At 60.9% G+C, this 56060-nt stretch carries 57 protein-coding genes, 1 tRNA gene and 1 pseudogene (2 of these 59 running past the window's edge); 23 read left to right on the forward strand and 36 right to left on the reverse strand.

Annotation, left to right across the window (positions count from 1 at the left end; genetic code table 11):
• Both kdgD and ACIROY_RS22545 read left to right on the forward strand, forming a co-directional pair.
• Window positions 1-153 carry the final stretch of a 5-dehydro-4-deoxyglucarate dehydratase gene (gene kdgD / locus ACIROY_RS22540; protein ID WP_402278571.1) on the forward strand. Its footprint begins 762 nt before the window's first position, so 153 of the gene's 915 nt are visible here — the last part of the coding sequence; its start codon lies off the left edge, out of view; the stop codon is at window positions 151-153.
• Between the two features lie 118 nt (window positions 154-271).
• Window positions 272-1708 (forward strand): aldehyde dehydrogenase family protein, encoded by a 1437-nt coding sequence (locus ACIROY_RS22545; protein ID WP_402344328.1) that lies wholly within the window; start codon window positions 272-274, stop codon window positions 1706-1708.
• 165 nt (window positions 1709-1873) lie between these two features.
• Here ACIROY_RS22545 and ACIROY_RS22550 read toward each other — a convergent pair whose 3' ends face one another.
• The 5 genes from ACIROY_RS22550 to ACIROY_RS22570 all read right to left on the reverse strand — a co-directional run bounded on the left by ACIROY_RS22550 (window position 1874) and on the right by ACIROY_RS22570 (window position 8083).
• Window positions 1874-3634, reverse strand: coding sequence for a methyl-accepting chemotaxis protein (locus ACIROY_RS22550; protein WP_402344331.1), 1761 nt, complete (start codon window positions 3632-3634; stop codon window positions 1874-1876).
• Window positions 3635-3695: 61 nt separating this feature from the next.
• A complete protein-coding gene (locus ACIROY_RS22555) occupies window positions 3696-3833 on the reverse strand; it encodes a hypothetical protein (RefSeq protein WP_402344334.1) in 138 nt (45 codons plus the stop codon).
• A 16-nt stretch (window positions 3834-3849) separates the two neighbouring features.
• Window positions 3850-4902 (reverse strand): lactonase family protein, encoded by a 1053-nt coding sequence (locus ACIROY_RS22560; RefSeq protein ID WP_402344525.1) that lies wholly within the window; start codon window positions 4900-4902, stop codon window positions 3850-3852.
• Between the two features lie 158 nt (window positions 4903-5060).
• Complete coding sequence (garD, locus tag ACIROY_RS22565) at window positions 5061-6656, reverse strand: galactarate dehydratase (RefSeq protein ID WP_402344337.1); 1596 nt, start codon at window positions 6654-6656, stop codon at window positions 5061-5063.
• Window positions 6657-6700: 44 nt separating this feature from the next.
• A complete protein-coding gene (locus ACIROY_RS22570; protein ID WP_402278562.1) occupies window positions 6701-8083 on the reverse strand; it encodes an MFS transporter in 1383 nt (460 codons plus the stop codon).
• 212 nt (window positions 8084-8295) lie between these two features.
• Between ACIROY_RS22570 and ACIROY_RS22575 the strand changes: the two genes are divergently transcribed.
• A complete protein-coding gene (locus ACIROY_RS22575) occupies window positions 8296-8589 on the forward strand; it encodes a hypothetical protein (protein ID WP_402344339.1) in 294 nt (97 codons plus the stop codon).
• On the opposite strand, the gene ACIROY_RS22580 is transcribed toward ACIROY_RS22575, so the two are convergent.
• The 3 genes from ACIROY_RS22580 to ACIROY_RS22590 form a co-directional block, all read right to left on the reverse strand.
• Complete coding sequence (locus tag ACIROY_RS22580; RefSeq protein WP_402344342.1) at window positions 8571-8993, reverse strand: CHRD domain-containing protein; 423 nt, start codon at window positions 8991-8993, stop codon at window positions 8571-8573. The genes ACIROY_RS22575 and ACIROY_RS22580 overlap by 19 nt on opposite strands.
• Before the next feature lie 90 nt (window positions 8994-9083).
• Window positions 9084-11336 (reverse strand): molybdopterin cofactor-binding domain-containing protein, encoded by a 2253-nt coding sequence (locus ACIROY_RS22585; protein WP_402344345.1) that lies wholly within the window; start codon window positions 11334-11336, stop codon window positions 9084-9086.
• Complete coding sequence (locus ACIROY_RS22590) at window positions 11333-11803, reverse strand: (2Fe-2S)-binding protein (protein WP_402278554.1); 471 nt, start codon at window positions 11801-11803, stop codon at window positions 11333-11335. The genes ACIROY_RS22585 and ACIROY_RS22590 overlap by 4 nt, the downstream gene beginning before the upstream one ends.
• 278 nt (window positions 11804-12081) lie before the next feature.
• On the opposite strand from ACIROY_RS22590, the gene ACIROY_RS22595 reads away from it, so the two are divergent.
• Entirely contained in the window at window positions 12082-12984 is a 903-nt protein-coding gene (locus ACIROY_RS22595; protein ID WP_402344348.1) for an alpha/beta hydrolase family protein, read from the forward strand.
• Window positions 12985-13053: 69 nt separating this feature from the next.
• On the opposite strand, the gene ACIROY_RS22600 is transcribed toward ACIROY_RS22595, so the two are convergent.
• Window positions 13054-13626, reverse strand: a complete 573-nt coding sequence (locus tag ACIROY_RS22600; RefSeq protein WP_402344349.1) for an OsmC family protein — start codon at window positions 13624-13626, stop codon at window positions 13054-13056.
• A gap of 363 nt (window positions 13627-13989) precedes the next feature.
• Here ACIROY_RS22600 and ACIROY_RS22605 point away from each other — a divergent pair, with 363 nt between their 5' ends.
• The 5 genes from ACIROY_RS22605 to ACIROY_RS22625 all read left to right on the forward strand — a co-directional run bounded on the left by ACIROY_RS22605 (window position 13990) and on the right by ACIROY_RS22625 (window position 18994).
• Window positions 13990-15027, forward strand: coding sequence for an ABC transporter substrate-binding protein (locus tag ACIROY_RS22605; RefSeq protein WP_402278549.1), 1038 nt, complete (start codon window positions 13990-13992; stop codon window positions 15025-15027).
• Between the two features lie 41 nt (window positions 15028-15068).
• Window positions 15069-16097, forward strand: a complete 1029-nt coding sequence (locus tag ACIROY_RS22610; RefSeq protein ID WP_402344352.1) for an ABC transporter permease — start codon at window positions 15069-15071, stop codon at window positions 16095-16097.
• Complete coding sequence (locus ACIROY_RS22615) at window positions 16091-16891, forward strand: ABC transporter ATP-binding protein (RefSeq protein ID WP_402278546.1); 801 nt, start codon at window positions 16091-16093, stop codon at window positions 16889-16891. The genes ACIROY_RS22610 and ACIROY_RS22615 overlap by 7 nt, the downstream gene beginning before the upstream one ends.
• Window positions 16888-18084 (forward strand): c-type cytochrome, encoded by a 1197-nt coding sequence (locus tag ACIROY_RS22620; RefSeq protein ID WP_402344355.1) that lies wholly within the window; start codon window positions 16888-16890, stop codon window positions 18082-18084. Before ACIROY_RS22615 ends, ACIROY_RS22620 begins: the two co-directional genes overlap by 4 nt.
• 118 nt (window positions 18085-18202) lie before the next feature.
• Window positions 18203-18994 carry a MetQ/NlpA family ABC transporter substrate-binding protein gene (locus ACIROY_RS22625; RefSeq protein ID WP_402278542.1) on the forward strand — a complete coding sequence of 264 codons (792 nt, stop codon included), beginning with the start codon at window positions 18203-18205 and terminating at the stop codon, window positions 18992-18994.
• Between the two features lie 149 nt (window positions 18995-19143).
• Here the strand turns inward: ACIROY_RS22625 and ACIROY_RS22630 are convergent, their stop codons facing one another.
• The 3 genes from ACIROY_RS22630 to ACIROY_RS22640 all read right to left on the reverse strand — a co-directional run bounded on the left by ACIROY_RS22630 (window position 19144) and on the right by ACIROY_RS22640 (window position 21071).
• A complete protein-coding gene (locus ACIROY_RS22630) occupies window positions 19144-19494 on the reverse strand; it encodes a response regulator (protein WP_402278540.1) in 351 nt (116 codons plus the stop codon).
• 78 nt (window positions 19495-19572) lie between these two features.
• Window positions 19573-20706, reverse strand: coding sequence for a sensor histidine kinase (locus tag ACIROY_RS22635; protein ID WP_402344358.1), 1134 nt, complete (start codon window positions 20704-20706; stop codon window positions 19573-19575).
• Between the two features lie 203 nt (window positions 20707-20909).
• Window positions 20910-21071 (reverse strand): methyl-accepting chemotaxis protein, encoded by a 162-nt coding sequence (locus tag ACIROY_RS22640; protein ID WP_402344528.1) that lies wholly within the window; start codon window positions 21069-21071, stop codon window positions 20910-20912.
• 348 nt (window positions 21072-21419) lie between these two features.
• Here ACIROY_RS22640 and ACIROY_RS22645 point away from each other — a divergent pair, with 348 nt between their 5' ends.
• Window positions 21420-22517 carry an AGE family epimerase/isomerase gene (locus ACIROY_RS22645; protein WP_402344361.1) on the forward strand — a complete coding sequence of 366 codons (1098 nt, stop codon included), beginning with the start codon at window positions 21420-21422 and terminating at the stop codon, window positions 22515-22517.
• A 350-nt stretch (window positions 22518-22867) separates the two neighbouring features.
• Here the strand turns inward: ACIROY_RS22645 and ACIROY_RS22650 are convergent, their stop codons facing one another.
• Window positions 22868-23236, reverse strand: coding sequence for a MarR family winged helix-turn-helix transcriptional regulator (locus ACIROY_RS22650; RefSeq protein ID WP_402278534.1), 369 nt, complete (start codon window positions 23234-23236; stop codon window positions 22868-22870).
• Window positions 23237-23394: 158 nt separating this feature from the next.
• On the opposite strand from ACIROY_RS22650, the gene ACIROY_RS22655 reads away from it, so the two are divergent.
• Window positions 23395-24891, forward strand: a complete 1497-nt coding sequence (locus ACIROY_RS22655) for an FAD-dependent oxidoreductase (RefSeq protein ID WP_402344364.1) — start codon at window positions 23395-23397, stop codon at window positions 24889-24891.
• A gap of 49 nt (window positions 24892-24940) precedes the next feature.
• Here ACIROY_RS22655 and ACIROY_RS22660 read toward each other — a convergent pair.
• Both ACIROY_RS22660 and ACIROY_RS22665 read right to left on the reverse strand, forming a co-directional pair.
• Window positions 24941-25063: pseudogene (locus ACIROY_RS22660) on the reverse strand (GNAT family N-acetyltransferase); the annotation flags it as partial.
• A gap of 209 nt (window positions 25064-25272) precedes the next feature.
• Window positions 25273-26178: a LysR family transcriptional regulator gene (locus ACIROY_RS22665; protein WP_402278530.1), complete on the reverse strand. Its 906-nt coding sequence runs from the start codon at window positions 26176-26178 to the stop codon at window positions 25273-25275.
• 309 nt (window positions 26179-26487) lie between these two features.
• Between ACIROY_RS22665 and ACIROY_RS22670 the strand changes: the two genes are divergently transcribed.
• On the forward strand, window positions 26488-27261 hold the full coding sequence (locus tag ACIROY_RS22670; protein ID WP_402344367.1) for an SDR family oxidoreductase: 774 nt from the start codon (window positions 26488-26490) through the stop codon (window positions 27259-27261).
• Window positions 27262-27302: 41 nt separating this feature from the next.
• Here ACIROY_RS22670 and ACIROY_RS22675 read toward each other — a convergent pair whose 3' ends face one another.
• Window positions 27303-28205 carry a LysR substrate-binding domain-containing protein gene (locus ACIROY_RS22675; RefSeq protein ID WP_402278526.1) on the reverse strand — a complete coding sequence of 301 codons (903 nt, stop codon included), beginning with the start codon at window positions 28203-28205 and terminating at the stop codon, window positions 27303-27305.
• Window positions 28206-28346: 141 nt separating this feature from the next.
• Between ACIROY_RS22675 and ACIROY_RS22680 the strand changes: the two genes are divergently transcribed.
• On the forward strand, window positions 28347-29210 hold the full coding sequence (locus ACIROY_RS22680; protein WP_402344370.1) for an aldo/keto reductase family oxidoreductase: 864 nt from the start codon (window positions 28347-28349) through the stop codon (window positions 29208-29210).
• 70 nt (window positions 29211-29280) lie between these two features.
• Here the strand turns inward: ACIROY_RS22680 and ACIROY_RS22685 are convergent, their stop codons facing one another.
• The 8 genes from ACIROY_RS22685 to ACIROY_RS22720 all read right to left on the reverse strand — a co-directional run bounded on the left by ACIROY_RS22685 (window position 29281) and on the right by ACIROY_RS22720 (window position 37290).
• On the reverse strand, window positions 29281-30117 hold the full coding sequence (locus ACIROY_RS22685; protein WP_402278523.1) for a TIGR02285 family protein: 837 nt from the start codon (window positions 30115-30117) through the stop codon (window positions 29281-29283).
• Window positions 30107-31567, reverse strand: coding sequence for a diguanylate cyclase (locus ACIROY_RS22690; protein WP_402278522.1), 1461 nt, complete (start codon window positions 31565-31567; stop codon window positions 30107-30109). Before ACIROY_RS22690 ends, ACIROY_RS22685 begins: the two co-directional genes overlap by 11 nt.
• Entirely contained in the window at window positions 31536-33116 is a 1581-nt protein-coding gene (locus tag ACIROY_RS22695; protein WP_402278520.1) for an FAD-binding oxidoreductase, read from the reverse strand. Before ACIROY_RS22695 ends, ACIROY_RS22690 begins: the two co-directional genes overlap by 32 nt.
• A 110-nt stretch (window positions 33117-33226) precedes the next feature.
• Window positions 33227-33871 (reverse strand): LysE family translocator, encoded by a 645-nt coding sequence (locus ACIROY_RS22700; protein WP_402344373.1) that lies wholly within the window; start codon window positions 33869-33871, stop codon window positions 33227-33229.
• 261 nt (window positions 33872-34132) lie between these two features.
• Complete coding sequence (locus tag ACIROY_RS22705) at window positions 34133-35317, reverse strand: glycerophosphodiester phosphodiesterase family protein (protein ID WP_402344376.1); 1185 nt, start codon at window positions 35315-35317, stop codon at window positions 34133-34135.
• Between the two features lie 132 nt (window positions 35318-35449).
• Complete coding sequence (locus tag ACIROY_RS22710) at window positions 35450-36148, reverse strand: class I SAM-dependent methyltransferase (protein ID WP_402344379.1); 699 nt, start codon at window positions 36146-36148, stop codon at window positions 35450-35452.
• Window positions 36145-36606, reverse strand: coding sequence for an Rrf2 family transcriptional regulator (locus ACIROY_RS22715; RefSeq protein ID WP_402344383.1), 462 nt, complete (start codon window positions 36604-36606; stop codon window positions 36145-36147). Before ACIROY_RS22715 ends, ACIROY_RS22710 begins: the two co-directional genes overlap by 4 nt.
• A gap of 105 nt (window positions 36607-36711) precedes the next feature.
• A complete protein-coding gene (locus tag ACIROY_RS22720; protein WP_402278510.1) occupies window positions 36712-37290 on the reverse strand; it encodes a helix-turn-helix domain-containing protein in 579 nt (192 codons plus the stop codon).
• A gap of 265 nt (window positions 37291-37555) precedes the next feature.
• Here ACIROY_RS22720 and ACIROY_RS22725 point away from each other — a divergent pair, with 265 nt between their 5' ends.
• The 7 genes from ACIROY_RS22725 (at window position 37556) to ACIROY_RS22755 (ending at window position 45561) form a co-directional block, all read left to right on the forward strand.
• Complete coding sequence (locus ACIROY_RS22725) at window positions 37556-38923, forward strand: LLM class flavin-dependent oxidoreductase (protein WP_402278508.1); 1368 nt, start codon at window positions 37556-37558, stop codon at window positions 38921-38923.
• A 137-nt stretch (window positions 38924-39060) separates the two neighbouring features.
• On the forward strand, window positions 39061-39555 hold the full coding sequence (locus ACIROY_RS22730) for a flavin reductase (protein ID WP_402278506.1): 495 nt from the start codon (window positions 39061-39063) through the stop codon (window positions 39553-39555).
• Between the two features lie 4 nt (window positions 39556-39559).
• Window positions 39560-40819 carry an MFS transporter gene (locus tag ACIROY_RS22735; protein ID WP_402344386.1) on the forward strand — a complete coding sequence of 420 codons (1260 nt, stop codon included), beginning with the start codon at window positions 39560-39562 and terminating at the stop codon, window positions 40817-40819.
• A gap of 71 nt (window positions 40820-40890) precedes the next feature.
• Entirely contained in the window at window positions 40891-42321 is a 1431-nt protein-coding gene (locus ACIROY_RS22740; protein WP_402278502.1) for an NAD-dependent succinate-semialdehyde dehydrogenase, read from the forward strand.
• A 203-nt stretch (window positions 42322-42524) separates the two neighbouring features.
• Window positions 42525-42734 carry a DUF3311 domain-containing protein gene (locus tag ACIROY_RS22745; protein WP_402278500.1) on the forward strand — a complete coding sequence of 70 codons (210 nt, stop codon included), beginning with the start codon at window positions 42525-42527 and terminating at the stop codon, window positions 42732-42734.
• A gap of 1 nt (window position 42735) precedes the next feature.
• Window positions 42736-44235 carry a sodium:solute symporter gene (locus tag ACIROY_RS22750; protein WP_402278498.1) on the forward strand — a complete coding sequence of 500 codons (1500 nt, stop codon included), beginning with the start codon at window positions 42736-42738 and terminating at the stop codon, window positions 44233-44235.
• Window positions 44236-44349: 114 nt separating this feature from the next.
• Window positions 44350-45561: a M20 aminoacylase family protein gene (locus tag ACIROY_RS22755; RefSeq protein WP_402344389.1), complete on the forward strand. Its 1212-nt coding sequence runs from the start codon at window positions 44350-44352 to the stop codon at window positions 45559-45561.
• 54 nt (window positions 45562-45615) lie between these two features.
• Here ACIROY_RS22755 and ACIROY_RS22760 read toward each other — a convergent pair whose 3' ends face one another.
• The 9 genes from ACIROY_RS22760 to ACIROY_RS22800 all read right to left on the reverse strand — a co-directional run bounded on the left by ACIROY_RS22760 (window position 45616) and on the right by ACIROY_RS22800 (window position 52303).
• A complete protein-coding gene (locus tag ACIROY_RS22760) occupies window positions 45616-46044 on the reverse strand; it encodes a hypothetical protein (protein ID WP_402344393.1) in 429 nt (142 codons plus the stop codon).
• Between the two features lie 23 nt (window positions 46045-46067).
• A complete protein-coding gene (locus tag ACIROY_RS22765) occupies window positions 46068-46691 on the reverse strand; it encodes a glutathione S-transferase family protein (RefSeq protein ID WP_402278493.1) in 624 nt (207 codons plus the stop codon).
• Between the two features lie 78 nt (window positions 46692-46769).
• Window positions 46770-47486 (reverse strand): aspartate/glutamate racemase family protein, encoded by a 717-nt coding sequence (locus ACIROY_RS22770; RefSeq protein ID WP_402344396.1) that lies wholly within the window; start codon window positions 47484-47486, stop codon window positions 46770-46772.
• A gap of 21 nt (window positions 47487-47507) precedes the next feature.
• Window positions 47508-48029: a hypothetical protein gene (locus tag ACIROY_RS22775; protein WP_402278489.1), complete on the reverse strand. Its 522-nt coding sequence runs from the start codon at window positions 48027-48029 to the stop codon at window positions 47508-47510.
• Window positions 48030-48054: 25 nt separating this feature from the next.
• A complete protein-coding gene (locus ACIROY_RS22780) occupies window positions 48055-49143 on the reverse strand; it encodes an NAD(P)/FAD-dependent oxidoreductase (RefSeq protein WP_402344399.1) in 1089 nt (362 codons plus the stop codon).
• A 174-nt stretch (window positions 49144-49317) separates the two neighbouring features.
• Window positions 49318-49665, reverse strand: coding sequence for a hypothetical protein (locus ACIROY_RS22785; RefSeq protein ID WP_402278485.1), 348 nt, complete (start codon window positions 49663-49665; stop codon window positions 49318-49320).
• 254 nt (window positions 49666-49919) lie between these two features.
• Complete coding sequence (locus ACIROY_RS22790; protein ID WP_402344402.1) at window positions 49920-50819, reverse strand: DUF72 domain-containing protein; 900 nt, start codon at window positions 50817-50819, stop codon at window positions 49920-49922.
• Between the two features lie 72 nt (window positions 50820-50891).
• The gene (locus ACIROY_RS22795) at window positions 50892-51599 is read right to left on the reverse strand and encodes an MOSC domain-containing protein (RefSeq protein ID WP_402344405.1); all 708 of its coding nucleotides are present in this window, start codon (window positions 51597-51599) and stop codon (window positions 50892-50894) included.
• Window positions 51596-52303 (reverse strand): glutamine amidotransferase, encoded by a 708-nt coding sequence (locus ACIROY_RS22800; RefSeq protein WP_402344531.1) that lies wholly within the window; start codon window positions 52301-52303, stop codon window positions 51596-51598. Before ACIROY_RS22800 ends, ACIROY_RS22795 begins: the two co-directional genes overlap by 4 nt.
• Before the next feature lie 94 nt (window positions 52304-52397).
• On the opposite strand from ACIROY_RS22800, the gene ACIROY_RS22805 reads away from it, so the two are divergent.
• Together ACIROY_RS22805 and mgrA are read left to right on the forward strand one after the other, a co-directional pair.
• Window positions 52398-52940 (forward strand): helix-turn-helix domain-containing protein, encoded by a 543-nt coding sequence (locus ACIROY_RS22805; protein ID WP_402344408.1) that lies wholly within the window; start codon window positions 52398-52400, stop codon window positions 52938-52940.
• A gap of 87 nt (window positions 52941-53027) precedes the next feature.
• Entirely contained in the window at window positions 53028-54065 is a 1038-nt protein-coding gene (gene mgrA, locus ACIROY_RS22810) for an L-glyceraldehyde 3-phosphate reductase (protein WP_402278475.1), read from the forward strand.
• Between the two features lie 79 nt (window positions 54066-54144).
• Here mgrA and ACIROY_RS22815 read toward each other — a convergent pair whose 3' ends face one another.
• Window positions 54145-55002 carry an SDR family oxidoreductase gene (locus tag ACIROY_RS22815; RefSeq protein WP_402344411.1) on the reverse strand — a complete coding sequence of 286 codons (858 nt, stop codon included), beginning with the start codon at window positions 55000-55002 and terminating at the stop codon, window positions 54145-54147.
• Window positions 55003-55100: 98 nt separating this feature from the next.
• Here ACIROY_RS22815 and ACIROY_RS22820 point away from each other — a divergent pair, with 98 nt between their 5' ends.
• Window positions 55101-55538 carry a winged helix-turn-helix transcriptional regulator gene (locus tag ACIROY_RS22820; protein WP_402278472.1) on the forward strand — a complete coding sequence of 146 codons (438 nt, stop codon included), beginning with the start codon at window positions 55101-55103 and terminating at the stop codon, window positions 55536-55538.
• 67 nt (window positions 55539-55605) lie between these two features.
• Here ACIROY_RS22820 and ACIROY_RS22825 read toward each other — a convergent pair.
• Both ACIROY_RS22825 and murI read right to left on the reverse strand, forming a co-directional pair.
• Window positions 55606-55681, reverse strand: a tRNA-His gene (locus ACIROY_RS22825).
• A gap of 129 nt (window positions 55682-55810) precedes the next feature.
• A protein-coding gene (gene murI, locus ACIROY_RS22830) for a glutamate racemase (protein ID WP_402344414.1) crosses the window boundary here: on the reverse strand, window positions 55811-56060 show its 3' portion. It continues 626 nt past the right edge of the window; only the last 250 of its 876 coding nucleotides appear in the window; its start codon lies beyond the right edge, outside the window; it ends in the stop codon at window positions 55811-55813.

A 56060-nucleotide genomic window follows, 5' to 3' on the forward strand; every position in this document is an offset into this window, starting at 1 on the left:
AACCGCAAGGCCGGTTACGCAGTCAGTATCGTCAAGGCCGGCGCGCGTGTCGTCGGACACGATGCAGGTCCGGTGCGCACTCCGCTGACCGCCTGCACGGAAGCGGAACACGAAGAACTGGCCGCACTGATCAAGAGCCTCGGCCCGCAATAAATTGCACAGAATGCACAGCAGTTTTTTCATCCATAAGAAGTAACCAAGCCACGACTGACCGCCGGAACATTCCCGCGGTCAGTTTTGGCTTCCATGCTTCCACTTTCAGGAGATCACGATGTCCCAATTTGCGAACTACATCAACGGCGAATGGCTGCAAGGCGCCGGCGTCAACAAGAACGTCAACCCGTCCGATCTGTCCGACGTCATCGGCGAATACGCCCAAGCCGACGCCGCACAAGCCGACATCGCCATCGCCGCCGCCCATGCCGCCTTCCCGGCCTGGAGCAATGGCAACATTCAGGCGCGTTCGGATGCACTCGACAAGATCGGTTCGGAAATCCTGGCGCGCAAGGAAGAACTCGGCCGCCTGCTCTCACGCGAAGAAGGCAAGACGCTGGCCGAAGGCATCGGCGAAGCCGGCCGCGCCGGCAACATCTTCAAGTTCTTCGCCGCCGAAGTGCTGCGCATCCAGGGCCAGAAACTGGCATCGGTGCGTCCCGGCATGGACATCGAAATCACGCGCGAACCGGTCGGCGTAGTCGGCATCATCGCGCCATGGAATTTCCCGATGGCGATCCCGGCGTGGAAGATCGCACCGGCGCTGGCCTACGGCAACACCGTCGTTTTCAAACCGGCTGAACTGGTGCCGGGAAGCGCCTGGGCGATTGCCGACATCATCAGCCGCTCGGGCATCCCGGCCGGCGTGTTCAACCTGGTCATGGGCCGCGGTTCAGTGGTCGGCCAGCGCTTCATCGACGACCGTCGCGTCACCGCCCTGACCTTCACCGGCTCGGTCTCGACCGGCAACCGCGTGGCGCAAGGCTGCATCGCGCGCATGGCGAAGTTCCAGCTTGAAATGGGCGGCAAGAACCCGCTGGTGGTCCTCAACGACGCCGACCTCAATGTCGCCGTCACGGCCGCCGTGCAAGGCGCGTTCTTCTCGACCGGTCAGCGCTGCACCGCGTCGAGCCGCATCATCGTCGAAAAGGATATCTATCCGCGCTTCATCGAAGCGGCGCGCGCCCAGCTGGCCGGCCTCAAGATCGGTCACGCGCTGACGGCCGACACCAACATCGGTCCGGTCGTCGATCAATCGCAACTCGACCAGAACCTGTCGTACGTGGAAATCGGCAAGCAGGAAGGTGCACGTCTGGCCTTCGGCGGCGAGCGCGTCAAGCGCGACACCGACGGCTTCTACATGACGCCGGCGCTGTTCGCCGACTGCAACAACGACATGCGCATTTCGCGTGAAGAAATCTTCGGACCGGTCGCCTCGGTGATCCCTGCAGACAACTACGAGCACGCGCTGCAACTGGCCAACGACACCGAGTTCGGTCTGTCGTCGGGCATCTGCACCACCTCGCTGAAGTATGCCACCCACTTCAAGCGCCACGCTCAGGCCGGCATGGTGATGGTCAACACGGCCACCGCCGGCGTCGACTATCACGTGCCATTCGGCGGCCGCAAGGCGTCGAGCTTCGGTCCGCGTGAACAAGGCGCGTACGCTGCCGAGTTCTACACCACGGTCAAGACGTCCTACACCGCGGCATAAGCACCTCATCAATCCCTGACCTCATCAGGTATCCACAGCCGCCGGCAACGGCGGTTTCAGCGCCGGAACGTGTGTTCCGGCGTTTTTTTTGAGTGCCGGAAAATCCGTGCGGGCATAAAAAAAGCACCGCCGTGGCGGTGCTTCCAGTGCGTCAACAACAATGCCTCAGAATTGTTCCCAATCGTCGTCCGTCCCCGACGCTGGCGGCAGGCGCGGCGCCGACCGCTCAGTGGCCACCGCAGTGCCGGCTGCCACCGTGGTGCCGGCTGGCTTGCTCAACGCGCGCGGCGCCTTCGCGGCGGGTACGGCGGCCTTGGGCGCAGCCGCCGGTGTCGATACCTGAGCGGTGCGCTCCGCCGGCCTTGCCGCTTGCTGCGCATCGATCCGGAAAATGCTGACCGCCTCGGCCAGCGTCATCGCCTGCGTCTGCAGAGACTGCGCAGCAGCAGCAGCCTCTTCCACCAGCGCAGCGTTCTGCTGCGTCACTTCGTCCATCTGTGCAATCGCCTTGTTGACCTGGGCGATGCCGTCGCTTTGCTCGCGGCTGGCCGAGCTGATTTCACCGACGATGTCGGTCACGCGCCGTACGCTGTCGACCACTTCACCCATGGTCATGCCGGCGTTTTCAACCAGGCGGCTGCCCGAGTCGACCTTGCTGACTGAATCGGTGATCAGTTCCTTGATCTCCTTCGCCGCTGCGGCAGAGCGCTGCGCCAGGCTGCGCACTTCCGACGCCACCACGGCAAACCCGCGGCCTTGCTCGCCGGCGCGGGCTGCTTCGACCGCTGCATTCAAGGCGAGGATATTGGTCTGGAACGCAATACCGTCGATCACGCTGATGATGTCGACGATCTTCTTGGATGAGTCGTTGATGGCGGTCATGGTGTCGACCACCTGCGCCACCACCTCGCCGCCCTTGACTGCCGTCTCGGACGCCGAGTGCGCCAGCTGGTTGGCCTGCTGCGCATTCTCGGCGTTTTGTTTGACGGTGCCGGTCAGCTGCTCCATCGAGGCGGCAGTCTCTTCGAGCGAGCTGGCCTGGGTCTCGGTGCGTGACGAAAGATCAAGATTGCCGGAGGCGATTTCCTGCGCGCCGGTGTTGATGATGTCGGTGCTGGTGCGCACGCGCGAGACGGTACTGAGCAAGCCCTGCTGCATGCTGCGGATCGAGGCGAACAGACGGCCGATTTCATTGCGGGAAGGCTCGCTGATTTTCATCGTGAGATCGCCGCCGGCCACCTGGTCAAGCAATGTCACGGCGCGGTTAAGCGGCCTCAGTACGATGCTGCGCAGCAGGAAATGCACCGCCAGCACAAGGATCAATGCGGCAATCAGGCCAACCGCCACCAGCCACACCACCATGTCGTATTCGCGGCTGCGCTGGTCGACGATGTCGTCGGAGAGATCCTTGGTCAGCGTCTGGAATTTTTCCAGCTGCGTGGAAAAGTTCGCGCCCCGGGCCGTGATATCGCGGCCGTTGATTTCAACGTAGGCGTTGGTGTCATTGGCTCGCAAGGCATCTGCGGCCTTGTTGAGCACGTCCGACAATTGCTTGCCGGCGCTGACAAGGTCCGCCTTGAGCTTGTCATCCTGCCCCTTGAACGGCGCCGCCTTGTCGAACTCGTCGATCAATTTGAGCGTACGGTCATAGCTGGTTTGCGCGCTCTTCAAGGCTGAGTTCTTGATCTCCTGATCGTTCTGCTCCTTTAACGCGCTGTAGGCGCGCGTCAGCGCGGCGCGGGTGCGCGTGGTGTCCTTGTAGGCGTCGTTGATGGTCAGCGCGCGCGAAGCGACGTCATGCACCATCACGGTGGATTCGTTGGCGCGCCCCAACGCAAACACGCCGACTGCGGCGCCGAACACGATCATGGCGGCAAACAGCGCCAGCGCGCTCATCAGACTGAAACGAACGGTGATGTTCCGCATTCTTCACTCCCATTTATTGGTGTTTTAATTGTCGATGCACGCGAACGCGCCCTGCGCAATCTTAGAGCAAGGCAAAACGCCCGATGCGATTTTCTGCACGTTTTTTGAGCAACATCAACTGCAGCGTTGTCGGAACGGCAAGTTTGATGCGCCAATGCAAAATCCCCCGCACGGCATGGCCTGCGAGGGATTTTTTCAAGCTGAACCGCACGTCCTCAAGGAAACGCGACGATCTCCACCCAGTTCGGATTCTTGCCCAGTTCATAGTGCTGCAAAGGCTTCAGCGCCCCGGTTTTACGGTTGATGGCGTAGCTGGTCAGACCGTTCGATTTTTGTCCGACCGCCAGCAGATACTTGCCTTGCGGATCGATGTTGAATCCGCGTGGCTGGGTCTCGGTGGCGAAGTTGCCAATGACGGTCAGTTCGCCGGTCCCGGCATTGACCCGATACGCGGTCAACGTGCTCGACGTGCGTTCCGATGCATAGAGGAAGCGGCCATCCGGCGTCAGATGGATATCCGCGGCAGCCGGGGCGTCGCCCTTGAATCCCGACGGCACGGCTGATACGCTGCCCTTCAGCGTCAACGTGCCTTGCGCCGCATCGTAGGCATACGTGTTCACCGTACCGTCGAGCTCGTTGGTGGAAAACACATAGCGCTGGTTCGGATGGAACACAAAGTGACGCGGACCGGCCCCGGCCTTGGTGGCGACCGATGGCGGCGTGTTAGGCGTCAGCTTGCCGGTGGCGGCGTCGAATTTGAATTGCAGGATGACGTCGCTGCCGAGGTTGGAAGCGAAGACGAAATTGTTCTTCGGATCGCTGCCGACGGCGTGGGCATTCTTGCCCGTGTTGATGACGGTGGCCGGCTCCTGCACCAAGCCGGTGGCGCTGATCGGATTGACCGAAATCTTGTGTCCGGTATAGGAAGCGGCAAACAGGAAGCGGCCGGTCTTGTCGGTCGCCAGGTTCGCCATGTTGTCGGCCAGCGGAACCGTTGCCAGCGCTTTCAACTTGCCACTCTGCTGATCGACCGCGAAGGTCGTCACTGAATAGGGCTGCGAGCGCAGCGACGCGTACAGACGACGGTGATCGGGACTGAACGCCAGCGGCATCACCGTGCCGCCCGTCGGCACCTGCTCGACCAGCTTCAGGCTGCCGTCCCTGTTCAGTTGCAAGACCGAGATGTCCTTGCTGTCGGCATTGGACACGTACACCATTGTTGCTGCGTGGGCGCTGATACCTACGATAGCTATCGTGCAGCCCAGCATTGCTGCACCGGCCTTCAGTGCGTACTTTCCGAATTCCATGCTTCCTCCCGTTGATGAAAAATGCTCCCGCTGTCGATGACGCGGGAGCTTGTAGTTTTTTGTTTGCAGTCTGATGAGGGCTGAATAAAGCTGAATAAGGCTGAATGAAGCGGAAGGAATCAGGTGATCGGCGCCGGGTTGAACAGCGTGAGCGCATTGTGCAGCTTCCACTTCTCAGCCCAGGTCTGCTTGCGGCCGCTGGCGACGTCCAGCATCAACTGGAACAGCTCCCAACCGACGTCGGCAATCGTCGCTTCGCCACTGGCGATGCGGCCGGCGTTGACGTCCATCAGGTCGTGCCAGCGCCGCGCCAGGTCGTTGCGGGTGGCGACCTTGATCACCGGCACGGCGGCCAAGCCGTACGGCGTGCCGCGGCCAGTGGTAAAGATGTGCAGATTCATGCCGGCCGCCAGCTGCAAGGTGCCGCAGACGAAATCGCTGGCCGGTGTGGCGGCGTAGATCAACCCCTTTTGCTTCAACTTGTCGCCAGGAGCCAGCACGCCGGAAATCGGGCTGCTGCCCGACTTGACGATGGAGCCCATGGCCTTCTCGACGATGTTGGCGAGGCCGCCCTTCTTGTTGCCGGGCGTGGTGTTGGCGCTGCGGTCGACGCCGCCTTTTTGCAGGTAGTTGTCGTACCAGTCCATCTCGCGGATCATGGCTTGCGCGACCTCTTCGTTGATGGCGCGCGAGGTCAGCTGATCGATGCCGTCGCGTACTTCGGTGACTTCCGAGAACATCACGGCGGCGCCCGCGCGCACCAGCAGGTCGGTGGCAAAGCCGACCGCTGGATTGGCAGTCACGCCCGAGAACGCATCGCTGCCACCGCACTGCACGCCGACCACCAGGTCGGAGGCCGGGCACGTCACGCGGCGACGCTTGTCGAGTTCCTGCAGGCGCGCTTCAGCCATCTTCAGGATGGAATCGATCATCGAGTTGAAGCCGACGTGTTCCGCATCCTGCAGGCAGACCACGTAGGCTTCGCCTTCCTTGTGGATCGGAATGATGCTTTCCGGCAGCAGGCGATTCGGTTGCAGCTTTTCGCAACCGAGGCTGACCACCATGGCCTGGCCACCGAAGTTGGGATTCAGGCTGATGTTGCGCAGCGTGCGGATCGGGATGTCGGCGTTGGGTGCGTCGATGGCGACGCCGCAGCCGTAGGTGTGTTCCAGCGCGACCACATCTTCGACGTTGGGATACTTCGGCAGCAGTTCCTCACGGATGCGCTTGACCGCATGCTCGACCACGCCTGCCACGCATTGCACGGTGGTGGTGATCGCCAGCAGGTTGCGCGTGCCGACCGAACCGTCGGCGTTGCGGTAGCCTTCGAAGGTATAGCCTTCCAGCGGCACCGAAGCCAGTTCAGGCGCCTTGCGCGTGGCGATCGGCAGGTTGTCGAGTTCGCGCGCCGGCGGCAGTGTCACCACCGATTCCTCGATCCAGCTGCCCTTGGCGATATCGCGCGCGGCGTAGCCGATGGCGACGTCGTAGCGGATGATTGCCTCACCTTGCGGAATATCGCGCAAGGCGATCTTGTGGCCTTGCGGCACCTGGCTGATCAGCGTCAGGCCATCCGGAAAAACCGTCCCGGCAGGCAGGCCGCGATCATTGACGACAATGGCGACATTGTCGTTCTCGTGCATCAGGATGTAACGCGGCGTGTTGACGTTGGTGCTGATACTGATGCTGGCTTGGCTGTTTGTTTCGGTGCTCATGGCTATTCCCATCTGCTGCAATTTTTCTGCAGGTTATTACAAGATCAAAGCGGCTTCAGTTCGACGCGCTTGATTTCCTTGACGATCACCAGGTAGCTGATCACCGTCACCAGCGCATTGGCGCCGACGAAGATCAGGGCGCCGCTGAACGAGCCGGTTTCCTTCAGGATATAGCCGATCACGATCGGCGTGGTGATACCGGCGATATTGCCGAAGGTATTGAACAGGCCGCCCGACAGTCCGACGATTTCCTTCGGTGCGGTATCGGCCACCACGGCCCAGCCCAGCGCGCCGACACCCTTGCCGAAGAAGGCCACGGCCATGATGCCCACCACCATCCACTGCGCATCGACGTAGTTGCACAGGATCATCGTGGTCGACAACAGCATGCCGCCGACAATCGGGATCTTGCGTGACATGGTGACGCTGTTGCCGCGCTTGATCAGGCGATCCGAAATCAGGCCGCCGACCACACCGCCGATAAAGCCGCACACCGCCGGGATCGATGCCACGAAACCTGCCTTCAGGATCGACATGCCGCGTTCCTGCACCAGATACACCGGGAACCAGGTCAGGAAGAAATACGTGATCGTGTTAATGCAGTACTGGCCGATGTACACGCCCAGCAGCATGCGGTTGCTCAGCAGTTGCTTGATGTAGCCCCACTTGGCCTTGCCCGCGTCAGCACTGGTAACAGCGCCTGCGGCGGATTTCGGTTTGGCCTGGTCCATATCCACCAGCCCGCCGCCCTGCTCGATGTGCTGCAGCTCGGCCTGATTGATCATCGGATGATCTTTCGGGCTGTGGATGATGCGGATCCAGATGAAGGTCAGCAAGATGCCGAATGCGCCCATCACCGTGAACACGTGGTGCCAGCCGTAGACGTGCGTGATCCAGCCCATCAGCGGGGTGAACAGCACGGCCGCGAAATACTGCGCCGAGTTGAAGATGGCTGATGCCGTACCGCGCTCCGCCGTCGGGAACCACGACGCCACGATGCGGCCGTTGGCCGGGAACGACGGTGCTTCCGCCAGGCCGACCATGAAGCGCAGCAGGAACAGCAGCACCACCGCAGCGGCCGTACCGAACCAGGTGACGCCACCCTGCAGCAGCGTGAAAAAGGACCACAGGAAAATGCTCAGGGCATAAATTTTCTTGGAACCGAACCGGTCGAGCAGCCAGCCGCCCGGCAATTGCGCCAGTACGTAGGCCCAGCTGAATGCTGAAAAGATGTAACCCATCATCACAGGGTCGAGGCCGAGTTCGGACTTCATCGAAGTGCCGGCAATCGACAGCGTGGCGCGATCGGCGTAATTGACCGTCGTCACGATGAACAGCATGAACAGAATCAGATAGCGGACATGGGTCGGCTTGAAATTTTCTTTGGCGCTTGCGCTGATGGCGGCACCCACTTGATTGACACTCACTGATTGTCTCCTGACCGGAACTGCGCCCGGACCTGGAAGGAAACGACAAATAAGGAACCGGGAGGCGCCAAAGGCGCGGTCTCCTGCTCATGTTTGACATTGTCCGACCAAGCGGCAGCGGCAGTATTTATTATTGAAGAGGTGCAAATGACTTTGTTATCAGTCATCATACAACATAAATCGCAGTATAAACACGCGCTTTTGGTTTGGCAATGGAATTATCACCTGCCCCCAAAAGACCTCTGCAGCCCGCTACAGCAGCGAAGTTAAGCAAATGCTTAATCTATCAAAGCCACCCGAAGCCATCTGAATTCGGTGCTTTTTTCCTCCAGGCAGGCCCGCCGCCACTACCCTTTTCCCTCGACGAATCAGCGGGGTTGTATGACCATTTCCCGGAAGACAAACCGTTTGCCCACAAAAAAGCCACCCTCGCGAAAGGATGGCTTTGGGACGCCGGAAAGAATTCCGGCTCGCAATCTGCCGCGCCTTATTTCGGCAGCAGCTGACCGCGAATTTCGCCGCCCGGATGGGCTGCGGTGTGGACGTTGACGTAGAGTCCGCCGGCCAGGTAGGCGGCGTATTGCTCGTCGGTGAATTTGGCGCCGGCCGGAACCGTCCAGCCGTTGTCGCCGTCCTTGGTCAGGCCGACCAGCACCGGACCGTTGGCGCCGGCAGCGCCGGTATGGATGTGCGCCATCTTGCCTTCGAGGCCGGTGGTGGTGATCTTGCCGCTCACGCTCTTGTCGGCGGCGACGCTGATGCTGCCGGTGCCGCTGGCGGTGGAACTGTTGGCAGGGACTTCGCTGGCGCCCTTGAGGTCGACGCTGACGGTTTGCGCGATGGCGGCGCTGCTGAACGACAGAACTGCGACCAATGCGAGAGCGATGCGGGTGGTGGTGACGTTGATCATGCTTGGTTCTCCTTGATGTTGGACTTTATTGGGAAACAGCTCGCGCAGTGTAGAACACAAACGCGAGCGCTGCAGCGTCACTACCGTTTTTCAAACCCTCTGCAATGCCGCCTTCACCCGCTCCGGCGTGAACGGCACCGTGCGCAAGCGGATGCCGACCGCGTCCCACACCGCATTGGCCAGCGCCGCCGTCACCGGCGACGCCGCCGCTTCCCCGCCGCCCAATGGCGGCATGGTGGGACGGTCGATCAGGTCGATGCGCAACTCCGGCACCGCCGGGAACGCCAGGATGGGATAGCTGGCCCAGTCGACGTTCTGCACCCGGCGCGTGTCGAAACGAATCTCTTCGTACAGGCTGCGCGAGATGGTTTGCAGGATGCTGCCCTCGATCTGCGCGCGCAAGCCGTCGGGATTGATGATCAGTCCGCAATCATGCGCGCAGGCCACGCGCAGTACGCGGATCTCGCCGCTGGTGCGGTCGACCTCGACCTCCATCGCCATGGCGACATAGGTTTCGTTGTGCTTGTAGTGCGAATAGGCGATGCCGCGCCCGCGCTTGTTGGCCTTGTTGGCAATGCCTGCGCCGGCGGCACGCGATTGCCAGCCGAACAGTGCCGCCGTGCGTTTCAACACTTCGGCGCCGCGCGCATCCTTGAGCGATTGCAGGCGGAACGCCAGCGGATCCATGCCCGCTTGCGCCGCCAGCTCGTCGGTGAAACATTCCACCGCATAGATGTTGGCGATCTTGCCGGGCGCGCGGATGTTGGCCGGACGCAGCGGCGCACTATCATGCCAGTGCACGCCGACCGCGACGTTGGCGACCTCATAAGGCGGATCGCCGTTCTGCGAAATCAGGCCGGTGGAAATCCCCTTCGGCTGCGGCATGCCCGCCGTCTGAGGCGCCAGCAAAGGCACCGTCGGCAGGCTGGCGGTGGCGCGCGGCAGCCACATCTCGGTGCGCCATGCGGCGATCGATTTATCGGGGTTCAGGGCGCCTTCCAGCGTCAGCGCCTGCGGCGGTCCCTTGGGATCGAAGCCGTGTTCATCCTGGCGCGACCATTGCACCCGCACCGGCTTGCCCAGCGCCTTCGACATCAGCGCCGCGTCGGCGGCAGCATCGTCGTGGCCGTTCATGCCGTAGCAACCGGCGCCGTCGACGTAGACCAGGCGCACCGCTTCATTGGGCATGCCGAGCATTTGCGCATATGCCGGACGATAGCGATGCGTGCCCTGCGAGGCCGTGTAAATGGTTGCCTGCTTCGCCCCCACGTCAGCCACCGCGCATGACGGGCCGATCGAGCCGTGCGTCTGTATCGGCCAGTAATAGCTCGCGCTGATTTTGTTGCCGGCACCTTGCAAGGCGGCGACCGCATCGCCCTTCTTCACCAGCGTTTCTTCGGCATCGAAGGGACCGTTACGCAGCCATTGTTCGACCTTGTCGTGGCCCATCAGTTTGTTGCTGTCGCTCCAGACCACTTTCAGTGCAGCAGCTGCCTGGATCGCATCCCATTCATCGGGCGCGGCGACGGCAAGGAAATCGCCCAGCCGGACCACCTTCACACCGGGAAATTTCTTGATCGACGATTGATCGACCGAGACGATGTTCGCCCCCTCGGCAGCGGGACGGATCACGCGGCCATGCAGCATGCCGGGCAACTTCACGTCATGCACATAGGTATGCGTGCCGGTCACCTTGGCCGGTACGTCAGGACGCAGCAGCGGCTTGCCGACCACGCGATAATGTTGCGGATTGTTGAGCGGCGCCTTGGCGTCGACCTTGAGATCAAAACGCTTGCCGCCGACCAGCTCGGCGAAGCTCAATCCAGCACCTCCGGATTTCGGCCGCACCACGCCGTCCTGCACCATCAGCTCGGACGCCGGTTTCTGCAAGCGTGCCGCCGCCATCGCGATCAACGCCTCGCGCGCGGTTGCCGCCGCCTGGCGGATCTGCACGCCGCCGCGCATGACGCCGCTGCTGCCGGCGGTCGGTCCCTGATCGGGCGTGAGCGCGGTGTCGCCTTCGATCATTTCAATCTTGTCGACGCCGATGCCAAGTTCTTCCGCCGCCATTTGGCGGATCGCGATGCGCAGTCCCTGGCCGAGATCGACCTTGCCCGAAAACAAGGTCACCGTGCCGTCCTGGTGGATCGCGATGTAGCCGTCCACGGCGCCGGCGTCGAGCGTCTTGTCGAGCAACGCAGGGGCCTGCGCGTTGCCGGCCTTGTCGCGCAAGACCTGCTCGGTGGCCAGCACCGTTACGGGAGCAACCAGCGTTACCACCAGCGCGCCGCCTGCCTTGAGCAACTGACGCCGGCTCATTTGAATGTCGAAAGCTGCGTTCATGCCGGCGTCCTCCCGGAGGCGCGCATCACCGCGCGCAGGATGCGCACGTGGGTGCCGCAGCGGCACAGGTTGGCCGACAGGGCATCCTTGATCTCGGCTTCGCTCGGTTTCGGATTCGACGCCAGCAAGGCGGCGCTGGTCATCACCATGCCGTTGGCGCAGTAGCCGCATTGTGCGGCCTGCTCGGCGATGAAGGCGGCCTGCACCGGATGCGGTTTGTCGGGTGTGCCGAGGCCTTCGATGGTGGTGATGGATTTGCCGGCCACCGCCGACAGCGGCGTGACGCAACTGCGCAGCGGTGTCTGGTCGAGCAGCACGGTACAGGCGCCGCATTGCCCCAGCCCGCAACCGAACTTGGGACCGGTCAGGCCGATGCTGTTGCGCAGCGCGTAAAGCAGGGGTTGGTCGGGATCGCGGACATCAACGGAACGGGCCGTGCCGTTGACGGTGAAATTGATGGTGGGCATGACGCTCTCCGGGTCATTAAAGCTGGCTATTAAAAATCTACGGGGATTTCCAAATCACTGCAGTGCCGAGGCATGGTGCGCGATGGATTCTAGCATGGCGACATTCGCAGCAGAATGGGCTTTTCAGGCGATTTGTCAGCATCCTGAAAGACTGATTGGCACACAGACAACAGAACGTGAAAACTTGCTGCAGCAAGGAGCATATTTCCGCGCGCAAGCAAGCCGATTCACAGATAATCGTCCGACTCCGCCGTCATCAGAACAACAAGGGACCACTCATGCATTACCTCCTGCGCCACCTCCTGCTTTGCCTGAGCTTCGCCGCTGCCGTCACGACCGCGGATGCGCAGCAGTCCCAGCACCTTGCCGGCGACCTGCATGAATCCGTCGTCACGCTCGACGTCCGCGTCAAGGACTTCTACGGCCGCGAACAAACCGGCAAGGTCGTCGTCACCCAATTCAAACCGGACGGCGACGGCCCCTTCCCCATCGTCATCCTCAACCACGGACGCAGCCCGACCAACCGCTCCGATCCGCCGCGTTTCCGCTACACCAAACAGGTGCGCTACTTCACCGAACGCGGCTTCGCAGTGTTTGAACCTACCCGCATCGGTTACGGCCAGCAAGGCACCGATTTCGATCCGGAATACAGCGGCGGCTGCAGCGCCAAGGACTACGCACCCATGGCGGAAGCCGCCACCACGCAGATCCTGGCCGTACTGAAATACGCCAAGGAGCAGCCCTATGTCGATCCTGCGCGCGTGCTGATCGTCGGCCAGTCGGTCGGCGGCTACTCGACCGTGGCTGCCACCGCGCGCCATCCGGCCGGCCTGGTCGGCGCGATCAACTTTGCCGGCGGCTCCGGCGGCGACCCGGCTTCGCATCCCGGCATCCCCTGCCAGGGTAACCGGCTGGAAGAGATGTACGTTCACTTCGGCAAAACCGCCAAGGCGCCGATGCTGTGGATCTATACCGAGAACGACCAATACTTCAACCCGGCCCACAGCAAAGCCTGGCATGCCGCCTTCGTGAAGGCCGGCGGTACCGCCGAATACCACCTGCTGCCGCCCTTCGCCAAGAACGGCCACACGCTGTTCTCCAACGGCGTCGAAATCTGGTCGCCGATCGTCTCGGAATTCCTCGGCAAGCTCGGCTTCAACGCCGAACCGGTCAAGCACTAATTCCGGATTTTTTAGACCGGGATCACGGCGACGCGTCACGGCCGCCGGCCGCGCAATTGATCCGGACGATCAGGAAATTGCCTGTTCGACCTCAGCACCCGACTCTGCCGACGCCACGCTGCGCGTATGACGAATCTCCGCACGAATCTGCTGCGGATTCTTGAGCAGGTTGAGGATCGGGCACGTCTTCTCCACCGCCTCGAACAAGGCGTCCACGTCTTCCTTCGCCGCCGGCGACACCAGATGCACGGTGTAGCCGATGTCATGCGGATAGATCGGGATGTCTTCGTAACCGGGGCGACCGCCGCGCGCGTCGATCTTGCCGGTCACTTCCACCTCCAGCGACTCCACCGGAACCTGCCGGTGCGCCGCCTGGATCAGGAAGATATGCGTCACGCAGGAACCCAGCACGCCCAGTTGCAGTTCAGGCGAACTGGGGCCGAGGTTGTAGCCGGCGAAGTCCGGCGGGCTGTCGCTGATCACCTGGTGATCGCGGATGCGGATGCGGCGCACGCCGCTGCGGCCTTCCGCGCTGACGGTTGCTTGCAGCGCAACGGGCGCGGCCTTGCCGGCGTCGATGGCCGCTTCGCGCGCCAGCACGGCGCTGCGTTTTTCGGAGAGGTAATGGTTGAGCGTGGTCATGGTGGTTTCTTTCTGAATTTCTGTGAGGGATCAAAATGCGATGTCAGTTTCCGTCCGCCCTTGGCCTCCGACAACGAAGCATTCCGCATATTCATATGCGCCCGCAAGGCCCTCAGCGTCTGCGATAGCGACGCATCCTGCGACAAATCCGTCGCCCTCCGTCAAGCCTGCATCCGCCCTGCCCGATTGACGTTGCATCGGCATGGCATCAAGCGCCCGGCGCATAAATAAACGCATTCTTATTCTTTGGGTGCGCCACCCGTCCTCATTAGTATTTGCCTGTTTTGTCAGCGGCTCGTCAGCGCCATGTCTTGGTCGCGTCCTTGCGCAGCCCGCTCCGGTCAACCCAGTGGAGTCCCAACAATGAAGAAAAATAGTCTCTCGCAAGATGCCCTTTCCGTTCCATCCTGGTCGCGCCGCGACGTGCTGCGCGCGGGGGCGGCTGCAGCGGTAGTCGGCGCGGGCGCCGCCATCGTCGCACCCAACGCCTGGTCGGCGCCGCCGCGCAAGCTGACCTTCGCCTGGAGCGCGATCTCGTTCTGCCTGTCGCCGGTGGTGGTCGCGCAGGAACGCGGCTACTTCGAAAAGAACGGCCTCGATGTCGAGCTGCTGAACTGGGGTGGCTCCACCGATCAGCTGCTGGAAGCGCTGGCGACCGGAAAGGCCGACGTCGGCGTGGGCCTGATCCACCGCTGGCTCAAGCCGCTGGAAGCCGGCTTCGACGTCAAGATCATCGGCAGCGCGCACGGCGGCTGCTTGCGCCTGGTCGGCGCCAACGGTGCCGGCGTGAAGGACATCAACAGCCTCAAGGGCAAGGTCATCGGCGTGTCCGACCAGAACAGCCCGGCCAAGAACTTCTTCGCCATCCACCTGGCCAAGAAAGGCTTCAACGTCGAGAAGGATGTCGAATGGCGCGTCTATCCGGCTGACCTGCTCGACGTCGCCGTCAAGAAAGGCGAGATCCAGGCGATTGCCGACGGCGACCCGAACATCTTCCTGATCGAGAAGCGCAACAAGGGCGTCTTCACCGAAATCGGCAACAGCGCCATCGGTGAATACAAGGACAAGATCTGCTGCATCCTGGGCGCGCGCGGCGACCTGGTGCGCAACGACAAGCCGGCGGCAGCGGCCGTGGTGCGGTCGATCGTGCAGGCCTCGGAATATGTCGCCGAGAATCCCAACGAAGCCGCCAAGATCTACGCCAAGTATTCGCCCAAGGTGCCGGTCGAAGACCTGCGCGCTTTGTTGAGCAGCCTGACCTATCACCATCATCCGACCGGAAAATCCTTGCGCGATGAAGTCGAATATTTCGCACGCGATTTCCACACCGCCGGCGTGCTGAAGAAGTCCACCGATCCGGTGCGCCTGGCCAATCACGTCACGCTCGACGTGCTCGGCTGATCTGATTTGATCCGTCGTCGTTCCCCTTACCGGAGATCACCATGACCACCACCACGACCAACGATGTCCTGCTCAGGGCCGGCCAGGCCGGTCTGTTCGAGGGCGTGCGCGCCGTCGGCGTCTGGCGCACGGGCCTGCTGGCGGCCGTTACCTGGCTGCTGCTGGGCGCGATCACGCTGCGCTGGCCCAACAAGGAAGTCGGCTTTAGCGACTGGGCCTACACCGATGAATTCGGCTACGCCACCATCGCGGTGGGCGTGGTGCTGGCCGTGCTGGCGCTGGCCGGCGACCGCGCCGGCCGCATCGTCCATCTGTTGCGTCCGGCCGGCCAATGGCTGGTGGCGGCGCCGCTGTTGCTGGGCGTATGGGAAATCCTGACCGCCAAACTGGGCGTGCTGCCATCCCCTTTCTTCGCGCCGCCGCAAAGTCTGATCGAGGTGTATAGCGAGGACTGGAGCCGTCTCGGCATCAGCACCGCCTACTCGCTGCGCCTGCTGGTGCATGGCTTCGCCGCCGGTGGCCTGGTTGGCTTCCTGGTGGGCGCGACGATAGGCTGGTCACGCGTGGCCGGTTATTGGGTGCATCCCGTGCTGCGTTTCCTCGGGCCGGTGCCGGCCTCCGCGCTGCTGCCGCTGGCGTTCTTCTTCGCGCCATCGAGCTATGCCGCAGCGGTGTTCCTGATCGCGCTGGCGACGGCCTTCCCGGTCGCGGTGCTGACCTGGTCGGGCGTGGCCTCTGTCAACAAGAGTTATTACGACGTGGCGCGCACGCTGGGCGCATCCGAATGGTTCCTGATCCTGCGCGTGGCAATCCCGGCGGCGTTGCCGCAAGTGTTCGTCGGCCTGTTCATGGGATTGGGCGCCGCGTTCTCGGTGCTGGTCACCGCCGAAATGATGGGCGTCAAGGCCGGTCTCGGGTGGTACCTGCAATGGTCGCAAGGCTGGGCCGCCTACAGCAACATGTACGCTGCACTGATCGTCATGGCGATCCTGTGCTCGGGCCTGATCACCCTGCTCTTCAAGGTGCGCGACCGCGCGCTGTCGTGGCAGAAAGGAACCGTCAAATGGTAAACGCAACGGTCGAACAACAAACAGAGGCGCCGGCCAAAACCGGCGCGCACATCGACATCCAGCACGTGAGCCATTGGTTCAAGTTGCCGAATGGTGTGCTGCAGGTGCTCGATGATATTTCACTGACTGTTGCGCCCGGCGAGTTCGTCGCCCTGCTCGGCCCGAGCGGCTGCGGCAAGTCCACCTTGCTGCGCCTGGTCGCGGGACTGGAGCCGGCCACCACCGGCCAGGTCGCGCAGGATGACGTAAAGATCACGCGTCCCGACCCCTCGCGCATCGTGGTGTTCCAGGATCCGACGCTGTACCCGTGGCGCAAGGTGTGGGATAACGTCGCGCTTGGCTTGCAGGCGCGCGGCCTGCTCAAGGAACAACGCCACCGCGTCGACGATGCCCTTGCACTGGTGGGACTGAGCGAATTCGCCGACGCCTTCCCGCATCAGCTGTCGGGAGGCATGGCGCAGCGTGTGGCGCTGGCGCGCGCGCTGGTCAACGATCCGCAATTGCTGGTTCTGGACGAACCGCTGGGCAAGCTTGACTCGCTCACGCGCCTGCAGATGCAGAGCGAACTGGTGTCGCTGTGGCAGCGCAATAATTTCTCGGCGCTGCTGGTCACGCATGACGTCGAAGAAGCCTTGTTCCTGGCCAATCGCGTCATCATCTTCAGCGACCGCCCGGCGCGCATCCGCGCCGAGATCAAGGTCGACCTGCCCTACCCGCGCCATCGCGGCGACGCGCGGCTGGCCGAGCTGCGCCACGAAGCGTTGCGCCACCTGGGATTGGATGCCAGCTGGTGAATCTGTTGTCCTTGTCCGACTGGATCAACCTGCTGCTCGGCGCGATCCAGGTATTGCAAGACGGTTTCCTGCACATGCTGGCGGCGCTCGGGCTGGCGCAAACCAGCCACGGGCAGCCGGCCTGGCCGTTCGCCGAACGCCTCAGCGGCGACGTCCTGCTGATCGATCGCAGCATTGCACGGCAACTGCTGAGCGCGCTCGGTTTCTCCGTTGTGGCGTTGCTGGCGTTGCTGATCGCGCTGGTGTGGCGACGCGGCCGCGTGGTCATGCTGCTGGCGACGATCGCCATCGTCTTCTTCACGCCGTGGCCCGATCGCCATCTGCTGGTGGCGCCGGCCGAGCCGACCAGTTTCCATACCTCCCCTACCGGTTTCAGCGTCGCCGCCATTGTCCATGGCAGGCAAGTGTATGAACAGCACTGCGCCAGTTGCCATGCTGTCGACGGCAAAGGCGACACGCCGCTGGCGCTGTCCTTGCCGGTGTCGCCGCCCAATCTTGCCAGCGGCTTGCTGTGGCGCCGTGCCGACGGCGAGTTGTTCTGGAAGATCGCCTATGGCGCACGCGACCGCCACGGCGCCGCCACCATGCCGGGCTTCACGCGCCAACTCGCCGACAACGACGTCTGGGCATTGATCGATTTCATGAAAGCCAACGCCGCCGGCGCCAGCATCCGCGCCATCGGCTCCTGGGACCAGCCGGTGGCGCTGCCGGCCGGGGCCGGGGCTGACGATTGCAGCAAGCAGGCGGCGCACGGCGGCGGACAACGCGTACGCGTGATCCTGGCCTCGGCGCGACAATCCGCAGCGCTGCCGCTCGACGATCCGCGCCTGCGCAGCGTGATCCTCGCCGACGGCGCATTAAAGCTGCCGGCGCCGCAAGCGGGCGCACCTGCCATCGATTGCCTGAGCCGCTCAAAGGATGCCTGGCAAGCGCTGTCCATCATCACCGGCATCGACAGCGACCAGCTCGCGGGCACGCAATTGCTGACCGACCGCGACGGCTGGCTGCGCGCGCGCAAGCTGCCGGCCGACAGCAACGGCGCCTGGTCCGAATCCGACATTCTGTGCCGCGCGCCAGCCTACATGGAGGCAGGCAAATCCAACAAACCCGGCGGCCTCGACGGCCTGATCGCGGCGATGGACGCGGAGCCGGTGCGCTTCATCAAAGGCGGTTTCGTGCATGCGACACCCTGACCGACCTGTACCGAGCTAAGAAGAAAACCGCATATCGTCGTGAGAAATGCGTCGTTCGCAATTGCAGAGGCGGTTGCTACACTTTCCGCCGACTCTCCTACCGACCAGAAAGTACGCCGTGTTCCCAACCAGCCTGACCAAGAAAATCCTTTTCACCGCCGCGCTGACCTTCTGCGCCAACGTCTTCGCCGCCGATGCGCCGTTGCGCGTGGGCGCATCGCCCGGCCCGTTCAGCGACTTCCTGCAGGAAGCCGCCAAGATTGCCAATGCGCAAGGCTTCCCGGTCAAGGTGATCGAGTTCACCGAACCGACCCAAATCAACGAAGCGACCCAGGCTGGCGACATTGACCTGAACAATTTCCAGCACGTGCCGTACATGCAGAAGCAGAACGAATCGCGCGGCTACAAGATCGTCTCGATCAAGCCGACCTACGTCGCTCCGGCAGGCATCTACTCCGCCAAGCACAAGTCGCTGGCAGCCTTGCCGCCAGGCGCCAAGATCGGCATCCCGAACGATCCGGCCAATGAAGCGCGCGCCCTGTTCCTGCTGCAAAAGGCCGGGCTGATCAAACTGAAGGCGGACGCCAACACCAATGCCGGCGTCGCCGACATCGCTGAAAATCCAAAGAAACTCAACATCGTGCTGCTCGACGAAGTGCAATTGCCGCGCGTACTGGTCGACATCGACGCCGGCGTCATCACGCTCAACAAGGGCGTGCTGGCCGGCCTGAATCCAAAGGACGCGCTGCTGCTGGAAGACAAGACCTCGCAATGGGCCATCATCTGGGCCGCCCGCGCCGACCGCAAGGACGACCCGCGTATTGCGCGCTTCATCAAGATCTTCGAATCGGATCAGATCAAGCAATTCATCATCAAGAAATTCAACGGTACGGTGATTCCGGCGTGGTGAGATGGAATCCAAGAGTAAAAGATAGCGGAATAAAAAAAGGAGCCGATCGGCTCCTTTTTCTTTGGCTTGAACGTCTGTTCCGGTTGCAAACAGACGTATGCCTTGCGTACGGAAAATCATGGCGAAAACTGCGCTTCAAGTGCGACTCGTCAAGAGCACATGGCGTCGACCTTGGCCATCAGGGTGTCAAATTGAAACGGTTTCCGCAGCACCGAATAGGTCCCGACGGAGCTGATCAGCTCGGGCGTCGCGCTCATGAAGATGAACGGCATGTCCTTGCCCTGGCTGGAACTCCTCACCAGGTCGAACAGTTCGCATCCGTTCATCCTCGGCATCGAGTAATCGGACAAAATAATGCCGGGCGTTTCGTTATCGAGGATTTCCCAAGCCTGGCGACCGTCCTTCGCCCGCGTGACCTGATAACCGCCCATGACCAGCGCTACTTCGATGACATCCAGAAAATCAGGCTCATCATCCACGATCAAAATGCTTTTGTTCATATTTTCTCCATAACTGACCATGACACCATTTTTCCTTGTGCGCTATAGGCGCAACGCTTTTAATGCGTAGGACAAAGGTCAATAACGAGGTCTTGCCCTCGGAATAACAACAGTAAATGTCGTTCCGGTGGAATCGTGCGACTCGACGCCGATCACGCCGTCGTGCGCTTCAGTAATCTTCTTTGCGATATACAAGCCCAGCCCCAGGCTGGTTGTCGCCCGTTGCCGCTGCTCGGGAACGATCGCCAACTGCACCATCGGATCGAAAATCGCATCGATGGCCTCTTTGGGGATCACCGCGCCGGAATTTTGAATCGAGATCGTGGCGCTATCCGCATCCGACGACAGCGTCATCGTGACGGGCAGTTCATCTCCCCGGTATTGGGCGGCGTTATTGAGAAGGTTGGTAAATACCTGTTGCAGTCTTATTTGATCAAAGCAACCGAGTACCGGGTCTTTCGCATTCAGGACGAACGAACAATGCGCGTGGACTGCGGAAGCGTCGATCACGGCGGAACGGCAGATGTCCAGCATATCTGCATCGGCGAACGCCATCGGCATGTCGCCCCCCAGCTCAGCCCGCGCGTACTCCAGCAGATCGTTAATCATCGAGTTCATCATGGACGCGCTTCGCTTGATGCGAGGCGCCAGCAGCGCAATCGCCTCCTTCGTCATCCCGGGTTGGGCCAGAAGACTACTGGACAGCGCAATGGTGGCAAGGGGATTGCGCAGATCATGGCCGAGAATGGCGAGGAAGGTATCTTTCGCCCGCGACGCCTGTGCGACGTAGGTCCCGACAGACTCCGCCAGCGCCTGGTCGATGGCCTCATTGAATCGGATCAGATCGGCGCTGTGCGCGGGAGTCAACGCGTTTCCAAGGGCGAACCAGAGGCGCTGCACCGTTGCCCGCAGCGCACGGAACTCGGCGGTCAGCTGCAATAACGTGACGCCATCGTGTTGCCTTGCAGTACCGTAAACGGACGCTCCGCTGGCCACGGCGTTCCTCGGCGACAAGCCCTGCGATTTTCTCTGCTGCTGCTCGGCGCTCTGCTGGGTGTCTATATCCAGGGCGATCGCCCGCAAAATCTGCTCCGCGTGATCCCGAACTCCCTTCCTCGACAGCAACCCTTCCAGTTCCAGCGTCCTTGCGAATCGGTCCCACTCCGCAAGAACTTGTTCCATGTTGGTGATGATGAATGTTGAAAGCTTCATATGATCCAGAATGACGGCGAAGTGCCTTAGCTGGACAGGGTGGAGTAAATACCTCCCAAATGCAATCAAAGGTTTCGATTCTTCACCGATCGCTTATCGACGGCGGCTTCGCCTCGCAATCCGTGATTTCACCGACCTGCATCGGTTGCAATCTGTTTGCTCAGGTCCGTTGACAAAAAAATGTGCGCTATCCCGCCACAGAATCATGTGTGAGAACTGAACACCACATAAAAAGGCTGAGCCCGCAAGAAACAGAGCTCAGCCGCTTCTGTGGCCGCCACCGCAAAACCCCGGCCCTGCTCTCCTGCGTGCGTCACCTCCACCGCGGCATTCAATGCCAGGATATTCGCTCTGATTGACGTCATCTGGGCCGGGTTCAACAGTGCGCCGTTCTGATTGGCGTTTTCGGGCGGACTAGCTATCTGGCCGGCTATTTCGCGTTACCCGATGCTACGAAATGTCCGGCCGGCGAATCCCTCTGAAAATTTCGTTGAGCGACCACCGCGAAAAGAAAGTCGAAATTGCGCTGCACAACGCAGAAAACAGCGAAAATACAGGGTCGTGAGATTTACATCACGCAAATAGAGAATGACTAGCGCTGACGAAAAAATCCATTTGAAATTCTTCACCTAGTTTTGTTACAGCATCTTTGCGTCCCGAGAGAGCGTCTGCTTGTATGGGACCGTAACCCCACTATTTTCTGGTCGCATTCCATGGTCGATTCAAATTTCAGTACCGCTAGCGCACTGCGCAGCCATTACCAAGACATCATCTTGCCGATCTGGCGCGATGCGGGCTTCAATCAAAACGTGGGACTCGCCTACGAAAGCGTCGCAGCGGATGGCAAGACGCCATTGCCGCCAGTACGCTACCGCGCCATGGCGTGCGCGCGACAATTGTTCGTCTTTTCGCTGGCGCAGGAGTGGCAACATGCCGATGCCTTGTTTGCTTCGCTACGCCATTATTTCCAAGACAAACAGCATGGAGGCTGGTTTTACAGCGTCGACGCCGACGGCAAACCGAAGGAACGGCAAAAAGATTTATATACGCACGCATTCGTGATTTTTGCCTGCGCCGAATATGCCCGGCATCCTCATGAGAAGCAGGCTCAGCAAGCGCTCGCGCTCCTGGAAGAAACCTCGTCCCTGATTGAAAGCAACATGGTCGACGGCACTCTGTTCAGCAGCGTCATGACGGAAGATTTCTCCGGCAAGATCAGCGGCCCAACCCAAAATCCGTTGATGCACCTGACCGAAGCCTGGCTGGCCGCTGCCGCCACGACCTCCCAAGCGATTTTTGCGAGACGGCTGGACAAGCTGATCAGCGCCTTTGCCGGCACCTTCGTGGACGAGGCAACTGGTTGCATAGCCGAGCTGCCACTGAATAGCGACAATAACTGGATCGAACCCGGTCATCAGTTTGAATGGCTGTTTTTGGTGGAGTCCAGTCAGCACCCGGCCTTTGAAAAAGCGGGCATGCAGCAGGCCTTGTATCGTGCCTTTGACTTCGTGCGACGCACTGGTGTCGATGCGCAAACCGGCGGTGTGGCGGCGGCGCTGGACATGCACGGAACATTGACCGACAGCACCCAGAGAATTTGGGCGCAAAGCGAATACCTGCGTGCCCTCGCATATCACCGCGAGGCAATCGTGCGCGCCGAGCTCCCGCTGCAGATCGCTCGTTTCGGTGCGCGTTTCCTCACGGCGTCCGGCTGGATTGAAAGCCAGGCCGTTGACGGCAAGATCGTGCGTGCCGAGTTACCGTCCACCACGGCTTATCATCTGGCGACCGCTTACGCTACCTTGTCCTGATCCAATATGAACGCGAGATCTGCTGGAGCGACTCTCCGTCCTCCAGCGACCCCACATCAACGCCTTCTGCTATCTGTATGGATGATCCTTGTGCGACGCCTCATTCAACACTCCCAGTATCCGTCTATCAAGCACGTCTATTCACTGGTCGACTGTCCGCGTTGCTGAACAGTCGATGTCGATGTTGTTGAACTATGTGACAAAATTCACTGGAATACATTGGCGAAAGTATAGAGGAATGATCGCTTCTGGCCGGTACTGACGTACTTCTAACGGATGGGCGACTATCTCGTCAAAAATCTCTTCAAAAATCTCTTCAAATTCGTTTTTCTGACAGCCACCAGTACGCGTCAGCGCTCGTCCAGCGTATCCAGTGCATCTGCGAACTTGCGCATGAGCCGTACCAGTTCATCCATCTCGGTTTGCTCCCAGGAAGCGAAGATTTTTCTGCCCATGCGTTCCCGTGCGGCGTCGACCAGGTCGGTCATTCCCTTGCCCTTGGCGGTGACCGACGCCATGCGGATCCGGCGATCGGCAGCGCTGCTTTCCCTGCGCACCAATCCCAGCTCTTCCAGCTTCGAGACCTGGCGGCTGACGGTGGTGTAGTCGCGTCCGACACGGTCTGCGATATCAACCACGCCGATCGGGCCCAGCTTTTCTATCCCCACGAGCAAAGGAAATAACGCGCGATCCAGGGGAATGCCGGCTTCCCTGATCATCGCCTCATCCCGCTGGGGCCGATTCATCGCACTTGCAATACTGATCAAGCTTCCATGCAGGATCTTGAGTTGCGACGATATATGTGTATCTTGCACATTTTTTTCTGGCGACATATACTCTCCTAAATTATGTGCATATTACACTTATGAGGCTGACAATGATGATGAATAAAGAAATCGACATACTGATCTGCGGCGCAGGTCCGACCGGCCTGACGCTGGCGCTGGTGCTGGCGCAACAGGGTGTCTCTTTCCGCATCATCGATAAAATGAAGTCGCCGTTTCACGGTTCGCGAGGCAAAGGGCTGCAACCGCGCACTCTGGAGATATTCGAGGACTTGGGCATCGTGCAAGAAATCATGGCTGCTGGAGGATCGTATCCTCCGCAGCGCGAGTATCAGGACGACGGCAGCTGGCAGGAAGCCCCCACTGCCGAGGCGAGGTCGCCCACAGCGTCAGAGCCCTACCTGACGCCCTGGATGGTGCCGCAGTTCTTGACCGAGGATGTGATGCGAACCAGGCTGAATGAACTGGGCCATCAGCCGCAGTTCGGTTGCGAACTGATTGGGCTGGAGCAGCAAGAGCACGGAGTCATCGTGCGAATTGCAGGGAAAGACGGAGAGCAATCGTTGCGCGCGCGTTATGTTGTGGCAGCGGATGGCGGGCGCAGTTTTGTGCGCAACCTGCTGGAGATTGACTTTCCCGGCAAGACACTCGGAGTGAGGGCGGTGGTTGCCGACGTATCCCTGCAAGGCTTGAGCCGGGATGCCTGGCATCGTTTCAGCAGCAGCGCGCCGGAGCGTCAAATCGGTTTGTGCCCGTTGGCAGGAACCGATATGTTCCAAATTCAGGCAGCGCTCGCGGGAGATGAACAGCCCGATCTCTCTGCGGACGGCCTGACAAGAATGGTATCGGAACGCAGCGGGCGAACGGATATCACCGTTGTCGCCGTTCATTGGGCCTCGATGTTCCAGATGCATGCGAGACTGGCGCAGCGGTATCGGGTCGGCCGCGTCCTCCTGGCCGGGGACGCGGCGCACGTGCATCCACCCACCGGCGGCCAAGGCCTCAATACGAGCGTACAGGATGCCTACAATCTCGCATGGAAACTGGCGGCTGTGCTGGCCGGCGCCGAAGAAAATCTCCTCGATACCTACGAAGAAGAGCGGCGTCCGATCGCCGAATCCATGTTGGGACTGTCGTCCAGACTGCTTGAGGAAGCCAGGCGCGGTGAAATGCGTCGCGGCAGGGAAGTTCAGCAGCTCGACCTAGGCTATCCCGAATCATCGCTGGCATTGGAAATTCCCGCGCGCAAGCACGGTCCTCTGGCAGGAGACCGTGCGCCGGACGCTCCCGTGACAACTCGCTCGGGCGCGCCGCAACGTCTTTTCGAGCTGTTTCGCGGCACTCATTGGACGTTAATCGGATGTCATGTGCCGCGCGGTCACGTCATGAAGGCTCGTGGTTTACACGTCCATCTCTTTGGCGAGGAAGGAAACCTGATCGATTCGAACGGCAGCTTCCAAGATGCCTATGCGCTTCAGCGCGGTGACTGGGTGTTGGTGCGACCAGATGGTTATATTGGCGCGATTGTCGCGTCGGACAATCTGGACGCAATCGAGGAATATCTGCAGCGCGCAGGAGTGGTGGGATAGATGTTTTCTGCCAGCCGATTGCAGCCCCTCATAATTCATGTTTCTGGAGCTCACGCGCACGCTGTGTGTCAAATCGCCCTACCCTCTCCAAACTCTCCCGCATGGCAGCGATGCGCATATCGACAAGGCGTTCAAGATCCGATTCCTGGGATTGAATGAAGACGGCAAACATTGCGTTCTGATGGCTATCGAAGCAGGAGAGAAGTGACCGAAATCCCATCATAACGTGACTACGGTGGCAATGTCGCAGGAGAGGTCCTGCCCTGGCCGAAAACGGACAGAAGCTGAACATGATTGATTTCTGTTTTAAAAAATCCTGATCAGCAACGCTCTCCCATCAGGTGGAATGTCTTTGATGATGGATTAATCAGCTGCATCGCTTCAAACCCGCTGGGGAAGCATCGTGCCGAAATAATCAGTGACGCGTCGCACGCGTGCCGATACGAATTTGCGTTTTGGCCAGACCAGGCTGACGTCTCTCAGTTCATCCATAAATTGATCGAGGACCGTCATGATGTCCGGATGTTGAAGTTCGCCCTTCAATGAAGCTCTGGAAAACATACCGATGCCTACGCCACCAAGTACACCGGCGAGAATGGTATCCATGGCGTTGGACGAAAGATTGCCGCTCACGGGCACGCCGAATTTTCCTTTGGAACCAAGAAAAGTCCAATTCCGCATCTCTCCATAGATAAGACAATTGTGATTGACAAGGTCCTGCGGGACAGCCGGGATCCCATGCCGATCGAAATAACTGCGAGACCCGGCGCATACCAGCGAAGTGCCTGCTACGCGCTTTACCACTGCATCAGGATCATGCACCGCGCTGACCCTGATCGCCAGATCAATTCCGTCTGCAAGCAAATCTTCAATACTGTCGGAAAGGCGAAGATCCAACTCGATCTTCGGATAAAGCGTCAACAATTGCGGAATGAGCGGGAGGACATGCAAACGGCCGAATGTAGAGGGTGTTGCGACTCTGACCAGGCCGGAAATATCAACAGTGCTGCTGGTCAGCTCGCCGTCCGCTTTGTCCATTTCTTCAAGAAGCGGCTTGGTGCGGTCATAGTATTTTCGCCCTTGGTCCGTCAGCGTCACGCTGCGCGTGCTTCTGTTGAACAGCAGCACGCCGAGTCGTGTTTCCAAGGCGCCGATCGATTTGCTGATTCCCGATTGCGAATCGCCAAGCCGACGTGCGGCCGCAGAAAAACCACCTGCTTCCACGACCGTGATGAAAGCAGTCAATTCATAAAAGCGATCCATTGCGGTCCCTTGACGATCGTTCATTCTCCCTCGGAGCGAGGCATGCGAATTTTGTCATAAATCAAATGCACACGCTTCTGATGGGTGAACCAACTGATTCTTTTGAAGAATGGCATTTATGACAAATCTGCCGATTATCAATTCTGAGTCGCCAACCTATGATGAATGCCTTACCGAACAGCAGATCAGGCAACGGCGAGCGGGCACCGGCATGTTGACTGGCGGCTTCCTCGCCCAGTCCGAAACGCGACGCCCCCATGAGGATCGGCCGTTCTGTAGCGGTAATCCCTGTAGCAATATCGAACGAATGATTAATTAGTTAGGACTGAATATATGAGCACAGCATTGAATGATCTGGATTCGTCATCGCCAGCCGCACTGAGCCTTGCAGGAAAAAAAGTGGTGGTGGTCGGGGGCAAAACGGGAATTGGACTTGGCATTGCGCACGCGGCGTTCGCAGCAGGAGCGTCGGTGACCGTCGCCAGTCGCCGCATCACCTCGCTGGAGGACCGGCCTGATCTGGCGAACTACGAGCAAATAATCCTGGATGTCCGCGATGAAGCTGCGGTACAAAAAGCCTTCGACGCCATCGGGCCATTTGATCATCTTGCCGTCACGGCAGGTCCCGAATTCGGATCATGGGGGAATTTCATGGATGCAGATATGCGCGGCGTTCGCAGCTACCTCGATGGCAAATTTTTCGGCAGCTGGGCCTGCGCCCGTCATGCGGCCCCTCACCTCAGGACAGGCGGGTCGATCACTCTTCTTACCGGCGGTTTGGCAGTGCGGCCGAAAATCGGCTTCAGTGCGGTCCTGGCTGCGTTCAGCGCGGTGGAATCCTTATCTGGCTCGCTTGCACTGGAACTGTCCCCTACCCGTGTCAACACGATACGCCCGGGCTTCGTGGACACGGATCTGTGGAAGGATTTTTCCAACGACGAACGAAATGCGCTGAAAGAAAAAGTACGCAGCAGCTTTCCAGCGCGGCATGCGGGCACCATCGGTGATATTGGACACGCCGCCTTGTTTCTGATGACAAATCCTTACGTAACCGGCATCGTCATGGAAGTATCCGGTGGCGAGAATCTGGTTCCCAGCGTTTTCTAAACGCGCGGAGAACTTCAGGCCAGGCAAGCTGATAACGCAAGCTAAGTCGCTGCCTGCCGTTCGCGCAGGTAGTCGACAAAGGCACGCAACGGCGCCGGGACATGGCGTCGTCCCGGGTAATACAAAAACGGGCCTGAAAACGTTTGCCACCATGGCTGCAAGATGGGTTCCAGTGCGCCGCTGTCGAGATGGGGGCGCAGCAAGTCTTCAAACAAATGCACCACGCCCACCCCTGCGACGGCCGCACCGATGGTCAGGTCGAGCGCATTGCTCGGCGTCGCCAGCAGGCGTTCGGGAGGATCGATTTCGATCAGCTCGCCGTCGCGTTCGAATTTCCACGTGGGCTTGTTGCCTCCGGCAAACTGGCTGCGCACGCAAGCATGTTCCAGCAACTCGCGCGGATGCTCCGGCCTGCCATGGGCATCGAGATAGCCGGGCGCCGCCGCCGTGGCAAAACGCTGCACGCGCGGTCCGATGGGAACGGCAATCATGTCCTGCTCCAGCCTTTCGTCATAGCGGATGCCGGCATCGCAACCGGCCGACAGTACATCGACGAAGCCATCTTCCACCGTTACCTTGATGCGGATGTCCGGATAACGCTTGAGGAAGCCGGCGAGGATTTCCGGCAGCGTGATGCGCGCGGCGCTGGCGGGCACGTTCAGGCGCAATGTGCCCGATGGCTTGTCACGAAAGCCGTTCAACACGTCGAGCGATGCTTCCATTTCAGAAAACAGCGGCTCCAGCCGGTCCAGCAAGTGGCGGCCGGCCTCGGTCGGTGCGACGCTGCGCGTAGTGCGGTTGAGCAGGCGCAAGTCCAGCCGCGCCTCCAGGCGCTGCACCGCAATGCTGAGGCTGGCGGCGGACACGCCGCTGCTGCGCGCTGCATCGCGAAAACCTCCCGCGCGCGCCACCGCCACGAAGGCAGCCATGTCATTAAGTTTCATCTTGATTGTTCATTAAATTAAACAACCTGTGAACTTTAGATCGGATTATCAAACGATGCAAATAGACTGATACTGGATCGGTCGCAGCACCCCGGGCAAATCCCGTCCAGCTGCCCACCCTGTCCTGCAAGGAAAACATCCATGAGCACATCTACCCTTCCCACCCATTTCGACTTCGCCGGCCGCACCGTTTCACGCATGGGCTATGGCGCCATGCAGCTGGCTGGCCCGCACGTGTTCGGCCCGCCCAAGGATCGCACCGCCTGTCTTGCCGTGTTGCGTACGGCGATTGCGGCCGGCGTCGACCACATCGACACCTCGGATTTCTACGGCCCCCACGTCACCAACCAGATCATTCGGGAAGCCTTGCAGCCCTATCCCGCCAACCTGACCTTGGTCACCAAGATCGGCGCGCGGCGCGACGACAAGGGAGAATGGCTGGCGGCAGCGAGTCCGGAGCAATTGCGCAGCGCCGTCCACGACAATTTACGCAACCTGGGACTGGACACGCTGGACGTGGTCAACCTGCGCGTCTTCGGCCACGGCCTGACGGAGGACGGCATCGGACATCTGGTGGAGGTGATGGCGCAGTTGCAGCAAGACGGCCTGCTTCGCCATATCGGCCTGAGCAATGTCACGGCCGCACAGATCTCGGAGGCGCAACAGATCGCCGACATCGTCTGCGTGCAGAACATGTACAACCTGGTCCATCGCGGAGACGACGCCCTGATTGACGTACTGGCGGCGCAAGGCATCGCCTACGTGCCGTTCTTTCCGCTGGGCGGCTTCACGCCGATTCAGTCGGGCGCCTTGTCGGATATCGCCGCACGCCTGCAAGCCACGCCCATGCAGGTGGCGCTGGCCTGGTTGCTGCATCGCTCACCCAACATCCTGCTGATCCCCGGCACGGCGTCGGTGGCGCATCTGCGCGAAAACCTGCAGGCGTCGACGTTGTCCATCACGCCCGATATCATGGCGGAACTTGACGCCATCGGCGGCGGGTAGGGTTCGGTCGAGTGACGCCGGTGCTGCCCCGACTGTCAAGACAGCCTGTCTATTTTTTCCGGCAGGCTTGTCAGGGCGTCTTGAGGAACACGCTATCGTAAATCTTGCGGATTTCAGCCACTGACTCGGGGTCGTGCCACTTCTCAACAATGGACCGGTAATAGGCTTTCCCGCGATTGGCGATGAGCACCTTGTTGACCTGCTCCACGACCTGGCGTCCCCATTCATTTTTGGAGCACATCACCCGATTGAAGACCACCTCATCCGCTTCCTGCATGGGAATGGCGATCAGCTCGCCGGCGTGTCCCATCGCGCGGGCCTGGTCGAACGCCAGCAGCGGCAACTCGACCATGTAGTCGATGCGCCCCGCCAGCAGCATGCCGATGGCTTCGATCTGTTCGGAATAATTTTCTTTCGGCGGGTATGCCGCCAGCAGTTTATCGACGGTCGGGCTGTAGGAGCGGTCGCGCATCACCGAGGTGATGAACTGGCGGTTCTGCAGCAGGCTCTGCAGCGATTGCTTCCCTGTGAATTGGCTCAGGCGGTCCCGGCGCACGATAATCCGCAACGGAAGGAAAATTGAACTGGGCAGGGAAAAGTATCCATAGGCCTCGCGCTCCGGTGTTTTCAACGTACCGTTATAGCACCAGTGACTGCCTTTTTTGATCTCGCTGTTGATACGCGGAAACGGCGCTTCCAGTTCCACATGCTGATACTGAGGCAGTTGATCTTTGAGGACGTTCAGGGTCAGGTCAAAGATGCCTTGATGGGCCCATTCCCCGCCCCGGATCATGTAGGGCGGCACATTATATTTCCCCCACACGATCTGGTCGGCAGCCGGTGCCGCCGTACATGCAGCGCTCGCCAGCAAGCAGAGCAGAACGCAGCACAGAGTTCTATACGACATCGTCTGCTTTCATCAATGACGGCGGAAGCGGCCATTCGGCAACCAGGACCTGGTTGCGTCCCGCCATTTTTGCCCGATACAGCGCAGCGTCGGCGGCTTGCAGCAGCGCATTGATGCCGCCTTCGTGCTGGGACGGCATGCAGCTGGCCACACCGACGCTGACCGTGATGCGCCCGAACGCCGACGATGCATGAGGAATGTTCAGGGAAAAAATGGCATCGCACATCTTGTGCACGACACTGACGCCCGCTTCGACATTGGTGTCCGGCGCGATCAGGGCAAACTCTTCTCCACCATAGCGCGCCACGGTGTCGCCCGCCCTGCGGACAGTCTTCTGCAGCATGTCGGCGACCTGGCGCAATACCTCATCACCGGCAACGTGACCGTAATGGTCGTTGTAATGTTTGAACCAGTCGACGTCGAACAAGGCGACCGTCAACGGCTTGTCGTTGCGGGCGCAGCGTCGCCATTCCTGCTCAAGTGTCTGATCAAAACAGCGGCGGTTGGGAATGCCGGTGAGCGCGTCCGTCAGGCTGAGCAACATGAGTTGCTCGTTGGCCTGGGCCAGATCGCGGGTGCGTTCGTCAATGCGCAGCTCCAGCGACTTGTTGAGCGCACGCAGTGATTCTTTTTCCTGTTCCAGCTGCTGGTAAAGCGTCCGGTTCTGCGCCATGTGTTTTTTCAGGCTTGCCAGCATGGCGTTGATGGCGTCGGCAAGAAAATGCAGTTCATGCCGTTTTTTTCCCGGCATCTCTATGCTTTGCTGCGCATCGAGCTGGTTCAGGTCCTGCCCCTGCACGAATGTGCTGAGCCTGGTGATCGGCACGCCCAGCCAGCGATGAAATACATAGAGGAAGATAAACCACAGCACCACCGTCTTGATGATGGAGTTGATCAGGATGAGGGTGAATCCGTACGCGACTTTGCGGACCACGACATGGCGGCTGGAGTACACCGTCCAGGAGCCGATATCGTGGCTGAGCTCATGTTCGTCGCGGTACAGAATGGGAAAGCGATGGCCGATGGCGGCATTCAGAAAGTCGGTTTTCACGGGGCTGCGTACGCCGTCGGCGTCGACGTGGATCTGCTTTCCCTCGCTGTCGTAGATATTGCCGAGGGCAAGCACCAGGCGTCCCTGGGGATCTTCGATCTTGACGCCGGTTACGACAGGCAGATTGCTGATTCCCGCGAGCGTGGCCTTTTGCACGTCGCCCTGAAAACGCCACGTCGAGCTGGCCAGACTGGCGCCGAACGTCCCGTCCATGGCCATCAATTCATTGTCGATACCGGTTTTCGTATGCTGGTAGTCGGCGGTCAGCTGTACGCACGTGACAATCAGCGTAACCACAAAGTAACTGCCAAAAATAATGCGTAGCAAATGTACGGCCAGAGAATGCTTTGATACAAAATTCATAGTGTTACGCCGACGGTATGCTCTGCTGAAAGGCAAACAAGTTGCCGGAATCGTATTTCTTTTTAACCTGCATCAATCGTGCCAGGTTTTTTCCATAGTAGGCTTGCTGCCAGTTCGGAAGGTCCCGGCTGGGGAAGTTGACATACGATTGCTGCAGCATGAACGGCTGCATGGCGGCAAAGTATTCGGTGAGCCACGCTTGCTGCCTGCGCACGACATCGGGATGATCGATCGGCGCCCAGGCACTTTCCATTTCAAAGATGTAGTTGGCGTTGCGGTGCACGTAAGCGGTGGCATCAGCCGCCACGTCGCGGACCTTGCCTCCGATCGCGAACAGGATGCCCATGTTTTCCGGCAGCAGCGAACCACCTGGCCATTTCATCATCCATTGCAGCATCGTCTCCAGCGCTTCCGGCGGCAGGGTTTCGGCGACGTAGCTGGAGCGCAGGTCATACATGCCGTTCGGATCATCGGTGATGAGATAGTCGCGCGCCTGCCAGTAGCTCATCTGGCGAATATCACGCTTGATCGGCTTGACCAGCTTGAGTGCAGGAGCGAGCGCCTCCAGGGCCTGGTCGAGCGGGCCGAAAAACTGACCCAGCGTGGTCACTTGCAACTGATGGCGCTGCGGCCGCGGTCCTGGCGCATCGGGGTACGCCTTGGTGCGGGTCGACATCTGCCGCGCGTGGTTGTTTTGTATTTCCTGCAAGGTGCTCAACAGTTCGATCTGCTTTTCGCCCGGCCACACGATATTGAAAATCGTCACATCATCCTTCACCTCGTGCAAGGCGAAGCTGAATCCCGTGTTGATGCCGAAGTTGCCGCCACCGCCCCCGCGCAAAGCCCAGAACAGATCGCTGAAATCGCCGTTGGCATCGGCGCTGACCTGCCGACCGTTGGCCAGCACCACGTCAGTCTGCACCAGACTGTCGCAGGTCAGCCCGGCGTGCGTCGCGGCGAAGCCCCAGCCACCGCCAAGCACCAGCCCGCTGGCGCCCACGGTGGGACAACGGCCGGAAGGAATGGCAAAGCTGGAGCCGCTGAAGGCATCGGCCATATTCTGGTTACTGGCGCCGGCCTGGATGTAGCCGCGGTTCTTGTCGACATCGAACCACACCTTGTTCATTGCCTTGACGTCGATCAGCAAGCCTCGGGTGGTTGAGAAGCCCGCGTAGTTGTGCCCACCCGAGCGGATGGCAAACTTTTCGCGATGGTCTGCCGCCCAACGCAAGCACAGCTGGACATCATGTGCATCTGCGCACATCGCTACCGCCAGCGGCAATACATCGGCATAGCGCGCATTGTTGGGCGCTGCAGCCATCGCGTAGCCCATTTCACCAGGCATGATCAGGCGACCGTGCAGACTGTTGCGTAAAGCCCTTAGATTTTTCGGAGAGTGCAGCGCCGGCGCTGCATTCAGAACCCCGGGAAAACTTCCCGCGTATAACAATGCTGCCCCGGCTTGCAAGAATCTGCGCCGTGGCATTGAATTGGAACCACTCATTGTTTCCCCAATGAAAGTTTGCTTTTTATGTACGCGCGGAGTCGCCCCGCTTGATGAATCAATTCTATCCGACGTGACCATTTTTATTCTTTTGCCTGGGTCAATGAACCGGAATTTTTCTTATGTTGGTTCATGCAGGAGCGCTTGTGGCCGGCCGCGGACATTGACAATAACGGCCGGAACGGACGGCGTCAAGCACGCCCGCCCGGCGACCGGTTGAAGATAAGGTAGCCGGCAATTCCCAGCATGGCGACGCCAAGAAGGCTGTCCTGCAAACGCAGGAACCATACGTTCCTGCTCAGCCAGACACGGATTCTCGACGCACCGTAGGCAAGACAAGCGCCGTTTAACAGACCGAGGACTTTTGAACTCACGGCCAGCACCAGCATCTGTTGCCAGATCGGCCCGATGTCGGGATCCGCGAACTGTGGCAGAAATGCCACCAGGAAGATAAACACTTTCGGATTCAACAAGTTGGTGAACAGCCCTTGCCAGAATACGCCGCGATCGCTGCCGGCGCTGACAGTCCCCAGAGTCTCCTTGCCCCGGATGGAACGTCGAATCGCCCGCACTCCGAGATAAACCAGGTAGAGCGCCCCGGCGATTTTGACGAACTCGAACAGCACCGGTGATTCCTTGAAGATCCCGGCAAGTCCGAACACGACCAAGGGTATCTGAATGACCCCGGCGGCGAAGGTGCCAAGCACGCTCAGCCAGGCAACCTTGAAGCCTTGCGTCATGCCCCGCGTCAGCGTCAGCGCCATGTCGGGCCCGGGAGTCAGATTGAGCGCCAGGCTGGCGGTGAGGTAGAGCAAGAACAGATGGAGTGATGGCATGGCGACGTTGCTGGCTGATCAGGTCAATTCGGGATCCGCTTCGGACCTACCGTCTGCCGGACTGCAACGGCAGGACGCATCCGGGAATTTATAACAAATCGGATAAGCCCGCCTGCTTGCAGCTGATTTCGCGGGATATCTCGCCGTTGCTTCCGCCGCCGCTGCCGAAGCGACGCAGGAGAAATCCTGCCTGCCTTCCAGGCGGGCATCCCCATGAAAAAAGGAGCCCGGAGGCTCCTCTCTGTTCGACGCCGACAGTGCTTACCTTGCGTTCCGCGTCTTCAACCACTCCTCCAGCGCCGCCCTTCCGGTGCCGCTGAAATCGGTGAACACGCCATCCACGCCGGCATCAAAGAACGCCTTGTACTCCGCCTTGGGATCATTCTTGTAAGTGGCGGTCAGGCGCGCTGCTTCGTCGCGGAAGGTGAACGGGTGCACGAACAGGCCGAGCCGGTGCGCGTCGGCCACCAGCGAGGTCGGCGCCATGTTCGATGCCTGGTTCAGCGCCTTGACCGGATTGCTGGCGGCATCCACGCCTTGCGCCGAAATGATGTACACCTTCCATGGGCCGATGCCGTCGGCATAGGTCTTGATCTCGGCCAGGCCTTCCGGCGTCGCCATGGCGGCAAAGGTGCGCGGATCGCCATGCTGCAGCCACGAGTATGGTTTGGCGGTGTCCGGCGAATTGTAGGTCAGCGCGCCGGTCTTGAAGTTGATGCCGTCGCCGTCCATCAATTGCACCGCGCGGGTTTTCAGGCCGAGACGGCGCATCATCTTCAGGCTCTCCGGCTCGAACGACTGCACGATGATGGGCGCGTCGACACTGTTCCAGCCTTCCTTGTTGATCATGTCCACCAGCTTTTCTTCCAGCGGCACGCCCAGCAGGCGCTGGAAGATCGGGTTCTTGGTTTCCGGATAGACCAGCAGCTTGCTGGCGGGATTGGCCGCACGCGTCGCCTTGGCCAGGTCGATCACTTCCTGGAACGTCGCCAACGGATACTTGCCGTCGTATTGATGGCTGCGCACGGCGATCGGTTGTTTGACGCGCAAGGTCTTCAGCTCGGCCGCGGTAAAGTCGCTGATGTACCAGTCCGGCGGCACCGCCACGCCGTCGACGGTGCGCGCTTTTTTGCGCGAGGCGAATTCTGGATGATCGGCAACGTCGGTGGTGTCGCTCAGGAAGGGATTGTGGCAAACGAACAGCACGCCGTCGCTGGAGGACATCAGGTCCATTTCCAGCGCGTCGGTGCCGGCGGCGATGGCGGCCTGGTAGCCCGCGATGATTTCTTCCGGATACAGGCCGGGCAAGCCGCGGTGCCCGATAATCAGCGGGGCTTTGCCGTCCAGCGTTTTGATATTTGCAACGCTTTGCGGCCCAGCGCAACCTGCGAGCAGAGTTGCCGCTGCGATGGTGAAAATTGAAGATACGGTGGATAAGCGGTTCATGCGTACTCTTTCTCGACGTTGGGTTTCGGAAAGCCCGTCACGATCAGCTTCCCTGGAAATCTTGCCTGTGGAAAAGTAGAACGCATTTATGTGACCTTGGCATGACGTCCATGTACGCTCGTCCGGTCTCGCCTACGCAGCCCTGGCAAACCAGCCGTGAATCAACCCGCATTGATAAAACTGCACTGGTCTGTCGAATCCCCCGGACGCCATCATCCCGGCGACCATCTCCGGCGCCAGAATGGCAACGTCGCGGCGATATGCCGTTCGCATCTGCTCCAGCTTTTCCTGGCTGAGATCCGCACCGGCCATGGTGCGCATCCAGACTTCCAGCAGCGCACCGTAGTGCGGCGCGTCCGTATCGGAAGTCAGGTCCGAATTGATCAGAATGCCGTTCGGGCACAGCCGTTGGCGGATGCCGCGGAAGAAGCCGGTGCGCTCATCCTGCTGCAGAATGAAGTGCGACACCAGCAGCGAGGTGGCGGCATCGAAGGGCTCGCACGACGGCAGCGAATCCAGATAGCCTTCATGGAACGTACAACGGGAAGCAATGCCCTGCTCCTGCGCCTTGCGACGAAAGACGTCCAGCATCGGCGCGGACGGTTCGACGGCTGTGAAGCGCCAGCCCGGGAATTTTTCCGCCAGAGACAGTATCTCCGCGCCGGTGCCGGCTCCCACGCAAAGGATGCGGGCGTCGGCAGGCAAGCCGGCCAGTACTGCGCTCGCCAGCAAATGCAGCGCATCGCGAAACGGCGCCAGCCGGGCCCACTGGCTGTCATAGGCGGAGGCTGCCTGCTGGTTGAAGGTGGCCTGGAGTTTTTCGTCGTTCATGGTTTGCCTGGCCTCTTCCGTTTTTTCTCGAACCGTTGATGGAAATCTGCGCTCAGCATCGCCAGAGTTACCTCGTCGAAGCGCGATTCCAGCAGCGCCTCCGCTTCCTCGAATGTCTTGTTCAGGGCGGCGTTGACCGCCTGCTCCACCAGGCAGGCAGGCGCTTCGGTGCGGCTGCCGATGGCGAGCAATGATGGGCTTCCGAGCGCGACATAAACGTCGCGCAAGCTGATCTGTTCCAAATCGCAGGTCAGCGTCCAGCCGCCGCCGTGGCCTTTTTCCGAGCTGACGTAGCCCTGCTCGCGCAGGCCGGCCATGATGCGCCGGATCACCACCGGATTGGTGTCCATGGCTTTGGCCAGCGACTCGGAAGTCATGGGGGATTGATGTTCGGACTGATGTTCGGCGAGGTGCAGCAGCACGTGCAGCACGCCTGATAACCGGCTATCTTTTTTCATGTAACTTAATTTATTACATGAAACGACGAAAGTCAACCACGCATGGCTTCAGCCAGCTTGGTCCCGCGGATTTTTTATGACGAAAACGCCGCCTGCGCCGGATGCTTAGCGACGCACCAACGCAATCAGATATCGGCAAGGCTTGCTGCCGGGATTCGTGAACACGCAATCCATCGGCGGCCCCAGTTGCAGGCAATCGCCGGGACTGAGCTGATGCTCCTGCTCGCCTTCGCGAAACAGCAGTCGTCCCTCGAGCATCAGAATCTGCTCATGCTGGAAGGTAAACGCGCTGGCCGGATACGGCACGCTGACCTTGGCCGGCAGGACAATCTCCAGCAATTCCAGCATGCCGCCGGCGGGCGGCGACAAGGTGCGGCGCGTGTAGCCGGTCTCAGGATCGGTCCAGACGTTTTGCTGCGCGTGCTGGTTCAGGCGATTGCCGTTCTGCTCCGCCAGCGACAACAGCATCGACAAGGCCAGCCCGAAGGCGCCCGACAGACGACCAAGCACTGTCGCGGTCGGACTGGCCTCGCCGCGCTCGATCTTGCTGATCATCGCTTTCGATACGCCGGAACGCTCGGACAGTTCGGCGAGAGACCAGCCCCTGCTGCCGCGTTCGATTTTGATACGCGTGGAGATGGCCTGGGTCGGGTCTTCTGCGATGAGGGCGTGAGAGGTATTCAAGCGGATGAAATATCGGTGTCGGTAAGCCGGAGATTATACCTGCTGCACCTTCCAGGGGAAACTCGCGCACCACGTCGGCGCTTGATCCGGATCAATACGGGGCATGCCGGATTACTCTAAAAAATATGAAGAATATTCTTGCATAGTGTATTTTTGTCCAATATAGTAAACAGCAGAAAAACGCGAATCAGCTGCAATGCCGATCAAAACAAAGCTGCTGGGCCGCATCGTTTGCCGCAACAAGATCAGCTACCGAGGAGACAGAATGTCCAGAGAAATCCATTTCAATGCGTTCGACATGAACTGCGTCGGCCATATCCAGCAAGGATTGTGGCGCCATCCGCGCGACCGTTCGGCCGATTACCGTGATATCCAGTATTGGATGGAGTACGCCCGCAAACTGGAAAAAGGTTTGTTCGACGGTATCTTCTTCGCCGACGTCGTCGGCGTCTACGACGTCTACGCCGGCAACCCGGATGCCGCCATTCGCGGCGCGGTGCAGGTTCCCGTCAACGATCCGACCATGCTGATCCCGGCAATGGCCGGCGTCACCACGCATCTCGGTTTCGGCGTGACCAGTAACCTGGTGTATGAGTCGCCGTTCCTGTTCGCGCGCCGCATGTCGACGCTGGACCACCTGACCGGAGGACGGGTCGGCTGGAACATCGTGACCGGCTACCTGGACAGCGCAGCGCGTGCCATCGGCCTGTCGGGGCAAATGGCGCACGATGACCGCTATGACCTGGCCGACGAATACATGGAACTGGTTTACAAATTGTGGGAAGGCAGCTGGGAAGACGGCGCAGTGCAGGTCAATCGCGCGGACGGCTTCTACGCCGATCCCGCCAAAGTACACGTCATCCACCATCGTGGACGCCAGTATCAGGTCGACGCCATGCATCTGTCGGAACCGTCGCCGCAACGCACGCCGGTGCTGTATCAGGCAGGTTCTTCCACACGCGGTCGCCAGTTCGCAGCAACCCACGCCGAATGCGTGTTCGTCAACGGCCAGAGCAAGGACGGCGTCAAGAACATCGTTGACGATATCCGCGCGCAGGCCGTCGCACTGGGTCGCGCCGCCGACGACATCAAGGTATTCCTCGGCGCCACCATCATCACCGCCGCAACCGAAGCCCAGGCCAAGGAAAAATTCGCCGAGTACCAACGCTACGTCAGCTCCGAAGCGGCGCTGGTGCATGCGGCGGCGTCGATGGGCATCGACTTCGCCAAATACGACATGGATGAACCGATCGAAACCGGCAAGAGCCAGGCCATCGTCTCCAACGTCGAGGCCATGACCCGCAGCGCCGGCCCGCAATGGACCAAGCGCAAACTGCTGGAACAGATGACGCTCGGCAGCCGCCAGGCGCCGCTGGTCGGCTCGGCCGAACAGGTCGCCGATGTCCTGATGGGCTGGTCCGAGCAAGCCGGCGTCGATGGTTTCAATCTGTCGCGCACCGTGGTGCCGGAATGCTTCGACGACATCATCGGACTGGTGGTGCCCATCCTGCAAGAGCGCGGCGTCTACAAGACCGCCTATAAACAGGGTGCGCTGCGCGAGAAGCTGTTCGGTGCGGCGCGTTTGCCGGCCAGCCACAGCGCCAACCAATACCGTATCAAGCCAACGCCGTAACACCGGCCGGGCCGGCCTCCTCCTCATCAGCACCATATCGGCGCGCCGTTGTCGACGCGCCGAGGGGGATCGCTTGCCCTGAATCAGTTGCGCTGCATTGGGTTGCGCAATCCATTCATCCTTGATGAAAGTCCGCCATGATCGATAAAATCATCTTCCGCGACGCCATGTCCAGCTTCGGCGCCGCCGTCAATGTCATCACCAGCGACGGCGTTGCCGGGCTGGCCGGTTGCACCGTCTCTGCGGTATGCAGCGTCACCGACGAACCTCCCACCCTGATGCTGTGCATCAACCGCGACAGCCGCAACAACGCCATCTTCAAAGAGAACGGCGCCTTGTGCATCAACGTGCTGTCGGCCTGCCAGCAGCAACTGGCGATCCTGTTCTCGAGCAAAGGCGTCGACGTCAAGGAGCGTTTCCTGTCGGCGCAATGGGAGCGGCTGGAAACCGGTGCGCCGGTATTGATCGATGCGCTCGTCGCGCTTGATTGCAAGATCGATTCGGTTTCTGAAGTCGGCACCCACAGCGTGTTCTTTTGCTCCGTGCAAGCGGCGCGCAGCAACAAGGGCAAGGAGGCGCTGATCTACCTCGGGCGCAACTTCCACTGCCTGCCGACTGCGCTGGCGGCATGACAGCATGACGGCAGCGACAGACACCAGGGGCGCCATCAACATGAAGGATGCGATCACACCGCTGCCCGGCAAGCTGCGCTCGCTGCTGATCTTGCTGGCGTGCGAGATCGGCGCGATGGCGGTCTGGTTCTCTTCCGCCTCGGTCATCTCGATGATCAAACGCACCCAATCGATCCCGGCGCTGGACCAGGCGCTGCTGACGAGTTCGGTCCAGTGCGGCTTCGTCGTCGGCACCGTGATCAGCGCATTGCTGTCGCTGGCGGACCGCTACGATCCGCGCCGGCTCTTCATGGCGTCGGCGCTGGTGGCGGCCGCCGCCACCGGTTTGCTGGCGCTGCTGCCGCCGGTCGGGACCGGAGTCTTCCTGTTGCGCTTCCTGACCGGCATGTGCATGGCCGGCGTGTATCCGGTCGGCATGCGGCTGGCAGTGACCTGGGCGCAACGCGATATGGGCTTGCTGATCGGCTTGCTGGTCGGCGGACTGACATTCGGCTCGGCCAGCCCGCATTTGCTGGCCGCGCTTGGCGGCATCGAGTGGCGCGTCATCTACGCGATCGCCGCCGGCTGCGCGGCGCTGTCGGGCATCGGCATTCTGTTCTGCGGCCTGGGACCGAACATGACGCGCGGCAGCCGCATCGATTTCAACTACATGGCGCAGGCCTGGCGCAATCCGGCGATACGCCTGGCCAACCTGGGCTACCTCGGCCACATGTGGGAGCTCTACGCGATGTGGGCATGGCTGGCGGCTTTCCTCGCGGCCAGTTTTGCAGCGGCAGGCATGGCGCGGCCGGAACACTACGCCAGCCTCTTGACCTTCGCCGCGGTCGCCGTCGGCGCGTTTGGATCGATCGGCGGCGGCTGGCTGGCGGACCGCTGCGGCCGCACCACCGTGACCATCGCCGCGATGGCGACCAGCGCCGCCTGCGCCGTGCTGATCGCCTTCCTCTACGGTTTCACGCCGTGGCTGGTGGCGCCGGTGGCGCTGCTGTGGGGCATCTCCGTGATTGCCGATTCGGCCCAGTTCTCCGCCAGCGTGGCCGAGCTCGGCGAACCCTCGATGACCGGCACGCTGCTGACCGTCCAGACCTGCGCCGGCTTCCTGCTGACGCTGGCAAGCATCCACCTGGTGCCGGAAGTGGTGGCATGGATGGGCTGGCGCGCCGGGTTTTGCATGCTGGCGATCGGTCCAGCGCTGGGTTGCGTTGCGATGTATCGCCTGCGGCAGCGCCCGGAAGCACTGCGTCTGGCAAACGGCAAAAGATAAACAAAAAACTCAGCAGCAAATTCAGCAACGGATGCAGTGCGCAAGCGCGTGTCATTTCACAAGGTCGAGCGATGAACAACTACCCCGAAATTCAATTCCTGATCAATGGCAACTGGATACACTCCGCCGGCAAGCCGATCATCAACCCTGCCGATGAAAGCGTGATCGGCAGCGTGCCGATGGCCACGCCGCTACACCTGGAACTGGCGCTGCAGGCGGCCGACTCCGGCTTCCACATCTGGAAGAACATGGCCCCCGCCAAACGCGCGGAGATCATGCTGCGCGCCTGCGACCTGATGCGCGAACGGGTCGAGAGCATTGCTGCGGCCATCACGCTGGAACAAGGCAAGACCCTGGCGCAGGCGCGCGCCGAAGTCCTGCGCGGTTGCGACCTGATCGCCTGGGACGCCAACGAAGGCCGCCGATTGTACGGTCGCCTGATCCCGGCCGAGCCGGAGATGCGGCATACCGTCTTTCGCGAACCGGTCGGCGTCGTTGCGGCGTTTACTCCCTGGAATTTCCCGCTCAGCTCACCGGCGCGCAAGGTCGGCGGCGCCTTGGCCGCAGGCTGTTCGATCATACTCAAGGCGGCGGAAGAAACCCCTGCCGGCGCCTTGATGCTGGCGCGCGCCTTTACCGATGCAGGTCTGCCGCCGGGTGTGCTCAACCTGGTGTTCGGCGATCCGGCCCAGATTTCAGAAACCCTGATCTGCCATCCGTTGGTGCGACTGGTGACCTTCACCGGCTCGACCGCAGTCGGCAAGCACCTGGCGGCGATGGCGGCGCGCCACATGAAGCCGGCCATCATGGAACTCGGCGGACATGCGCCGGTGATCGTCTGCGAAGACGCCAATCCCGAACTGGCGGCAACGGTGTCGCTGCAAGGCAAGCTCAACAACGGCGGCCAGGTGTGCGTCGCGCCGACGCGCTTTTTTGTGCATCGCGCGGTCTACGATCGTTTCGTTGCGGCATGCGCCGCCTACGGTGAAAAGATCCGCGTCGGCGACGGCATGCGCGACGACGTGCAGATCGGCCCGGTCACCAACATTCGCCGCGTACAGGCGCTGGATGCGATGGTCGACGATGCCCTGCTGCATGGTGCGCGCATCGTCTGCGGCGGCAAACGCCTGCCGGGCGCCGGTTATCACTTCCCGTTCACGGTGCTGGCCGACGTGCCCGTGATGGCGCTGGCGATGCGCGAAGAACCGTTCGGCCCCTTGTGCCTGATCACGCCGGTGGAAGACATCCACGACGCCATCCGCAAGGCCAACGACCTGCCGTTCGGCCTGGCCGGCTACGCATTCACCGAGTCGGCCAACCATGCGCATCGGCTGGCAAGCGAACTCGAGGTCGGCAACCTGGCCATCAACCACATGGTGTCGGCGGTGTCGGAAACACCGTTCGGCGGCGTCAAGGACAGCGGCTATGGCCGTGAAGGCGGCACCGAGGGACTGGAGCATTACACCCACGTCAAATCGGTGTCGCACAAGTTGCTGGGCTGAGCCACGAATTTATCCGGATCTCGATCCGACTTCGCTCCGGAGGAAATCCCATGTAGCCCGTCCGCCATCGCCAGCCCGGTTCGCCGCTATTCCTGCGGACCTTGCAGTTCATCTTCGCCTGTTTCTGCGATTCAGCCAGCTGAGCCGCAGGCCACGCTTGTTGTCGTTTGCATCTGTCAATTGTCAATTCAAGGGGGGATTCAATGAGTGCAGTTCGGTATCTTGCTTTACTGCCCGTCGCATCAGTCATGCTCGGGCCGTTTTTCTTCAATCGCGTTACGCCATTTCTGTTCGGTCTGCCATTCCTGCTGTCGTGGATGGCGCTGTCGCTGGCCATGACGTCGGTCGTGATGTACGTCGTCTATCGATTCGATCCGCGCAATGCGCCGGGCTATGTCGAGCTGGGAGAATAATATGAACATTGCCTTGATCCTTATTTTCGGCACCATGCTGCTGGCCCTGTGGCTCGGCGTCCGCGCCCAGCGCGGCAAGGACATGAGCCTGGAGCAGTGGACGGTGGCCGGCCGCGGCTTCGGCGCCGGCCTGGTGTTCCTGCTGATGGCGGGTGAGATCTACACCACCTTCGTGTTCCTCGGCGGCAGCGGCTTTGCCTACGGCGTCGGCGGTCCGGCGTATTACATGCTGGGCTTCGGCAGCCTGAGCTTCGTGTTGTCGTACTGGATATTGCCGCCGATCTGGCGCTTCGCCAAACAGCACAGATTGCTGTCGCAGCCGGACTTCTTCGCCAAGAAATTCAACAGCCCTGCGCTCGGCATCCTGGTCGCCCTGGTGGGCGTGGTCGCCCTGATGCCCTATCTGGTGCTGCAGCTCAAAGGCCTCGGCATCATCGTCAGCGTGGCGTCTTACTCCGGCCTGAGTTCCACGCAAGGCGTCTGGATCGGTGCGATCGTCACGGTCATCTATGTCATGGTATCGGGTGTGCACGGCTCGGCCTGGACCTCCGTGCTGAAGGATTTCCTGGTGCTGGCGGTGGCGATCTTCCTCGGCCTGTATCTGCCCTGGCACTACTACGGCGGCATCACGCCGATGTTTGAAGCGATCGAACTTGCCAAACCCGGCTTCCTGGCCTTGCCGGCCACCGGCAAGAGCGCGGTCTGGATGACCTCCACCGTGCTGCTGACGACACTGGGCTTTTACATGTGGCCGCATATGTTCATGGCGTCGTTCACCGCCAAGAGCGAGCAGAGCCTGCGCCGTAATGCCTATACCCTGCCGATCTACCAGATGATGCTGCTGTTCGTTTTCTTCGTCGGCTTTGCCACGGTATTGCAGATTCCCGGATTGACCGGGCCTGACATCGATCTGGCGCTGTTCAAGATTTCAATCGCCACCTTCGATCCCTGGGTGGTCGGCATCATCGGCGCAGCCGGCGTGCTGACGGCCATCGTCCCTGGTTCGATGATCCTGATGGCCGTGTCCACGCTCCTGGCGAACAATGTCTATCGCGCCATGCGCAAGTCGAGCGACAACGCCGAAGCAGACAACCACCACATCGGCCGCGTCGCCAAGCTGGCGGCGCCGTTGGTGATGCTCGCAGGATTGTGGTTCACGTTGCAGGGTGGACAAACCATCGTCTCGCTGCTGTTGATGGCGTACAGCCTGGTGACGCAATTATTTCCGGCGCTGCTGGCCAGCATCATGCCGTCCCGGCCGGTCACCAAGGCGGGGGCGATCGTCGGTATCCTGGTCGGTGAAGCAACCGTGGCGATCCTGTCGGTGACCAAGATGACGATCTCGGATCTGATTCCTTTCATCCCTGATTTCCTCAAGGACACCAATGTCGGCGTCGTTGCCCTGACGCTGAACGTCATCGCCATGTTGCTGGTTACCGCGGTGACGCGTTCCGGCGCCAGGCAGGACAGCAATCAGCTGCGGGCTGATTCAATTGCCTGAATGAAGTAAGCAAGTGATGTGAGCAAGCGAGGTAGCAGCTGCTCCGGCGGCGAGGCGAGGACTCCATCGAGACACCCTGCTTCGCCGCCTTTTTTCATTTTCAATTTTCTAGCCATGACTTCCAACGACGCCCTGAACTTTTCCGATACGACGACACTGCGCACCTTGATCAATGCCAACTTGCCGTTCCTGCGCAGCTTCAGGCGCGACCTGCACCGGCATCCGGAATTGCGCTTCGAAGAGTTGCGCACCGCCGAGGTGGTCGCCGCCGAATTGCAGAACGCCGGCTATGTGGTGCGCAAGGGCATGGGCGGCACAGGACTGGTCGCCACCTTGCAGGGCAAGCAGCGCGGGCCGGGTATCGTGCTGCGCGCCGACATGGACGCCCTGCCGATCAGCGAAAAGAATGTCTTCGATCACGCCTCCCGTTGCGACGGCCGCATGCACGCCTGCGGCCATGACGGACACACCACCATGTTGCTGGGCGCAGCGTTGCTGATGAAGACGTTGCAGGCCCCGCCGCACGACGTGCACTTCGTCTTTCAACCGGGCGAAGAAGGCGGCGCGGGCGCGCGCAAGATGATGGATGACGGCTTGTTCCAAGAATTTCCGACGGCGGCGGTGTTCGGCATGCATAACTGGCCCGCCTTGCCGGCCGGACAGTTCGGACTGCGCGTCGGCCCTATCATGGCCGCGGGCCAGCGTTTCAGAATCAGCGTAACCGGTCTTGGAGCGCATGCCGCCCAACCGCACATGGGCATCGATCCGATTCCGATTGCCTGCGCCATCGTCCAGCAATTCCAGACGCTGGTTGCGCGCCACAAGAGTCCGGTCGATCCGGCCGTGATTTCGGTGTGCATGTTCAACGCCGGCATGACCGACAACGTCATTCCCGACAGCGCAGAGCTGCGCGGTACGGTACGCACCTTGTCGTCCACACTGCTGAAAAAACTGCAAGGCGAGATGACCAGAATCGCTGAAGGCATTGCTGCCATCCATGGCGCCGGCGCGACGCTGGAGTTTTTCCAATACTATCCGGCGACGGTCAATACGCCCGCAGAGACGGCGTTCTGCCGCCAGGTGCTGGAGCGCTGCTTCGGCGCCAGCAATGTGCACGCAGACGTGCCGGCCAACATGACCTCAGAAGACTTCGGCTTCATGCTGGAGGAACGTCCCGGAACCTACATCCTGATCGGGAATGCTGCCGCCGGCAGTCGCCAGCAGTTGCACAATGCACACTATGACTTCAATGACGACATCATCGCCGGCGGCGTCGAGTACTGGGTGCGGCTGGCGCAATCCTTTTCCTGTGAGCCTGCGCAATAATCCCATCCAGCCTGCAGGTTACTCCGCCGGTTCAGGGAACGACATGTCGAAGGTCTACTGGATGTCGGCCCTGAGATGGCTTGCAGGAAGCCCGATATCTTCCAGGACCTTGCGGAGTTTTGTCGCATACGCAGGATCGACGGCGCCATCCAGCGGCGGAGCTATGTGCACCATGCTGATGGCGCTGACGATCCGCTCGCCGTCATCGACTGCAAACGCTTCCGCCCGATAGTCGGGTTGATCCTTGTAGAGGACGTCGATTTCGGCATGTGTGAGCTGGTACAGCATGCCGTGCGCAGTCGCCCCTTCTTCTCGCAACAAGATCGCCTTCGTCCGGACGACTATCTTGCAATCGCGAATCGTGGCAAGACGCGGCTGCCGGATGACGATCCCTTTGGTCTGCAGCGAAGCGGCATCCATATGCAGACCATAGAAAAAGATATCGACGAGACGGTGGGGCGAATTTTCCGCTGCGGTGTCCATGCTGCTCCGATGTGAAGTGAGAATCAGGGCGCGCCGTTGTCGCAATGCGCACCAAAGCCCGGCCGCTCGCGCAGGCGTTCGAAGTAGCTCGCTACGGCAGGATAGTCCGGCCGCTCCATGGGCGTCGACAACCAGCGATTGACGGACAAGGCGATCGGGATGTCGGCCAGCGTGAAATCCTGGCCGGCGACGTACGCGCCGGTCGCGTCAAGATGGCGATCCAGCCTGCCCATGTGCGCGTTCCAGCCGGCGACTGCGGCGGCCAGTTCTGTTGGCTGTTGATGCGCGGGCGACTTTCTGACCAGCGAAAGAAAAGCGTAGCGCCATGCACTGTTCAGGTCCGATGCCTGCCAGTCCATCCATTGGTCCACCTGCGCCCGTCGCCGCGGTTCCTGCGGATACAGCGGATCGGCGCCGTACCGGTTGGCCAGATAACGCAGGATGGAATTGGATTCCCATAGCACGAAGTCGCCATCGCGAATCACCGGAACCAGCCCGTGTGGATTCAACGCCAGAAACTCCGGCGTTTGCGTCGATTGAAAATCCCCGCCCCAGTTCTCCTGCTGGAAGGGCAAGCCGAGTTCCGTACAGCACCAGAGCACTTTTCTGACGTTGATTGACGTAACTTTTCCAAGGACGGTAATCATGGCGACGCTTTCAGGTTGAAGGAATCACGATACAGAGACAGGCATGATACCGGTTCCGGACTGAATCCGGCGGCGGCCCTACTCCGCCGGATAACACCGCGGCCGCAAGCCCGCCTGGAACCAGTTCACCAGCGACACCGTATCGTAGATCGGAACGCCGAAGGTCTGCTGGATGTCAGCCGTGAACGGTGCGAGGTTGGTGCATTCAGACACGATCGCGCCGATCGATGGATTTTCGCGCAGCATGCGCGCGACCAGGTCGAGCACTTCCTGGCGCAGCACCGCATACGGCACGCTGTCGTCGCCCTCCCGGATTGAACGCACGAACTCGGAATCCTGCGGCATGCCGTACACCGGCGTGTCGGCGGCGATGCCGACTGCTTCCAGGTATTTCCCGTTGAGCACCTCGCCGTTGTAGGTAAGGATGCCGACCTTCTTGTCCGACGGAATGATCCGCTGCACCATCGGCACCTGCAACAGGCTGCTGGTGGCGACCGGCACGCCGCAGAAGTCGACCAGCTCCTGCTGGTAGATCGACAGGAAACCACAGGTCGTGGTGATGCCGTCGACGCCGGCATCAACCAGCTCTTTCGCTGCCTTCTTGAAAGGCTCCAGCAGGCTGACGTTGTGCAGGTCGGTCATCTTCGACGGCACGGCGTCTTCGACGATGCGGTATTGCACAGGGAAATTCCAGGTGCCGGCGTGGCCGATGTCACCAAGGTAGCGGCGGAAATGCGTCTTCACCATCAGGATGCCGACGCTGACGCCGTAATAGGTTTTCTTGGGCCCGCTCATGTGTTTGCTCCGTTCTTTTCTTTATTGCGCCGGGTCTTGCAGGTAGTCATCCATGTCGACTTCGAGCAGGCTGTTGAAGATGTTGGTGGCCACCATGGTGCCGCCGAAACCGATCAGGTTGACGATGGCTGTGTCGTCGTAGCGCTGCTTCAGACGCACCCAGATGGCGTCATCGAGTTGTTTGGCGCGGCCACCGATGCGGCTGCCGAGGTCGATCAGCAGTTGCTCGTCGTCGGTCGGATTGAAGTCTTTCGGCGAGATGCCTTCGGCTGCCAGCGCCTTGCGGAAGAAGGTCGAGCACAGCAGGCAATCCGACGCCGACGAGATGGCGTGCGCATAGACGTTGAAGGCGCGCTTGCCGAGCAACTTGATCAGCTCGGCCTTGATCAGGTAGGAGCCGTGATAGGCCTGGTGCGCCGCCAGCGAATGCAGGATGGTGCCCTTCATGTTGGTGACCTGGCCGACGCGCGTGATTTCGTCGTCGTAGGATTGCCGGCCTTGCGGGTCGAGCGCATCGCGCTGCACGAGGTTGATTCTTGCCATGGAGTGTCCTTGTGGGATGAAGGCGTCAGAGAAAAAAGCGTTGCGGCCGGAAGCTTTCCAGCTCGGGCCGCACGGTGTTGTTGAGGATTTCATCGGCGGCCGTTTCACCCAGGAAAGGCGCCAGCGTCACGCCGCTGTGCGTGATCACGCTGTAATAGCCGCTGGTGTCGGGCGACGGACCGACCGCGGGAAACTGATCGGCGGGAATCGCACGCACGCCGACGCGCAAAGCTTCGGCGTCGACGCCACGCAGCAGCGGCAACACCTCGCGTGCGGCGGCGAGCAGTCCCGCCACTTCCGGCGCGCGGCGGTCAAATTCGGCGTCGGCCTTCACCTCAAGATCGTTGCGGCAGATCAGCAGGCGACCCGCTCCGTCCGGACGGATATGTACCCGCGGCGAAAAGATTACGCGCTGCACGCTGTGCGCCAGCGGCGGCGTGAACAGCATCAGGCCCGCCGACGGCGCCATTGGAATGCGCAAATCAATCGGCAACGCCGCCTGATCGGCCCAGCGGCCGGTGGCATTGACGACCACGTCGGCATCATGTGTCGCGCCATCGGCGGTGGTGACTCCGGTCACCCGATTGCCCTGGCGACGGATTGCCGTCACCGCAAGATGTTCAAATACGTGAGCGCCAAGCCGCCTGGCCTCGGTCAATAGTCCATGGCTGTAGACGACCGGATCGACCCAGCCGTCGTCGGGAAAGAACGCCACCGGCGCATCGCCGACGGCATCGGAATCGATGTCCGGTTCCAGCGCCTGCAAAGCGGCGCGATCGAGCCACTCTGCGGCATAACCCCAGGATTGCAGCAGCGCCACTTTGGCGCGATAGGCCTCGGGCGCGATGCCCTCCCATTCGACGGTGCCGCCGCCGTGCCACCACGGTGCGTCACCGAAGCGTTCGCGCAAAGCGGCGTGCGCGCGCATGCCGGCGACGTTGAGATCGTGATAGGCGCGCGGCGCCTTGTTGTGTGAATTGACCCAGGCAAAGCTATTGCCGCTGATGCCGCCGCCGATGCGGCCGGCCTCGATGACGGTGACGGGCGCACCTGCGCGCGCCAGATGATAGGCGACGGAAGCACCGATCACGCCGGCGCCGATGACGATATGCATAGTTGGGATGGACGGTCGTCCGGGAAACTGCGATTGCTCAGACTGAGCGCGATGTTCCCGGTGGATTTCCTGATGGTGAAAACAAGATTTCCACTATAGCGCCAGCCCTGCCGGCGCCCAACGATCAATAGCGAGTTTGCAAATTACAAAACCGCATGTCCGGTGTGTAGCGCCTTATTGCGTCGTCGTTTCGGATGCGGAAGATTGCGATTTGGCGCGGCGGGTCTTGCGGCGTTCACCGTGCTTCATGACGGCGGCGCGTTCTTCGTTGGTGATTTCGAGCATGTCGAGATAGACGTGTTCAACTGCCTGCTCGTACGACAGCGTGGTGTCGAGCGCCATCTTTTCGGTCAGCAGCGCGTTGGCTTTCTTGAGGTTGCCGTCGCAAACGTCGCGGATGAAATTGAGCTTGCGCTGGAAGTCCGACACCGGCGCTTCTTCTCGCAGCTTGTGGCCGTAGCGCAGCCACAGCATGGCAACGCCGAACAAACCCGCGCCTGTGCCGATCAAAAGTGATCCCATTTAATTCTCCAGCCGAGTGGTTAATCGTTGTTATGACTCGTCACACAAAACAGCGGCAATCCGCGAGCATTGCCTGAAATTCATTTTGCGATTTTGCTTGGATTCCCCCCAAGACTTTTGTCCGCCGTCTTGTTGCAATGATTATTTTTTGACATCGGACAGGCGTCATTAAGCGACATTTTTCAGCGCTTCGCAACAAATCTTTACAACATACCGAAGCGACTTTCCCGAGTGTTTCCGCAGTGAATTCTTTGTCAGTTTTCTGTCAGCGCGGCGAGCCCTTTTTCGAGTCCCAGCCGCGCAATCAGACGCCTCGCATCGAACGGCGCCTTGACCTTGATATCGTTATCGAAGTAGCAATAAACATCCCTGCTCTTGCGCACTTTCGGCTTGCTGTCAGAGGCGCAATGGGCGTCCTTCGGCTGCCCACCCTTGCTCCACGCCTCGATGCGTTGCGCCCAGCGCTCCAGCGCCGGTTCGGTATAACCGCTGGCGTACAACTCCTTGTCGCCGTGCAGGCGCAGATACATGAAGTCGGCGGTAACGTCCTCCAGATACGGCCACTTGCCGGCGGTGTCGGCCACTACCAGCGCGACGTTATATTTGCGCAGCAGCGCGATGAAACCGTCGTCGATAAAACTCTCGTGACGGATTTCCATGGCGTGGCGCAGCTTGCGCTTCTTGTCGATCTTGAGCAGGCTGCGCTCCTTCATGCGCGGCTCGCAGTGTTGCGCCAGTTCCAGCGCTGCTTCGGTATCGTGCGGCAACAGGCTCAGGAAATGCTCCACCAGTTCGGCGTCGTAGCGGAAGCTGGGCGGGAACTGCCACAGGAAGGGGCCGAGCTTTTCCTTGAGGTTGAACACGCCGGAAGCAAACACATTGGCGAGCGGCCCGTCGATGTCGCGCAGGCGCTGGATGTGGGTGATGAAGCGATTGCCCTTGATGCTGAAGACGAAGCCCGGCGGCGTCGCGTCGTACCAGGCGGCGTAGCTCTGCGGTCGCTGCAAGGCGTAGAAGGAGCCGTTGAGTTCGATCGAGGGCAAGGCGCGCGACGCGAACTGCAGTTCGTCGGCCTGCTTCAGTCCTTCAGGATAAAAACCGCCGCGCCATGGCGCATAGCGCCAGCCGGAAATGCCGATACGGATCTTTGCCATGGCCGTCGCTCCGAAATGAAGTATCTGTCAGAGCAGACACGTACAGGATTTCAGAGTTCACCGTAACCGGCGTTATGAGACATCCGCTGACGGCGTGTCTAGCCGCTTCGTCCAATCTTCGAGCCGGCCGGATGACAGCCGCTTTTCAAACATGCCGCGCCAAGATGGCGGGAAGCTGTCGATCCCGATCAATTCATGCAGCAAGTCCGGCTCAACCGGTCGGCAATACAACACGTCGAGGATGCGCGACAGCGGCCACTGCGGATGCGGGCGCGCCAGCAGGACCAGCGCATCGCCGGCAGCGACCCAACCGCTTTGCAGCACGCGGTAGTACCAGCCGGTCTTGCCGGATTGCTGCACCAGCCGCGACATGCCGGCATGGGCGAAGCGCAGGTTAAGCCGCCAGCACGGCTGGCGTGCCTGCGAGACTTCCAGCAGCGCATTGCCGAGCGAGAAGCGATCACCGATGCAGACCTCGTGTTCGCCAAGGGCATCGGTGGAAATGTTCTCACCGAACGCACCCGGACGCGACCACAAGTCGCGCGCGCCGATGCGCTCTCGCCAGAACGCGTAATGCTCACGCGGATAATGATGCAAGGCCTTGTCCGGTCCGCCATGGAAGAGCCGGTCGCCCTGCTCGTCGCCGTGCAATCCCTGCTCCCCGCACCAGATGCGTCCCGCCAGCACCTGCTTGGCTATGCCGCTCAGATGAACGGTTCCCGCGAGCGCCGCGACCTTGCCGGTCAGCAGGTGATTAACGCGACAGCGCAAGGCTTTCACACGCACAGCCCGGTTTCCGCCAGCCAGGCGCGCAGGATATTTTCCGCATTGCTGCGCGCCTGTGCACCGCAGCGCCTGGCGTCATCGCGGATCGCCGACGGCCTGATCCCGGCCAAAGACAATTCGCAAGCGTGACCGATCAGCCATGCCTCGATGCAATCGGCGTCGGCTTCGACATGGAACTGCAACGCCAGCGCATGGCGGCCGTAACGGAACGCCTGATGCGGCGTCGCTGCGGTGGACGCCAGCAGCTCGGCGCCGTCCGGCAGGTCGAAGGTGTCGCCGTGCCAGTGCAGCACGGCGTCGTTGTCATTGAGCGTGGAGAGACTGGATGCGCGACCCGCGCCGGTCAGCGTCACGCCGCCCCAGCCGATTTCCTTCTGCGTGCCGGGATAGACGCGCGCACCCAGCGCCGCCGCCATCATCTGCGCGCCGAGGCAGATGCCGAGCAGCGGCTTGCCGCTCTCCAGCCGTGCCCGCACCAGTTCGATCTCTTCGCTGATGAAGGGATATTCGGCGCTGTCATTGACGCCGATCGGGCCGCCCAGCACGACCAGCAGATCGGCCGCCGCCACGGCTGCCGGCGACAATGCATCGACACCGGCCTGGACGTAGTCGACGGTAAAGCCGCCCTGCGTCAGCACCGGCGCGAAGTTGCCGAGGTCTTCAAAGGCGAGATGGCGGATGACGAGACATTGCATGATGAGCTTTCCGAAGACGAAGGATATGACACCCTGGTGATTATATGACACAAAGTGTCCTGAGCTACAATGCTTCACCTATTTTCGCCATTCCGACATGACCATTCGACTGAAGTTGCTAAGAAAGCAAAAGGGTTGGACGCTGGAGACGCTGGCTGATCAAAGCGGCCTCACCAAGAGCTATCTGTCCAAGATAGAACGCGGCGTCAGCATGCCGTCCATCGCGGTGGCGCTGAAACTGGCCAGGGCCTTGCAGGTCGACGTCGGGCAACTGGCGTCGGACGCCGGCAGCGATCAGCTGATCAGCATCACGCGCGCCTCGGCGCGCACCGCCATGGCGAAGACCGCCGACGGCGCCCGCCCGGTGGAAAGCATCGCCGCCGACATCGCGCCCAAAGAGATGCTGCCCTTCATGATGTATCCGCCGCAGGATTTCGTGGCGTCGGCATTCAAGGAGCACGAGGGAGAAGAATTCCTGTTCGTGCACAAGGGCCGAATCGACGTTGAATTTCCCGACCAGCTGGTGCAACTCAAGGCCGGCGATTCCCTCTATTTCAATGCGCTGATTCCGCACCGGACCAGAAGCACCGGCAGCGTCCAGGCCGAAGTCATGGTCATCGTCAGCAATCGCGAGCGCTGAGACCGCGCCCTCCCCCCACACGCAAATTCGCAAACTCGCAAACACGCAAACACGCAAGCAAAACCCGATCAACAAGGAGACACATCCATGACCTATCACGCATCCAACACCCGCTATGAAACCATGCAATACCGCCAGTGCGGCCGCAGCGGCCTGAAACTGCCGCTGCTGTCGCTGGGCATGTGGCACAACTTCGGCGACACCACCTCGCTGGCAACCCAGCGCGAAATGCTGCGCACCGCCTTCGACCTGGGCATCACGCATTTCGACCTGGCCAACAATTACGGGCCGCCGTACGGCAGCGCGGAAGCCAATTTCGGCCATCTGTTCAACCAGGATTTCCGGCCTTACCGCGATGAACTGATCATCTCGACCAAGGCCGGCTGGGACATGTGGCCCGGTCCTTACGGCCAGGGCGGCGGCTCGCGCAAGTACGTGCTGGCCAGCCTGGACCAGAGCTTGAAGCGCATGAACCTGGATTACGTCGACATCTTCTACTCGCATCGCTTCGACCCGGACACCCCGCTGGAAGAAACCATGGGCGCGCTGGCCACCGCCGTGCAGCAAGGCAAGGCGCTGTACGTCGGCGTGTCGTCGTATTCGCCGGAGAAGACCAAGGAAGCCGCCGAGCTGCTCAAGCAATGGAAGGTGCCCTGCCTGATCCATCAGCCGTCATACAACATGTTCAACCGCTGGATCGAGCAAGGCCTGCTCGATGAACTGGAACGCCAGGGCATGGGCTGCATCACCTTCACGGCGCTGGCGCAGGGACTGCTGAGCGACAAGTACCTCAACGGCATTCCGGACGATGCGCGCATCAACCGCGCCGGCGGCGGCTCGCTCAAGAGCGACCACCTGAGCGCAGAAAACCTGCAGCGCGTGCGCGCGCTCAATGACATCGCCAAGGCGCGCGGCCAGACGCTGGCGCAGATGGCGCTGGCCTGGGTGCTGCGCGATCCGCGCGTGACCACCACGCTGATCGGCGCCAGCAGCAGCAAGCAGATCCGCGAGAACGTCGCAGCGCTGGACAAGCTGAGCTTCAGCGCAGAAGAACTGGCCGCCATCGACAAGCAGGCGCAGGACGGCCATCTGAATCTATGGGAAGTGTCGTCGCGCCACAAGTAATCGCGCACGTAAGCAGAACGGGCCCATCGCTATTGAGCATAGCGATGGGCCCGCTTTCATTTCAGAGCAAGAAAGTAAATCAGCCCTTGCCCAACGCTGCCGCCACCGATGCCGACAACGGTACAGTCGGATGACCGATCAGCGCCGACAACTGCCGGCCATCGTCGAACAAGGCGCCCTTCGCTGCCGCCGCATCCGAGTCCGACAGCAGGACGGCGATCACTTCCGGCAAGCCGAAGCCGAGCAGCGCGGCCTTGTAGTCGGCTTCCGGGATGTCGCGATACTCGACCGGCTTGCCGGACTGGCGCGCCGCTTCCGCCGCCAGCTCGCTCAGCGTATAGGCGCCGTCGCCGGCCAGCTCGTAGATCTTGCCGGCGTGGCCGCTGCCGGTGAGCACGGCAGCCGCAGCCTCGGCGTAGTCGCTGCGTGCAGCCGAGGAGATGCGGCCATCGCCGGCGCTGCCGACAATCGCGCCGTTGGCGACTGCCTTCTGCAGGCCGCCGGTGTAGTTCTCGTGATACCAGCCGTTGCGCAGGATGGTCGCCGGGACGCCGCTGTCCTTGATGGCCTGCTCGGTTTGCTTGTGTTCCGCTGCCAGGCCAAGGGTCGAGGTGTCGGCGCGCAGCACGCTGGTGTAGGCCAGCAGCTTGACGTTGGCGCGCTTGGCGGCGTCGATGACGGCGCGATGCTGATTCAGACGCTCACCGAGCTCGTTGGACGAAATCAGCAGGACTTTTTCTGCCCCCCGCAGCGCGGCGTCGAGGCTGGCGGCGTCGGTGTAGTCGGCGCGACGCACTTGCACGCCGAGCGCGGCCAGGTCGGATGCTTTCTCCGGGCTGCGCACGGCGGCGACGATGTTCGCTGCAGAGACGGTTTTCAACAATGCGGCGATGACGAGTCGGCCCAATTGGCCGGTGGCTCCGGTGACGACGATCATGACAATTTCCTGTTCGGTGAAGTGAAAGAAATTGCAGCTTATCGGATACGCTAACTTTTAGTAAGTACGCACAAAAAGGTTAGTGTAAAATAATCGCCATGAATACACGAGACCCCGCACTCCACCCTCTTGCTACCCATGTGTCGCTGAAGGACCGCATGGCGCGCGGCGAGCTGTTTGCCGCCGATTGCCCCTCACGCAGCGTATTGAAGCACCTCACCAGCCGCTGGGGCGTGCTCTTGCTGGTTGCCCTGCTGGGCGGCACGCATCGCTTCAGCGACCTGCGGCGCAAGGTCGGCGGCGTCAGCGAAAAGATGCTGGCGCAGACGCTGCAGGAGCTGGAAGGCGACGGCCTGGTGATCCGCAAGTCGTATGACGTGGTGCCGCCGCACGTCGACTACACGCTGTCGCCGTTGGGTCTGGAAGCGGCGCAGCGCATCGAGACGCTGACGGACTGGATCGAGGTGAGTTTGCCGCGCTTCATGGCGGCCAGGCAGGAAAAGGAAGAGGAAAAAGAAAACCGGGCGTCAAAGTAAAACCCGTCCGGAAAATAAAAAAGGCCCTGCTGAATGGGGCCTTGTTTATTTGTAGTGCTGTTCAAACTGGGGTGGCTGACGGGGCTCGAACCCGCGACAACAGGAATCACAATCCTGGACTCTACCAACTGAGCTACAGCCACCACTGCATGACCAAGACCTGAATTACTGCCTTGAGTCAGTGAAGCAAAAGATTATACAAAACTGTAGGGCTTCTGGCAAATGAAATAGTCACCGCAACGAAATTTGCCGGAATCCCCGGGCGACGACTGCTAACTCGCCGCGATCTGGCGCACTTCTGCGTCCATCTTCAACAGATTGGTCAAGGCCGTCGACAAGGTGCTGACACCGGCGGTGGTGTAGGCCACCAGACTTCCGCCATTTTCAGCAGCGTCGCCGGAACGCACCAATGCCTTCGCCTCCAGCAAACGGCTCAATTGCCGCGTCACCGCTTCGCCGGTATCGATGATGACCGGCGCGGCGCATCCGGCATGTCGCGCCGCCGATTCGATCAGCTCGCGT

Source organism: Herbaspirillum sp. NPDC101396 (genome assembly GCF_044767365.1).
In the GTDB taxonomy this organism is placed as follows: Bacteria; Pseudomonadota; Gammaproteobacteria; order Burkholderiales; family Burkholderiaceae_D; genus Herbaspirillum.

Coding starts and splice junctions, on each gene's coding strand:
- ACIROY_RS22575 (WP_402344339.1), top strand. CDS start 8,296: ATGGAATTATCACCTGCCCCCAAAAGACCTCTGCAGCCCGCTACAGCA.
- ACIROY_RS22650 (WP_402278534.1), bottom strand. CDS start 23,236: ATGATCAGGGAAGCCGGCATTCCCCTGGATCGCGCGTTATTTCCTTTG.
- ACIROY_RS22610 (WP_402344352.1), top strand. CDS start 15,069: ATGACCACCACCACGACCAACGATGTCCTGCTCAGGGCCGGCCAGGCC.
- ACIROY_RS22560 (WP_402344525.1), bottom strand. CDS start 4,902: ATGCTGGGCTGCACGATAGCTATCGTAGGTATCAGCGCCCACGCAGCA.
- ACIROY_RS22685 (WP_402278523.1), bottom strand. CDS start 30,117: ATGTCGTATAGAACTCTGTGCTGCGTTCTGCTCTGCTTGCTGGCGAGC.
- ACIROY_RS22615 (WP_402278546.1), top strand. CDS start 16,091: ATGGTAAACGCAACGGTCGAACAACAAACAGAGGCGCCGGCCAAAACC.
- ACIROY_RS22745 (WP_402278500.1), top strand. CDS start 42,525: ATGAGTGCAGTTCGGTATCTTGCTTTACTGCCCGTCGCATCAGTCATG.
- ACIROY_RS22780 (WP_402344399.1), bottom strand. CDS start 49,143: ATGCATATCGTCATCGGCGCCGGCGTGATCGGTGCTTCCGTCGCCTAT.
- garD (WP_402344337.1), bottom strand. CDS start 6,656: ATGAGCACCGAAACAAACAGCCAAGCCAGCATCAGTATCAGCACCAAC.
- ACIROY_RS22590 (WP_402278554.1), bottom strand. CDS start 11,803: ATGCCCACCATCAATTTCACCGTCAACGGCACGGCCCGTTCCGTTGAT.
- ACIROY_RS22755 (WP_402344389.1), top strand. CDS start 44,350: ATGACTTCCAACGACGCCCTGAACTTTTCCGATACGACGACACTGCGC.
- ACIROY_RS22630 (WP_402278540.1), bottom strand. CDS start 19,494: ATGAACAAAAGCATTTTGATCGTGGATGATGAGCCTGATTTTCTGGAT.
- ACIROY_RS22730 (WP_402278506.1), top strand. CDS start 39,061: ATGATCGATAAAATCATCTTCCGCGACGCCATGTCCAGCTTCGGCGCC.
- ACIROY_RS22595 (WP_402344348.1), top strand. CDS start 12,082: ATGCATTACCTCCTGCGCCACCTCCTGCTTTGCCTGAGCTTCGCCGCT.
- ACIROY_RS22820 (WP_402278472.1), top strand. CDS start 55,101: ATGAATACACGAGACCCCGCACTCCACCCTCTTGCTACCCATGTGTCG.
- ACIROY_RS22705 (WP_402344376.1), bottom strand. CDS start 35,317: ATGAACCGCTTATCCACCGTATCTTCAATTTTCACCATCGCAGCGGCA.
- ACIROY_RS22750 (WP_402278498.1), top strand. CDS start 42,736: ATGAACATTGCCTTGATCCTTATTTTCGGCACCATGCTGCTGGCCCTG.
- ACIROY_RS22805 (WP_402344408.1), top strand. CDS start 52,398: ATGACCATTCGACTGAAGTTGCTAAGAAAGCAAAAGGGTTGGACGCTG.
- ACIROY_RS22600 (WP_402344349.1), bottom strand. CDS start 13,626: ATGACCACGCTCAACCATTACCTCTCCGAAAAACGCAGCGCCGTGCTG.
- ACIROY_RS22635 (WP_402344358.1), bottom strand. CDS start 20,706: ATGAAGCTTTCAACATTCATCATCACCAACATGGAACAAGTTCTTGCG.
- ACIROY_RS22725 (WP_402278508.1), top strand. CDS start 37,556: ATGTCCAGAGAAATCCATTTCAATGCGTTCGACATGAACTGCGTCGGC.
- ACIROY_RS22790 (WP_402344402.1), bottom strand. CDS start 50,819: ATGGCAAAGATCCGTATCGGCATTTCCGGCTGGCGCTATGCGCCATGG.
- ACIROY_RS22815 (WP_402344411.1), bottom strand. CDS start 55,002: ATGATCGTCGTCACCGGAGCCACCGGCCAATTGGGCCGACTCGTCATC.
- ACIROY_RS22655 (WP_402344364.1), top strand. CDS start 23,395: ATGATGATGAATAAAGAAATCGACATACTGATCTGCGGCGCAGGTCCG.
- ACIROY_RS22640 (WP_402344528.1), bottom strand. CDS start 21,071: ATGACGTCAATCAGAGCGAATATCCTGGCATTGAATGCCGCGGTGGAG.
- ACIROY_RS22765 (WP_402278493.1), bottom strand. CDS start 46,691: ATGATTACCGTCCTTGGAAAAGTTACGTCAATCAACGTCAGAAAAGTG.
- ACIROY_RS22545 (WP_402344328.1), top strand. CDS start 272: ATGTCCCAATTTGCGAACTACATCAACGGCGAATGGCTGCAAGGCGCC.
- ACIROY_RS22710 (WP_402344379.1), bottom strand. CDS start 36,148: ATGAACGACGAAAAACTCCAGGCCACCTTCAACCAGCAGGCAGCCTCC.
- ACIROY_RS22775 (WP_402278489.1), bottom strand. CDS start 48,029: ATGGCAAGAATCAACCTCGTGCAGCGCGATGCGCTCGACCCGCAAGGC.
- ACIROY_RS22665 (WP_402278530.1), bottom strand. CDS start 26,178: ATGAACGATCGTCAAGGGACCGCAATGGATCGCTTTTATGAATTGACT.
- ACIROY_RS22785 (WP_402278485.1), bottom strand. CDS start 49,665: ATGGGATCACTTTTGATCGGCACAGGCGCGGGTTTGTTCGGCGTTGCC.
- ACIROY_RS22700 (WP_402344373.1), bottom strand. CDS start 33,871: ATGCCATCACTCCATCTGTTCTTGCTCTACCTCACCGCCAGCCTGGCG.
- ACIROY_RS22585 (WP_402344345.1), bottom strand. CDS start 11,336: ATGAACGCAGCTTTCGACATTCAAATGAGCCGGCGTCAGTTGCTCAAG.
- ACIROY_RS22770 (WP_402344396.1), bottom strand. CDS start 47,486: ATGAGCGGGCCCAAGAAAACCTATTACGGCGTCAGCGTCGGCATCCTG.
- ACIROY_RS22670 (WP_402344367.1), top strand. CDS start 26,488: ATGAGCACAGCATTGAATGATCTGGATTCGTCATCGCCAGCCGCACTG.
- ACIROY_RS22645 (WP_402344361.1), top strand. CDS start 21,420: ATGGTCGATTCAAATTTCAGTACCGCTAGCGCACTGCGCAGCCATTAC.
- ACIROY_RS22580 (WP_402344342.1), bottom strand. CDS start 8,993: ATGATCAACGTCACCACCACCCGCATCGCTCTCGCATTGGTCGCAGTT.
- ACIROY_RS22680 (WP_402344370.1), top strand. CDS start 28,347: ATGAGCACATCTACCCTTCCCACCCATTTCGACTTCGCCGGCCGCACC.
- ACIROY_RS22550 (WP_402344331.1), bottom strand. CDS start 3,634: ATGCGGAACATCACCGTTCGTTTCAGTCTGATGAGCGCGCTGGCGCTG.
- ACIROY_RS22675 (WP_402278526.1), bottom strand. CDS start 28,205: ATGAAACTTAATGACATGGCTGCCTTCGTGGCGGTGGCGCGCGCGGGA.
- ACIROY_RS22605 (WP_402278549.1), top strand. CDS start 13,990: ATGAAGAAAAATAGTCTCTCGCAAGATGCCCTTTCCGTTCCATCCTGG.
- ACIROY_RS22760 (WP_402344393.1), bottom strand. CDS start 46,044: ATGGACACCGCAGCGGAAAATTCGCCCCACCGTCTCGTCGATATCTTT.
- mgrA (WP_402278475.1), top strand. CDS start 53,028: ATGACCTATCACGCATCCAACACCCGCTATGAAACCATGCAATACCGC.
- ACIROY_RS22735 (WP_402344386.1), top strand. CDS start 39,560: ATGACGGCAGCGACAGACACCAGGGGCGCCATCAACATGAAGGATGCG.
- ACIROY_RS22695 (WP_402278520.1), bottom strand. CDS start 33,116: ATGGTCACGTCGGATAGAATTGATTCATCAAGCGGGGCGACTCCGCGC.
- ACIROY_RS22715 (WP_402344383.1), bottom strand. CDS start 36,606: ATGAAAAAAGATAGCCGGTTATCAGGCGTGCTGCACGTGCTGCTGCAC.
- ACIROY_RS22740 (WP_402278502.1), top strand. CDS start 40,891: ATGAACAACTACCCCGAAATTCAATTCCTGATCAATGGCAACTGGATA.